Source organism: Mycobacterium sp. D16Q13, assembly GCF_002013375.1.
GTDB lineage: Bacteria > Actinomycetota > Actinomycetes > Mycobacteriales > Mycobacteriaceae > Mycobacterium.
The window spans coordinates 1-48,220 of record NZ_MAEW01000016.1; the positions used below are offsets into that span (position 1 = coordinate 1).

Genomic DNA, 48,220 nt, shown 5'->3' on the forward strand with positions numbered 1-48,220 from the left:
CGGCTAAAGCTCTTTACTGGTAGGAGTAGAAGCCGCTCTCGGCGATCCGGCGGCGCTCCTCGGCGCTGACGTCGATATCGGACGGAGACAGCAGGAAGACCTTCGTCGCGACCTTGTCGAACGAGCCGCGCAGCGCGAACGCGAGCCCGGCCGCGAAGTCAACGACGCGCTTGGCATCCGCATTGTCCATCGACACCAGGTCCATGATCACCGGGGTGCCGTCGCGGAAACGCTCACCAATGGTGCGGGCCTCGCTGTAATCCTTGGGGCGCAGCGTGGTGATTTTCGACAACGGGCTTCCCTCTTCGAAGATGGCGGCGCGGCGCGGATCCATGGCCAGCGCGCCACGGGTGGGGGCGCTACCCCGTAGCGAGCCCAAACGCGGTGCCGGACGATCGAATTCGCGCGGTGCCGGATGGCGGGTGGCAAAACGGTCTTCCTCGGCGTAGCCCGCCGGGCCAGCCGGTCGGTAGCCGGGCTCGTCGTAGCCGTACTCGGCATCGTCGGCGAACCGCTCGCCACGACGCGGGTACCGACGGTCCTCGGCGGACGCGCGGCGGGGCGCGGGAGCGTCGACATCGTCGTAATACTCGTCGTCGTAGTCGTCCATGGGAGCCATGCCGAAGTAGGCCTTGACCTTGTGCAGCGTGCTCATCGCGTGACCTTCCGTGCGTGGGCTATATGGAGTTCAGTTGTTCGCTCGGTCTCTACAGCTGTGTTGCAAATGTGACTGGAGTGACGATCTACCGTGACGTTAGCGGTCGTTGCGCCATCAACGCCGTTCCGACACGCACACAAGTGGACCCATATTTAATGGCGGTCTCCAGGTCGTTGGACATTCCTGCCGACAAGCGATTCGCGTGTGGATAGCGCTGGCGGACGCGTTCGTGTTCTTGCTGGAGCCGATGAAAGGCCTGGTCGGGATCGGCCTCGCGCGGAGGCAGAGCCATCAGGCCGACGAGCTCCAGATGCTCGCTGGCGACCACCTGCGCGCATAGCTCGTCGATCCCCGCGAGGTCCGCGATATCCACCCCGCCCCGGGTGGTGTCACCGTCCAGGCTGATCTGGAGATAAACGTGCAGCGGCTCGCGCTCCTCCCCCGCCCCGCGACCGGCATCCAACGCGGACACCAGCCGCGAGTTGTCCACCGAATGCACCGAATACGCCCAGTGCGCAACCGACTTCGCCTTGTTGCGCTGCAGATTGCCCACCATATGCCAGTGGATATCCGCGTGGCCGACCTGCTCCACCTTGGCGGCGGCCTCCTGATCTCTCGATTCCCCGAACGCGCGGCAGCCCAACCGATACAGCTCCTCGACGTCGGACGCCGGGAAAAACTTGGTGACGGGTAGCAATTGGATGTCGTCGGGATCGCGGTCGGCGGCCCCGGCGGCGGCGCGGACCCGCTCCCGCACCGCGTCCAGTGCGGTGCTCAGTTCATCGGCACGAGACATCAGCTGAGCCAGATCACCGATGCCAGTCGGCCGGTACGCGGCTCCCGGCGATAACTGAACAGATCGGAATCCTCCACGGTGCACCGCGGATCGATATCAATGGCCGTTACGCCCAATCCGGCGAGCTGGCGGGCAATTCCGGCACGCAGATCCAGGCCCGGCGTGCCGGCGCCGGTCGTCGTGCGACTCCCCGGCAGCGCCGTCTCGACATCCGTGGCCATATCGGCTGGCACCTCGTAATACCGACCGCTTACCGCCGGCCCGAGAAAGGCCGAGATACGGCCGACCTCCGCACCGGCTTCCACCATGGCGTCGACGGTGCGCGGCACGATGCCGAGTTTGGCGCCGACCCGACCGGCGTGGGCACCCGCGATGACTCCCGCGCTCGCATCGGCGAGTAGCACCGGGACGCAGTCCGCGGTCAGGACCGCGAGCGCGATACCGGGTTCGGTGGTCAACAACGCGTCGGTGTCCGGGATAACCGATGTGCCGGGCCCCTCGACGCGGTGCACGTTGTCGCCGTGAACCTGCTGCATCCAGATCAGATGATCGTCCGGCAAGCCCAGCGCGCCCGCGAGGCGTGACCGGTTAGCAGCCACCGCATCGGGGTCGTCACCCACGTGATCGCCGAGGTTGAAACTGTCAAAAGGTGCGCGTGACACGCCACCACGCCGGGTGGTGGTGACACGTCGAACTCGAAAACCCATACGTCAGAGGGTAGTTCGTCGGTTAAACAGCAAGCCGTCAGCGCCGCATGAAGGGTGGCACGTCGACATCGTCCTCGTCGCCGCCGAGCGTCACCGTGGCACCGTTGGTGTCCCGGGGCAGGCTCTGCGCGTCGATGGTGTCGAAAATGCTGGTCCCGTTGGAGCCGTTGACCTGACCGGCCTTACCGGGGGCGACTGTTCCCGGGGCAGCCGTGCCGCTGATGGGCTTGCGGCTGGGGCCACCGGCGTCGAAACCTGCGGCGATGACGGTGACGCGCACCTCGTCACCCAGGGAATCGTCAATGACCGTACCGAAGATGATGTTGGCTTCGGGGTGCGCCGACTCCTGCACCAGCGAGGCCGCTTCGTTGATCTCGAACAGACCCAGGTCGCTACCGCCGGCAATCGACATCAGCACGCCTTGCGCGCCTTCCATCGACGCCTCGAGCAGCGGCGAATTGATCGCGGTCTCTGCGGCTTTGAGTGCCCTGCCGTCGCCACGCGACGAGCCGATGCCCATCAGGGCACTACCGGCGCCGGACATGACGCTCTTGACGTCGGCAAAGTCGACGTTGATCAGACCCGGCGTGGTGATGAGATCGGTGATGCCCTGGACGCCGTTGAGCAGCACTTCGTCGGCGCTGCGGAATGCATCCATGAGCGATACCGCGGCGTCGCCCATCTGCAGCAGGCGATCGTTGGGGATGACAATGAGGGTGTCGCAGCTCTCGCGCAGCGAGCCAATTCCGTTCTCGGCCTGGCCACTGCGGCGCTTGCCCTCGAACGAAAACGGCCGGGTGACCACACCGATGGTCAACGCACCGAGCTTGCGCGCGATGCTGGCCACTACGGGCGCACCACCAGTACCGGTGCCACCGCCCTCACCGGCCGTGACGAAGACCATGTCGGCACCCTTGAGGAGTTCCTCGATCTCGTCCTTGGCATCCTCGGCCGCCTTGCGCCCCACGTCGGGGTCCGCACCCGCGCCCAGGCCGCGCGTGGAGTCGCGGCCGACGTCGAGCTTGACGTCGGCGTCGCTCATCAACAGCGCTTGCGCGTCGGTGTTGATCGCGATGAACTCGACCCCCTTGAGGCCGTGCTCGATCATCCGGTTGACGGCGTTGACGCCGCCGCCACCGATGCCGACGACCTTGATCACCGCGAGGTAGTTGTGTGGAGGCGTCATGGTCGCCTTCCTCCCTGGTTGCTGCCGTGGTCTGGGTAGCTAGAGCCTCTCTGCAAACTCTCAACCTCTACCTCAGGCTTAGAGTTATGTCAGGTTGTCCCGCTGAAACAGAACGGTAGGGGGCGCGGGATAGCGGGCCCGGGAGGCGCGCCGAAGGATGCCGGGATTTTCCCGTGGCTATTTCCAGAAACCGCGAGCAGAGCGGTCGCTTACTTGACCGTGGTCAGATCCGGGCTGGACACGTCATACATCCGGCCGGGCTGCGTGAGCAGCGCCCCCAGTTTCTCCGCCTTCTCGGCGGTGCGATCGGTAGTCCCCCACACGATGGTTCGACCGTCGTCGAGCGTCAGCGTGATCGACGACACCGACGGCGCCGCGACCTTGGCCACCTGCCGCGCCAGATCGGGAGCCAGCGAGGTGAGCACCTGCAGCGCCGCCTTGGTCGTCGGGTCCTGAGGCCCCGGAGCCACCACGTCGAGCACCGGGATGCCCGGCGGCGGCGGTTCGTTGGCGAAGTCCACCCCGTCGCGGTCAATGAGGTGCGTGCCGTCGCTGCCCACCCATCCGGCAACCGGCACCCGCTCGACGATCGTGACGCGCAGCGTGGACGGATACTCGCATTGCACCCGCGCGCTGGCCACCCGGCGGATGCTGGCCACCCGGTCCGCGGCCGCGACGGTGTCGATCTGCAGCAGCCGGGTTCCCTGCGCGATGTTCAGTGCACCAAGGACATCCTGTTGGGTCACCACTCCGGTGCCGGTAACCACCGTCTGGCGCACCGACATCAGCGGTGTGAAGTACAGAATTGCTCCGAGCCCCACCGTGATCAACGTCAGCAGTACCGCGAGGAGCAGGGTGTGCAGACCCTGAACCTTCCCTCGGCCCGCGCCCTTGCCCTGGTCGACGTGCTTGCCCTTGGCCGCGGCCTTCGCCTCGCGCCTCGCCTGCTCCAGGGCGATCGCGCGCCGCTGCGCATCCCGGCGCTCCATCCGCTCGCGCCTGGCCCGCATCCGCGGCCCCTCGTCGGCGTCGTCCTCGCCGACGGCCTCAGCGGTGGAGTCCTCGATCTCATCGGGTTCCGGGGCCGACTCCGCCGCGCCCTCGGAAGTCTTGTCCGACTCGCTCATTGACCATTCCTCGGCGGCGGCCAGTCATTGGCCCGCACGCGCAATGCACGCACGATCTCCTTACCCTGCAGCGTGACATCGCCAGCGCCCATCGTGACCACCAGATCCCCGGGCGCCGTGGCGGCAGCGACCTGATCAGCCACCGTCGACAGGTCGCGCAGGTAATGCACCGGCACCCCGGTGATCTGCTCGGCGATCAGCGCACCGCTGACACCCGGGAGGGGAGCTTCCCGCGCCCCGTAGACATCAAGCACGAACACCAGATCGGCGATGCTCAGCGCCGCGGCGAACTCCGTGGCGAAAGCGGCTGTGCGCGAGTACAAGTGCGGCTGAAAGACGACAACGGAACGTCCATGTCCCTGCTGCGCGACAATCCCGGAAACAGCCTGCAGCACCGTGCGCACCTCGGTCGGATGGTGCGCATAGTCATCAAAAACCCGGACACTCTCGACCTGACCGACCAGTTCGAATCGACGGCGCACACCCTCAAATCCGGCCAGACCGTCGAGCACACCCTCGACGGAGGCCCCGATCTCGGCGGCGGCCACCACGGCGGCCAGCGCGTTCAGGGCCATATGCCGTCCGGGCACCGACAACCGCATGGTGCGTGGGGTGCTCTCGCCCGTCAACTGAATCTGGGCGATGGCTCCGGTGTCCCGGAACTGCCAGTCCCGCAAGCGCCCGGCCACCGGGACATTCCCTGCCTCGGCCTGATCGACGCTGCCGTAGCCACGCACCCGGATACCGCGCTCATGGGCCCGGCGCGCCAATGCCGCCGCACCCGGATCATCGAGGCACACCACCAGAACCCCTTCGGGGCCAAGGGTTTCGGTGAACGCGTCAAACACTGCCGTGTAGGCCTCGACACTGCCGAAATGATCGAGGTGGTCGGCCTCGATATTGGTGACGATGATCAGATTGGGCCGGTACTGCAGCAGGGAGCCGTCGCTTTCGTCCGCCTCTGCCACGAACACGTCCCCGCTGCCGTGGTGCGCGTTGGTACCGGCTTCGTTGAGCTCGCCGCCGACCGCGAACGAGGGGTCGTACTCGCAATGCTGTAGCGCCACGATGAGCATCGAGGTGGTGCTGGTCTTGCCGTGTGTTCCGGTCACCATGAGGGTGCGGTAACCGGCCATCAGGTCCGCGAGCACGACGGGGCGCAGCAGGATCGGTATACCGCGCCGATTCGCTTCCACCAGTTCGGGATTGGTCTTGGGAATGGCGGCATGGGTGGTGACGACCACGGTCGGACCGCCCGGCAGCAGATCCAGGGCAGCACCGTCGTGGCCGACGTTGACGACGGCGCCGCGGGCACGCAGCGCGAGCACGCCGCGGGACTCTTTGGCGTCGGAGCCCGATACCTGCGCTCCCCTGTCTAGCAGAATCCGTGCGATACCGGACATTCCGGCGCCGCCGATACCGACCATGTGCACGCGGCGCAGGTGCTCCGGGAGTGGACCGACGTTCATCGCGAGGTGCCCCGTCTCTGAGAACGCCGTTCTCGGGCGACATCCAATGCCACCTGAGCCACCTGCCGCGCGGCGTCCGGATGTCCGGACAATGCGGCGGCCGACGTCATCGTGGCAAGTTTGCCGGAATCGGACAATATCTCGATCACCATGTGCGCCAATGTCTCCGGAGTGAGGTCGCGATCCGCGACGATGACCCCGCCGCCGGCATCGACAACCGGCAACGCGTTGAGACGCTGTTCGCCGTTGCCGATGGGCAGCGGTACATAGATGGCGGGCAGCCCGACCGCCGAAACCTCCGCGACGGTCATCGCGCCGGACCGGCATACCGCGATATCGGCCGCGGCGTACGCCAGGTCCATCCGGTCCAGGTACGGCAGGGCCACATACCTGGGGACACCCGGGCCCTCGTCAGGTCTCGGCTCGGGCAACTCGATCGTGTTCTTCGGCCCGTGCGCGTGCAGCACCGAAACCCCCGCAGAGGCAAGGTCATTGGCGGCTGCCGAGACGGCATTGTTCAGGGACACGGCACCTTGGGAACCACCGAACACGAGCAGCACCAGTGCGTTGTCGTCAAACCCGTAGTGGGCGCGCGCCTCCTGCCGCAACGCGGCACGATCCAGCGCCGTGATCGACCCGCGAACGGGCACGCCGACCACCTCCGCGTGGCGCAGTCCCGAATCCGGGACCGCGGACAACACCCGCTGTGCGCGGCGCGCTCCAACCCGATTGGCAAGGCCGGCACGAGCGTTCGCCTCGTGGATAACCACCGGAACGCGGGAACGGCGCAACGGCCCGCGACGAGCCGCCAGATAGGCGGGAAGGGCCACATAACCACCGAAGCCGATCACGACGTCGGCCCCGACATTGTCGAACACCGCCCGCGTCTGCCGCACCGCCTGGCGCACCCGGAGTGGCAATCGCACCAGGTCGCCCGTGAGTCGCCGCGGCAGTGGCACCGGGACGATGAGTTCCAGGTCGTAACCACGATCGGGCACCAGCCGCGTCTCCAGGCCGCGCTCGGTGCCCAGTGCGGTGATCCGCACCGACGGGTCGATCTCGCGCAGCGCGTCGGCGACCGCCATGGCGGGCTCGACGTGACCCGCGGTACCGCCACCGGCTAGCACCACCGAAAGCGGCCGAAGTTCATCACTCACTCCGGGAGCATCCTTTCGGTCTGACAGCAATCACATGTCGGCAGCTATCGATGGGTTCGGGCGCGTGAACCCCCGGCCCGGGATTGCTCACGGGTCCGGCCGCTCGCACGCGTGCCCGAGGCCCTGCGCACCTGCTGTACCTGCCTATGATGCCCTGCCTCGCTCTCGGAGCGTGCACGTGGCGTGCGCTTGGCGCCTTGTTTGGGCTCTGCCTGCCGTGGTCGATCGGGCCGCGGCTTGGCCGTCTCGGTGCTGCGCACGGCCGACTTGGCACGGAGCCGATCACGTGCGGTATCGATCCGCGGGGCCACGTACGGCTCCGGCGACGGGAGCCGCAGCACCCTGTTCATCCGGTCACCCGAACCCGCGCGCAGGGCAGCGACGGCCTCGGGTTCATGGCGCGCCGCGTTGGCAATAAGACCGATCATGAAAAGGGCTGTGGCCGTCGCTGTTCCACCCGAGGAGATGAGCGGGAGCTGAATACCGGTCACCGGCAGCAGGCCGATCACGTACCCGATGTTGATGAAGGACTGGCCGATGACCCACATGCCGGCAGTGGCGGTCAGCATCCGCAGGAACGGGTCAGCACTGCGCTTGGCGATGCGCATGGCGGTGTACGCGAACACCCCGAACAGGGCCAGTACCCCGAGGCAGCCGACGAAGCCGAGCTCCTCGCCGATGATCGCGAAGATGAAGTCGTTGTGGGCGTTGGGCAAGTAGTGCCACTTGGCGGAACCCTGCCCCAGCCCCTGGCCGAAGAAACCACCCTGGGCCAGCGCGAATCGGGCCTGCCGCGACTGATAACCCGTCGCCTGCGGGTCCGCCGAAGGATCCAGCCAGGCCTTCACCCGGTCAGAGCGATACCCGGCAGAGACGGCGAGGATGGCCGCCGCCAGCACGGCGGCCACCACCGAACTGAGGAACACCTTCAGCGGCAGCCCGGCATACCAGAGCAGCGCCAACAAGATGATGCTCATGGAGACCGTCTGCCCCAGGTCGGGCTGGATGACGATGAGGACGAGCGCGATCAGCGCGGCGGGCACCAGGGGAACGAGCATCTCGCGCAGTGACGCCTTCTCCATGCGACGCGATGCCAGCAGATGCGCACCCCAGATCGCGAAGGCGATCTTGGTGAGCTCCGAGGGCTGCATCGACATGCCGCCATAGACGAACCAGCCGCGAGAACCGTTGGAGTACGTGCCAATTCCGGGTACGAGCACCAGGGTGATCAGGACGATGGTGAAGACGAAGGCCGGAAAGGAGTACTTGCGCATCACCCGGATAGGGGTGCGCAGCGCGATGTAGAAACCAACCAGGCCTACACACACCCAGAGCACCTGCTTGCCGAAGACGGCCCACGCCGATCCGTCCACGTCGTAGGACTCGACGCCCGATGCGGACAACACCATGATGAGCCCGAGTGTGGTCAGCAACGCGGCCGTCGCGACGATCAGGTGAAACGACGTCATGGGCCGGTTCAGCCAGGCACCCAGCCGAGTCCGGGCCACCAACCCATCGGACTTCACGGCGGAAGACTTCTTGGCCGGCGTGGTCGCGTTCTTGGAGCGGAAAATTCTGGCGAATGGGGCGGTCAGGGCCGACACGTCGCTGTCACCTAACCGGTAAGTGCGTGCACCGCTGCGGCGAATCTGTCGCCACGCTCGGAGTACCCGCTGAATTGGTCGAAGGATGCGCCAGCCGGAGCCAGCAGCACGGTGTCGCCAGGCTGGGCCACTGTGCTGGCGTGCCGGACGGCCGCGGACATGACCCGGGTACCCACGTCAGTGCCACCCCCATCCGCCTCATCAGTCACATAGACCACATTTGCCTCTTGCACCCCAGCATCCTCGCGCGTCACAACCGCAACTACGGGTACATCCGGCGCGTGTCGCGCCAAAGCCTCAGCGATCAGGCCTCGATCCGTGCCGATCAGCACAACTGCGCCTAGCCGGTCGGCACAACCGCGCACCAGATCATCGACCGCCGCGCCCTTGAGCAACCCCCCGGCGATCCAGACCACACGCCGATACGCGGCGATGGACGCCGCGGCCGCATGCGGATTGGTGGCCTTCGAGTCATCCACATACGCGATGTCGCGACGCACAGCGACCAGCTCGGCCCGGTGCCGCCCCACCTGAAAGGCTCCCAACGCGCGGGCAACGGCCTCGGCGGGAACGCCCGCCGCGCGGGCCAGCGCGGCGGCGGCCAGTGCGTTGAGCACACCGATCGGACCCCCCACCGGAAGCTTTGACACCTCGATCAGCGGCACGTCAGCCCCGAATGCCCGGTCCACCAGCCAGCCGTCGCGCACCCCGAGCTCTCCGGGCGCGGGCTCACCGGTGCGAAATCCCGCCGTGATCGGCGCCGACGCACCGGAAAGCAGCCCGGCCGCCACCGCATCGTCCATACCGACGACCGCGACCTCACCGTTGAGCGCTCGTGCCTTGTCCCGGGTGTAGGCGTCCATTCCCCCATGCCAGTCGAGGTGATCCTCGGCCACATTGAGCACCACGCCGGCCGCCGGGCGCACCGACGGCGCCCAATGCAACTGGAAGCTCGACAGCTCGACGGCGAGATAGTCGACATCGCGAGCCAATACATTCAAAACCGGGTCGCCGATGTTCCCGCACAGTGCACTCGTACGCCCCGCTGCGGTCAGCATCTCGTGGACCATGGCCGTGGTCGTGGTCTTTCCGTTGGTTCCGGTGACCACCAGCCACTGCTTGGGCGGTCCATACCGACCGGAAACGTCCAGACGCCACGCCAATTCGACGTCGCCCCAGATGGGCAACCCGGCCTGAACGGCGGCCATGACGACAGGTGAGGATGGACCGAAGCCGGGGCTCACGATCACCAGGTCCTGGTCGGTCATGGAGCGCTGCGCCTCTGCGGTGGTGAGCGCTCCACGCCCTGCTTCGCGATGACGCTGCAGAGCTTCCTCGTTGTCATCGCAGACGGTGATGAGGAGGTCGAATCCGGCCAGCGCGGCCACCACGGCATCGCCGGTGACACGCGCACCGCAGACCAGAACTCTTGTCCCGCCGGCCAGTTCCGGCACATCAGAAGCGGTCATGGCCGGTTAGTCACCGATCGTGGCGAGCCACTCGCCATAGAACAGGGCCAATCCCAACCCGCAGGCGATCGCCGTCAAGAGCCAGAACCGGATGATGACCGTGGTTTCCGCCCAGCCCAGCAGCTCGAAATGATGATGGAACGGCGCCATGCGGAACACCCTGCGCCCGGTGGTGCGGAATGCGGCGATCTGCAGGACCACGGACACGATCTCGGCCACAAACAGCGCGCCCAGCACCACGGCGAGCAACTCGGTCCGGGTAGTCACCGACAGGCCCGCGATGATGCCGCCCAGAGCGAGCGATCCGGTGTCCCCCATGAAGATCTTGGCGGGTGCGGCATTCCACCACAGGAACCCGATACACGCTCCCGCGGTTGCCGCCGCGATCACCGCCAGGTCCAGCGGGTCACGCACGTTGTAGCAGGCGACACCGGGATGTGTGGAGCAGGCGTTGCGGTACTGCCAGAAGGTCACGATGACGTAGGCGCCGGTGACCATGGCCATACATCCACCGGCCAGCCCGTCCAGGCCATCGGTGAAGTTGACGGCGTTGGACCACGACATCACCAGAATCACGCAGAAGAGCACGAAGACAATCGCGGGCATCGCGACGGTGGCGATCTCGCGCACGTAGGAGAGCTGCGGACTGCCGGGCGTCAACCCGTCGGTGTTCCGGAACTGCAGCACCAGCACGCCGAAGACGAGTGCCGACAGGATCTGGCCGACGGTCTTGGAGGTCTTGTTCAGGCCGAGGTTACGTGCCTTGCGAATCTTGATGAAGTCGTCGATGAAACCGACTCCTCCAAGCATGGTGCCCAACGCCAGCACCAGCAGCCCGGACGCCGAGGGGCCATCGGACCCGAACGCGATGCCAATCAGGTGTGACCCGAAGTATCCGGCCCACATACCGGCCAGGATCGCGACGCCGCCCATCGACGGGGTACCGCGCTTTTTCTGATGATGCTGCGGACCGTCGTCCCGGATCTCCTGGCCGAAGCCCTGGCGCGAGAACACCCGGATGAGCACCGGGGTGAGCATGATCGAGACCAGGATCGCGATCCCGGCCGCGATGATGATCTGCCTCATGCGCCAACCACCTTCAGCAGCTCATCGGCCACGACCCACAGCCCGGCCGACTGCGATGCCTTGACCAGCACCACATCGCCCGCGGCCAGCTCGTCGGCCAGCAGCGTGGCGGCTGCCGCAGGATCGTCCACCAGCACCGCCTCGGACCCCCACGACCCCTCCATCACTGCACCCGCATGCATTGCCCGCTGCGACCTCCCGATTCCGACGACTACCAATCGACTGACATCTAAGCGCACGGCGGCCCGTCCGATGCGGTCATGCTCGGATATCGCGTCGGGCCCCAGCTCTGCCATCTCCCCCAGCACCGCCCAGCTGCGGCGGGATTCTCGCCCGTGGCGGGCCATGGAGACCAGGGCCTTCAGCCCGGCCATCATCGAATCAGGGTTGGCGTTGTACGCGTCGTTGATGACCGTGACACCGTCATCTCGGGTGCTGACCTCCATGCGGCGCCGCGATACCGGCCCCGCCCCGGCGAGTGCGTCAGCGACCTGCGCGAGGGTCGCGCCGCATTCCAGGGCGACCGCGGCGGCGGCCAGCGCGTTACCCACCTGGTGCTCACCATGCACGGCCAGCTGGACCGGTACGGCCTCGTCACCGGCATGCAGGGTGAAGCGGGCACGCGCCAGATCGTCGACACTCACCTCGCTCGCCCAGATATCGGCGGTGCTGTGCACGCTGGTGCGCACCACTCGCGCCGGTGTCTTGGCCGCCATGGCGGCCACCGCAGAGTCGTCGGCATTCAGCACCGCCACACCATCACTCGAAAGTGACTGCGGCAGTTCGCCCTTGGTATCGGCGATGGCCTGTCGCGAGCCGAACTCACCCAGATGTGCCGTGCCGACGTTGAGTACGACACCGATCGATGGCGGCGCGATGGCGGCGAGGTCCGCGATGTTTCCGGGCCGGCGGGCCGACAGCTCCAACACCAGGAACCTGGTCGATTCGCTCGCCCGCAGGACGGTCCAGGGGTGACCGAGCTCATTGTTGAAGGATCCGGGAGGAGCCACCACCTCACCGAGCGGGCTGAGCACCGCGGCGATGAGGTCCTTTGTCGACGTCTTTCCCGACGAGCCGGTGACGCCCACGATGCGCAGCCCCCGCCCGGTGAGCCGTCGAGCCACCTCGGCCGCCAGCGCTGCGGTCGCGGCCAGCACCGCAGCACCCGACCCATCCGAATCATGTTCCAGTGCCGACACTTCGGTGCGTGCCACGCCGGTCGGCGACACCACGATGGCCGGCACCCCCACCGGCCTGGCGGCCAGCACGGCAACGGCACCGGCCGCGACGGCACCTTCGGCATGATCGTGGCCGTCGACCCGGGCACCCGGCAAGGCCAGGAACAGGCCACCGGGTCCCACGCGGCGCGAATCGAATTCAACGGTGCCGGTCACGGTCGTGGCCCGGGCCGCTTCGGCGCTGATTCCGTCGAGACGCCCACCGACGATCTCGGCGATCTCGGCGACAGTCATCTCAATCATTTCAGGCTCCCGCGTCTTTTCGAGCTCTCCAGGGCTTCCAGCGCGGCACGCAGCTCCACCCTGTCGTCGAACGGGACGGAAACCGCACCGACGCGCTGACCACTCTCGTGCCCCTTGCCCGCGATCAGGACGGTATCCCCCGGTCGTGCCCATTCGGCGGCAAAGTCGATGGCGGCCCGTCGGTCGCCCATCTCGACTACCTCGGCATCCGACCCGCCTATCCCGGAGATTATTTCGGCGCGGATCGCCGCCGGATCCTCGTCGCGGGGGTTGTCGTCGGTGACCACCACCAGATCGGCCAGCTCCGCCGCGACCTGCCCCATATCGGCGCGCTTGCCACGGTCGCGGTTGCCGCCCGCGCCGAACACCACCGCCAGCCGGCCCTCGCGATGGCTGCGCAGGCTCTCCAGGACCGCGCGTAGCGCCCCGGGCTTGTGGGCATAGTCGACGACGGCCAAGAACGGCTGGCCGGCAACCACCGACTCCATGCGTCCCGGCACCCCGGCGGTCGCGATCCCCGGCGCGGCGGTCGCCGCCGGCACCCCGAGTAGTTCTATGATCGCAACGGCAACAAGGCAATTGGCCACATTGTAATGACCCGGTAGCGCGATACCGAGTTCAACGCCGCGCCCGGGACCCTGGGCGACAAACCGTTGACCGCCGTCGTAACCGACCGCCACACCCGAGCAGGTCCAGTCCGCGACGGCACCGGCGCGCGAGCTCACCGTGATGACGTCGGGACCCGCCACACGCGCCAGCTCGGCCATGGCGCGCCCGGCGTCATCGTCGACACAGATCACCGAATGCCGTGCCCGCTGCGGTGAATCACGCTGGAAGAGCCTGGCCTTGGTGGCGAAATAGTCCTCCATGTTGGGGTGGAAGTCGAGGTGATCTCGCGAGAGATTCGTGAACGCTCCCACCGTGAAGTGCGTGCCGTCCACACGGTTGAGCGCCAACGCGTGGCTGGACACCTCCATGACTACGGTGTCCACACCACGCTGCACCATTTCGGCCAGCAGCTCCTGCAGAGCCGGCGCCTCGGGGGTGGTCAGCGCACTGGGGACATCCTCGCCGTCGATCCGCACCCCGACCGTACCGATGAGACCGACACGCTTGCCCGCTGCCCGCAGACCTGCCTCCACCAGGTAGGTGGTGGTGGTCTTTCCGGAGGTTCCGGTGACACCCACCACCTGCACCTGCCGCGAGGGGTCTCCATAGACCGTCGCCGCGAGCTGACCGAGCACCGCGCGCGGGATGGGGTGAACCAACACCGCGATATCCGTGAGATCCGAGCCCTGATCCGCCAGCAGCTGGGCTCCCGCGGTGTCGGTGAGCACGGCCGTCGCCCCCGCGGCAACCGCCTCGGATGCGAACTGTGCGCCGTGCGCACTACTGCCGGGTAGCGCCGCGAAGAGGTCACCCGCGCGCGCGTCCTGCGCCCTGAGGGTGACTCCCGAGACGGTCGTGTCGGTGCGTGACCCGCGCAGTTCGGCCGAGACCAGTGAGGCGAGGTCGGACACCCGGTGCTGGCGTGTCCGCGGGAGGAACCGATGGGTTCCGGATGCCGCCACCAGTGATCACCTCCTGCCGTCGTTGTGCCGCCCCGGGTCCCTGGGCGTCAAACGACACTACCGGGCGGCCGCATACCCTTGACCCGATGAGGACCGGCTCAGGTGGCCTGCAGGACGAGCGGTGGGCCGGGATCGGGTGATAGTGGCACGTTTTGACGCCGCATGAGCCAGGACGCGATGTTGTGGAATAGCGGTGCCGCGGTCATGTGCGCAGACCCATCGGAACCCCGTCTGGGCGCGTTCATCTCGATGCCGATGACGTAACGGGGGTCATCTGTGGTGGCGATTCCCGCGAAGGTGATCCAGTACACGTCGTCGAAGTAGCACCCGCAGGCCGGATTGATCTGCTGGGCCGTACCCGTTTTTCCGCTCAGCTGGTAACCCTCGACAGCGCCGGACGCGCCGGTGCCGTTCTGAATCTGACGCGCATCGGGTTGCAGCACCGCGCGCAGCATATTCCGGACGGTGCGCGCGGTCCCCGCGTTGACCACCTGCACCGGCTCGGGGCGCGGCTCTTCCTTGCGGGTGCCATCGGGCGCCGTGATGCTCTTGAGGATGCGCGGCGGCATCCGCACGCCATCGTTGGCGATGGCCTGGTACATACCCGTCATCTGCAGCAGCGTCATCGACAGGCCTTGACCGATGGGCAGGTTCGAGAAGGTGCTGCCCGACCATTGCTCGATCGGCGGCACAATACCGGCGCTCTCGCCGGGCAGGCCGACGCCCGTGCGCTGCCCCAGACCGAACTTGTCCACCAGATCCATGAACCGTTCCGGGCCGACGCGCTGGGCCAGCATCAGCGTGCCCACGTTGGAAGACTTTCCGAAGACGCCGGTGGTAGTGAAGGGCACCGTGCCGTGCGGCCATGCGTCCCGGACGGTCACCCCGCCCATGTTGATGGAACCCGGAACCTGCAGCACCTCATCGGGGTTGGACAAGTCGTTTTCGATGACCGCCGAGGCGGTGATGACCTTATTCACCGATCCGGGCTCGAACGGCGAGGACACCGATAGATTGCCCATCTCGCGGTTGCCCTGCTTACCAAGGTTCTGTGACGGGTCAAAGGTGTTGTCATTGGCCATCGCCAGGACCTCACCGGTCTTGGAATCAAGCACGACGGCGGAGACGCTGCGCGCCTCGGACAAGTCCTTGGCCTGCTGGACCTGCTGCTGCACGTAGAACTGAATGTCGTTGTCCAGCGTGAGTTCGACGGTGGATCCGTTGACGGCATTGTGCTGGTCGCGGTAGCTGCCCGGAATCACCGCGCCGTCAGAGCCACGGTCGAAGGTCTGCGCCCCGTCCTTGCCGGCCAATGCGCTGTCCAGGGAATCTTCAAGCCCGAGAAGGCCGTAGCCCTCCCAGTCGATGCTGCCCACGATGTTGGCGGCCAATGAGCCACCGGGATACTGGCGGATGTCCTGCCGCTCGGACCCCACTTCTGGGAACTCCTTGACGATCTCGGCGGCGACGGCCGGATCCACCGAGCGCGCCAGATACGCGAAGGTGTCGTCGCTGCGGATCTTCTTCAGCAGGCTCTTGGCATCCGGTTTGTTACCGAGCTTGGCAGAGACCCCGGCGGCGATGTCCTGCAGCCGCTGCTCGGGCTCGACGGCCCTGATTTTCGCCGCCGCGGCTTTAGCGGCGTCACTCTTCCCAGGGTCCTTGAGGGTCTCGTGACTTTTCTCCCACGCCTTGGTGAGTTGTTCGCGAATCTTCTTCGGCTGGAAGGTAAGAGCACGAGCCTCGATGGTGAAGGCCAGTTTGTTGCCCGCGCGGTCGACGATGGTGCCGCGCAACGCCTTCTCGGTCTCGGTGACCTTCAGCTGACCCGCGGCCTCGGCACGCAGACCCGCGGCGCGCGGTCCCTGCAGAGTGAACAACTGGACGGCGGCGATGGCGAGCGTGAGGAAGATGATGATATTGCCCGCCCGGTGCCGAAAGGCGAATCCGGCTGTCCGCGAAACGGCAGCGATCGGCCGTCGGGTGCGACGGGCACCGACCGGCCGGGACCGATCCTCCCGGGTCACGTCGCCGGGCGGGGACTCGTTGTTGCCACGGGATTGAATTGTTCCCCGGTAACTGGAGAATTCGCGATATTTGATGCTTGCGGCGCGTCGGCCACGGGGGGCGGTATCGCGACAGCGGGATCCGGCGCCGCCACGACCGGTGCGGGCACCTGCACCGCGGGCTGCGCGAGGGCCGGGTCCTGTCCCGCAGGAGCTTCCACCACGGGCGCGGGCACGGCCGCCGGCGGTGGCATATGCGGCACCACGGCCACCGGCGGCGGTGCGGGCGGCAGCTGCACGGGCACCTCGACCGAGTTACCGGCCTTCGGAACAGCATCGACATCATCGGGGATCACGGAGTTCAGCGGCGCCGGCGCGACACCTTCCGCGGGCTTCGGAGCACCTACCAGCAGCCAGTTGCCCTGCGGGTCCCGCACCAGATGCGCGATATCACGCGACGGGATCATGCCGAGGTCACGCGCCGAATCCGCGAGTGCCGGTGCGGATTCCGCACGCAACACATCGCGTTCAAGGGCTTCCTTGCGTTGCAACAGACTCTCATTGGTGCGCCGCTGGGTACCCAGCTGGTATGACCGTTCCGCGGCATCGGTCGACAACCACAGTGTGATGGCCAGGCCAACACCGAGAGCACCGATGACCAGCACGACGAACGGAACCTTCGCGATCCACACATGTGGCCGCAGGTCCACACCGGACAGGCGGGTGAGAATTCTTTCACGTAACGGTATGCGAATGACCTTGGGCGCCTTGGCCTTGCGCGCCTTTGCCCGGGCCTTTGCCTGTTGGGTGCTGGTTGCCGGACGGATCTTCTCGGGCGCCTGACGCTGCACCGGGATCGGCATGGTCTGCGGAGCAGAACGGCGCGGGCGCGGCGAAGGACCGGCACCGGTTGCCTTGAGTGTGGCACCGCGACGTTTGGCGGGCTTGGCGGAACTGTTCTTCTTGGGGGCCTCAGCAGCCTTCTTGCGCACCCCAATCATGCGCTCCTCCTATCCGCAACTCGTTCGACTGCCCGTAACCGCACTGGCGCACTACGTGGATTGACTTCTATTTCCGCATCATTCGCCCGTTCGGCGCCGCGGGTGATTGCCCTGAACTCCGGTGCATCACTGGGCAACTCGACCGGTAAGTCGATGGGCGACCGGGATGCGATGGCGGTCGCGAACTCCGCCTTGACGATCTTGTCCTCGAGCGACTGGTAGGCCATGACCGCGATTCGACCACCCGGGCGTAACGCCGCCATCGCGGTAGGTATCGCGGCGGCAAGGGATTCGAGCTCGGCGTTAACCGCGATCCGAAGGGCCTGGAAAGTCCGTTTCGCTGGATGACCGCCGGTACGACGGGTGGCGGCGGGGATGGCGGCGTACAGCAGCTCAACCAACTGCCCACTGCGCGTGAAGGGTTCGATGGCGCGGCGCCGGACGATCTCGCCGGCGATCCGGCGCGCGAAGCGCTCCTCCCCGAACCTGCTGAGCACCCTGGACAGCTCTGCCGCCGAATAGGTGTTCAGGATGTCCGCTGCGGTCAGCGCGTCGTGCGCGTTCATCCGCATGTCCAACGGAGCGTCAACCGAATAGGCAAAGCCGCGCTCGGCCTGATCGAGCTGCATGGAGGATACGCCCAGATCGAAGAGCACCGCGTCAACCGAAGACGTTGTCCGGTAACCCAATCCCTCAAGCGCATCGGCAAGGCCGTCGTAGCGGGTATGAACCGCGGCGAATCGCGTCCCGAAGGGCGCTAGCCGCGTTCGGGCGATGTCCAGGGCGTTGGTATCACGATCGAGACCGACGACCGTGAGGCCCGGCAGCGTGGAGAGGAAGTACTCGGTGTGCCCACCCGCGCCGAGGGTGGCGTCGACGAAAATGGCGCCGGATCCGTCCGCGGACCGGGCCGTCAGGGCCGGGGCCAGGAGCTCGTAGCAGCGCTCGGGCATGACCGGGATGTGACCGAACCCGGGCCGAGAATTGTTGTCAGACACGGCGACACCCCTCCGGGAGCGAGAAACGCCCCCGTAGGGGCGGGACATGCCTCTATGGGCGCGCTGGTAGGTGCGAGGAAACCGTGCAGCCCGGTCCCTGCCCGATGGTGCGAACCTGGCGTCGGGGAAGTACGCCAGGGCCGTATCGGACAGAGGCCGCGCTGCGCGGGCTCGCTCAGAAGATGCCATTGAGGGATTCATCGCTGGCCGTCGAGAAGTTCTCTTCGTGTTCCTCCAGGTACTGCTGCCACTTAGCGGCATCCCAAATCTCTAGGTAGTCAACGGATCCGATGACTACGCAGTCCTTGGACAAATCCGCGTACCGCCGGTGGTCGGCGGACAGGGTGATGCGCCCCTGGGCGTCCGGATGTTGTTCGTCGGTGGCCGCGGCCAGGTTGCGCAGGAAGGCGCGAGCCTCGGGGTTGCTGCGAGAGGCCGTGGCCGCCTTGCGTGCCAGCTGTTCGAATTCGGCCCGCGGATAGACGGCGAGGCTGTGGTCCTGGCTTTTGGTGACCATCAACCCTCCCGCTAGTGCGTCTCGAAACTTGGCGGGCAATGTCAGCCGCCCCTTGTCGTCGAGCCTGGGCGTGTAGGTACCGAGAAACATCTCGACACCTCCCTGTCCAAACCCTTCGGAGCTACCCTTCCCTCCGATAGGCGCCACTTTACCCCACAATCCCCCACTTTGAATCTGATTTGCCGCGTGTCTCCCCACGATGCACCCACCAGCAGGTCCTCAGAGGCCACCGACATATTGTTTCCCCAGGTCAACCTAGTGGGGATGAGTGGGGCGCCAGTATCCAGACGAGTTGATAACGATTTGGCCTGCCCGGGCGAACAGGCTTGCGAGCGGTCACCTCACGGCGCGCGGGCCCGGGCTGAACCTGCTCACGCAGCAACGCATACAGCGACAGACCCGCGCGGAGTGCGCGGGTCTGTGATCTCGAGCTGCTTTAGATGACGTGTGTCAGTTGTCGAAACGGCGGCGGAAGCGCTCTTCCATGCGCTGCGCGAATGACCCGGCGGCACGGGGGCGGCGAATGCGACCGCTGACCCCACCTGGTCCTGCTTGCCCGGCAGCACTTGCCTCGGAACGCCGGCTCCCAATGATTGCGAAGACCGCGGCACCGAACATCACCACGAATCCGATGACGCTCAGGATCGGGAAGTTCCCAATCTGGGTGGCGGGCACGGCGACACCAACCACCAACATCGCCAATCCGATGCAGAAAAGCGCCGCACCCTGCAGGCGGCGGCGGCCGGAGGTCGCACCCAGGCGTCCTCCGCGCACACTCGACGCAAACTTGGGATCCTCCGCGTACAGCGCGCTCTCAATCTGGTCGAGCATGCGCTGCTCGTGCTCGGAGAGTGGCATCGGTCCCTCCCTCTGGCGCATCGCAACCGGTTGAGTATGTCGTGTCGTTTTATCAAGGGTGCCGCGGTTACAACACCCTCACGTTCATAATACGAGGTGAATACCCGCTATACCACCCGGTTCACCCACCAATCTCCCAGCCAAGCCCCACCGGGCAACCTCCCACGACGCGGCGCGCCGACGGACCCGGGAAAAAGAGCGACAGCACCCAGGACTGGGCAGAGCGTGATAAACCCGGGCGGTACACACCGAGCCCACACGGAAACCAAAAGGACGCACGTTGACGACATTCCTGGCCGACTTGTCGCAACGCGATATGCAGCGCAGGCTCAGCGAAGCGCTTCGTGTCTATGTCATCGCCATGGGCTATCCGCATGGCACCGAGGATCAGCGCGCTCCCATGTGGCTCGAGCACAGCCGCAGACGCGGCTGGCAGGCGGCCGCCATCTTCGATGCTCCGGCCGTCCCATCGTCTGACTACACCAGGCCCGATGAGGATCTGATGGACCAGGCACGCATCGTCGGGATCGCCTACGGGTATCGCGGTGCCGCGGACCAATGGTGGCACCAGCAGGTCAGCCAGGGCCTGCGGAAATCGGGAGTGCCGCGCGATCGCATCAGCGCCCTGCTCGACCAGTACTTCGAGTTGACGGAACTGCATGTCGACCCGGGGCTTCAGGGGCACGGCTTTGGCGAGGCGTTGGCGCGGCGGCTGCTGGCGGGCCGCTCCGAATCGCACGTCCTGCTGTCCACCCCCGAGATCACCGGTGAGTCCAACCGGGCATGGCGGCTGTACCGGCGGCTCGGATTCACCGATGTCATCCGGCAGCACCAGTTCGCGGGAGATCCCAGACGATTCGCCGTACTTGGCCGGCCGCTGCCTCTGGAGCCCGGCTATCGGCAGCCGGACGTGACCACCGTCTGGCACGATGAGCCACGATGACTAGGCCAGGGCGGGTGGGGCGCATCGTCGCCGTGCTGTTGTTGACGACGCTGCCGCTGCTGTCGGGATGTGTGCGTATCAAGGCCTCGATGACCGTCACCACCGACGATCACGTCTCCGGCCAACTGATCGCCGTCGCTAAACCGCAGGGCAAGGACGATAAGGGCCCTCAGCTCGACCGCAACATGTCGTTCGCCCAGAAGGTTCAGGTGGGCGAGTACGAGGAGAACGGCATGGTGGGGTCGCGTGCCATTTTCAACGATCTGACCTTCGCGGAGGTCCCCCAGCTGGCCGGGATGAACAAGAACGCCGCCGGATTCGACCTGACACTGCGACGCAACGGCGACGTTGTCGTGCTGGAGGGCCGCGCCGATCTCACCGCGCTGGAAGACACCTCAAATGCCGATGTGTCGCTGGCCATTTCCTTTCCCGGCGATATCGAATCGACCAACGGGGAGACGCTCGGTTCCGACGCCGTGCAATGGAAACTCAATCCCGGCGTGGTCAGCACATTCAGTGCGACCGCCCGCTACAGCGACCCCAGCACCCGCTCGTTCAACGGGGCCGCGATCTTCGTGACGATCTCTGCGCTGCTGGTGGGCGCCCTCGTCGCGTCCCTGGCGTGGCTGGACCGTGACCAATCCCCCCGGTTTACGCCCGACCAGTTCCCGGAGTAACCCGCACGCCGAGATTCTCCAGCACCTCGGAGGTGGCCCGCGCGAAGTTGAGCGTCATGAAGTGCACGCACGGAACGCCCTCGGCGATCAGCCGGGAGGCCATCGCGGTGGCGACCTCGACGCCGACCTTGCGAACCTCGTCACGGTTCTCCTCGGGACCGTCTCCGGCAGCCCGGAGAAGCCGTTCCTCTAGCGCAGCGGGCAGCGTCGAGGAGGCGAGCTCGACCTGCCTACGCACCGACCGCAGCGACGTGATGGGCATCAGCCCCGGAACGATCGGCTTGGCTCCTTGTTCTGGATCGGCGGCCACCACCCGATCACGCAGCCGCAGGTAGTCGTCGACGTCGAAGAACATCTGGGTAATGGAGTACTCGGCGCCTGCCCGCAGCTTGTTCACCAGATTGGCCGTATCGCGTTCCAGATCGATCGCCTGCGGATGGCCCTCCGGGAAAGAAGCCACCCCGACATGGAAATCGCCCAGATCACGAACCAGCCGCACCAGCTCTTCGGCGTAGGTCAGGCCACCTGGGTGCGGAATCCATTCCGCATTCACGTCCCCGGCCGGATCGCCGCGCAGGGCAAGGATATTGGTGATGCCACGGTCCACATAGGCCCCCACCATCGCGCGCAACTCGTCGACGGAATGTCCGACGGCGGTCAGATGTGCGACCGGGAGCAAGGTGGTGTTCTCGGCCAGCTCGCCGGTCACCCGCACCGTGCGGTCGCGGGTTGAACCGCCCGCACCATAGGTCACCGAGACGAACACCGGCTGATACCGCTCGAAAACTCTTGCCGCCCGCCACAACCGAGCCTCAGCCGCCTCGTCGCGGGGCGGCATGAACTCCACCGAGAACGCGACATCGCCGGGCGGAACCGCGGCGAGTCGATCGGCGATCGACCCCGGATCCTGCAGCTCGGCGACCGATGCGTCACGGTCGAGCGGGTGAGTTGTCACCTGTCCAGGATAGGTGCGATTAGTCTGGGTTCACTCCCCGCGCATCCGGGACCAATTACCGCACCGTGAAAGGACGCCCCGCTGAGTGTCAACGTAGCCGCTGCCAACGCCCGGCACCTGACCGATGCGGTGAGCGACCAACTGAGCCAGTTCCTGGCCGAATGCCGCGAGCACACCGCGCATATCGGGCAGAACTATGAGCATGCGATAACCGCCCTCGACCAGTTTGTGCTGCGTGGCGGCAAGAGGCTGCGCCCGGCGTTCGCCTACTGGGGCTGGCGAGCGGTCACCGACGACCCCGACCCGTGGAACCCCGACGTGCTGCGGGTGTGTGCCGCCCTCGAACTGCTGCACACGTGCGCGCTGATCCACGATGACGTCATCGACAGCTCCGCCACTCGCCGCGGTGAACCCACCATCCACGTCGAGTTCGCCGCCCTGCATCGCGAGAACAACTGGTCCGGCTCCGCCGAGCAGTTCGGCATTTCCGCCGCCATTCTCCTCGGCGATCTGGCACTGACCTGGGCCGACGACATGGTGGCCGGGGCAGGGCTGTCCCCGGAGGCACATGCGCGGACTCGGGGCGTGTGGTCGATCCTGCGCAGCGAGGTGCTCGGCGGCCAATATCTGGACATTCTGTCCGAATCCTCTGGCGATGAGTCCGTCGAAACAGCCATGAGAGTGATCCGCTTCAAGACCGCCGGCTACACCGTGCAGCGACCGCTGCAGCTGGGTGTCGCGATCGCGGCCGAGAACCCGGGGATCTCCGGACTTCTCGGCGATGTCGGGCTGGATATCGGCGTCGCATTCCAGCTGCGCGACGACGTACTCGGCGTTTTCGGCGACCCCAAGGTGACCGGGAAACCCGCCGGCGACGACCTGCGTGCCGGAAAGCGCACCGTGCTGTTGGCCGAGGCGCTGCGGCTGGCACGCATCAACGACAATGCCGCCGAGGACATGCTGCACTCCTGGATCGGCAGCCCGCTCACGGATCAGCAGGTCGCCGAGATGTGTTCACTGATAGTCGACTTAGGCGCGCTGGCGGCCGTTGAATCCCGTATCGAAGAGCACACACACCGCGCACTGGATCAGTTGGCCGGCGCCGATATCGCCGACGACGCCCGTGCCGCGCTGTCAGATCTTGTCCGATTGGTGTCCAACCGGAGCGCATGATCACGTGAGTACATCATCAAAGGCTGTGGAGCCTCCCCTGGAAAATGCCGGGTGGGCAGGCGTCTTCCTGCGGTCCCCCGCCGGACGCGCGGCCGTCACCGGATTCGGTGGCGCCATCCTCATCGCCATCGGCGGGTTGGGTGCGGGCAGCACCCGGCAACACGACCCGCTGCTGGAATCGGTCGGGCTGTCCTGGTTGCGTTTCGGCCACGGGTTGGTGGTGTCCTCGATCTGCATGTGGCTCGGGGTGGTCCTCATGCTGCTGGCGTGGCTCGGGCTGGGTCGGCATGTGATCGCCGGCAAGGTGACCAAAGAGTCCATCCTGATCGTCATTCCCTGCTGGCTGCTGCCGCTGCTGGCCTCCGTGCCGGTGTTCAGCCGGGACGCGTACTCCTACCTCGCCCAGGGCGCATTGCTGCGTGACGGATTCGACCCGTACGTGGTGGGGCCGGTGGAGAACCCGAACCCGTTGCTGGAGAACGTCAGTCCGATCTGGTCCACCACAACCGCGCCGTACGGGCCGCTGTTCATGCTTATCGCACGATTCGTCACTCAGATCGTCGGAGACGACGTGGTGGCGGGAACCATGTTGCTGCGGCTGTGCATGCTGCCCGGGCTGGCCCTGCTGGTGTGGGCCACACCCCACGTCGCGCGCTGTCTTTCCGCCAACGCCAGCAAGGCGCTGTGGATCTGTGTGCTCAACCCGCTGGTCATCATCCATCTCATGGGCGGTGTGCACAACGAGATGCTGATGGTCGGCCTCATGATGGCGGGCATCGCACTCGCCCTTGAGCGGCAACATGTTTGGGGCATCGCAGTAGTGACATTGGCGGTCGCGGTCAAGGCCACCGCCGGGCTGGCGCTGCCCTTCCTGGTGTGGATCTGGATGCGCCGGCTCGTTCAGAACGCCGACCAGGGCTCGCCGCAGCGCCGCCCGGTCGTCGCGTTCACGATGGCGTCGGCGACCTCCGTCGCGATCGTGGCCGCGGTCTTCGCCGTGCTGTCCTGGATCGCCGGGGTCGGCCTGGGATGGCTGCCCGCACTGGCGGGCTCGGTGAAAATCATCAACTGGCTGACGGTGCCTACCGCGGTCGCCAACCTCATCAACGTCGTCGCGGGCCTTTTCGTCACCGTCAACTTCGATGCCCTGCTGTCGATCACCCGCACTGTCGGCGCCGCACTGGTGGCCCTCGCGCTGCCGGTGGTGTGGTGGCGGCACCGGCACAACGAACGCGATGCGATGTTCGGGATCCTGTGGGCGATGGTGATCGTGGTGCTCATGGCACCCGCCGCGCTGCCCTGGTACTACACGTGGCCGCTGGCCATCGCGGCGCCGCTGCTGCAATCACGCGCCGCCATCGCCGCCATCGCCGGGTTCTCCACCTGGATCATGGTGATCTTCAAACCCGATGGCTCCCACGGCATGTACGTGTGGATCCACGTGCTGATCGCCGCGACCTGTGCCGCGATCGCGTGGCGGATGATCAACACCGCACCCGAGTCACACGAACCCGAACCGGCCGGGGCCGATACTCCGGCACCCGCCGCCTAGTAGGCCATCGCCTGCGCGCGCCGCAATACTTCGCGTGCTTGGTGGCCGTGCAGTGCGTCGACCGGACGGGCCGCCTCGATACGTTCGGTGGTGCCGTCCCTGGTCACGGTCAGCGACTCATCACCGGTGAACAACCAGCGCATGATTTCCGGCTCGTGATATCCCCCGTCGCGCAGCACGGACAACAGCCCGGACAGATGCTTCACCACGGGCCCTTCGGGGCTGAAAAAGATGACGGGAACTTTGATTTCGCCATCGCGCCGCACCGCGATCAGCTCACCGTCACGCAGATACTGCTGAACCTTGCTCACCGTTACCCGCAGGCGCGTAGCCACTTCCTTGAGAGAGAACAGCGGCTCATCGGCGTCAAGCGTGTCGGCGACGTAGGGAATTGCGCTCATGACCAATGACGCTAGTCGTCCTGCGGGCCACGGTCGCCCAAAAGTGTCCTCCGGGTGTGGTGACACGCGTAACCTTCGGATCGTGACGAGTTCCGGCGATCCGACATCGGTCACCCACAGCGAGTACTACCCCTACCCCGTCGAGAAGGTCTGGGATGTTCTCGTCTCCCTCGAACTCACCGCCTCGCAGGTGAAAGAAGTCAACGACGCACCGGTCGAGGTCGGCGAGACCCGCGTCCTCATCACCCATCCGCAGCCCGCGGTCGGATTCGATGGCGTGCTCCGCACCACCTACACCAGCGTGGAGCCCTGCGATCACATCGAACAGGTGCTGACCGCCCCCGGAATCGAAGTGACCTCCCGGTGGAACCTGCTCCCGGAACCTGGTGGCACCCGGCTGCGGGTCACCTATAGCCGGTTTGACCCCGCCATCCCCCTGCATCGTCAATGGCGGACCATGCTGTTTTCGGGGGCCGGGCCGATGCTCAACTCCGTCCGCGAAATGCTCGACAAGCGACATTGACGGCGGGGCGATCCCGCATCACTCGATACGATCGATGCGATGACATCGCCCAAGTCCCCGACCGGCCGCCTCGATCCCATGATCGGGGCGGTGCTCGACAGTCGGTATCGCATCGAAACCGCGATCGCGACGGGCGGTATGTCGACCGTCTACCGCGGGCTGGACACCCGGCTGGACCGCCCGGTGGCCGTGAAGGTGATGGACAGCCGCTACGCCTCCGACACCGGGTTTCTCGCACGATTCCGGCTCGAAGCCCGGGCCGTCGCCCGGCTGCGTCACCCGGGTCTGGTGGCCGTGTTCGACCAGGGAATGGATGGTAGGCACCCGTTCCTGGTGATGGAACTGATCGACGGGGGCACACTGCGGGAGCTGCTGCGTGAACGCGGGCCCATGCCGCCGCACGCGGTGGCCGCGGTGTTCAACCCGATGCTGGGCGGATTGGCGGTCGCACACCGGTCGGGACTGGTGCACCGCGACGTCAAACCCGAGAATGTCTTGATCTCCGATGACGGCGAGGTCAAACTCGCCGATTTCGGGCTCGTCCGTGCCGTCGCCGAAGCCGGGATAACCTCGACCAGCGTGATCTTGGGCACCGCAGCGTACCTGTCCCCCGAGCAGGTGCGCACCGGCTCGGCAGGCCCACGCAGCGATGTCTATTCGGCCGGGATCTTGATGTACGAGTTACTCACCGGTTCAACACCATTCACCGGCGACACGCCGTTGGCGCTGGCCTATCAACGCATCGATCGTGATGTCCCGGCACCCAGTGAGGCGATCGACGGTATCCCGGAGGAGTTCGACGAGCTGGTGCTGCGCGCCACCTCCCGCGACCCGGACGCGCGCTACGCCGACGCCGCACAGATGGGCGCCGAACTCGACGCCATCGCCGCCGAACTGCACCTGCCGTCCTTCCGGGTGCCCGCGCCCCGGGATTCCAAACAGCATGTGGCCGAACAGCTATACCGCAGCCGGCTGATCGAGACGGGCGGCAGCACGGACGCCGCACCGGCCCGTGATCTCGACGCCGCCGACACCGCCTCGGCCGCGGCGGCCCTGGGCGTCGCTCCACGACCCAGCGCCGCGCCGCGCCGCAGGGTGCCCAATCCCACACGGATGATGGACCCGGTGCCCGCGTACGAGCCCGAATTCGATCGGGAATTCGACGACGAATCCGACGAATCGGCGTTCTTCGCCGATATCGACGACTCGGACTACCGGTACGAACGTCAGCAGAGCCGCCGCGCGATCTTCATGTGGCTGGTGATCGTCCTCATCATCACCAGCTCGGTGGCGGCGGGATGCTGGTCGCTGGGCGCCAACATCACCAACCTGCTCTAGTCCCTGAGCATCTCCGCGACGAGGAACGCCAACTCCAGCGACTGCTGGGTGTTCAGACGCGGGTCGCATGCCGTCTCGTAGCGACCGGCCAGGTCATCATCCGAAATATCCTGGGCCCCACCAAGACATTCGGTGACGTTCTCACCGGTGATCTCGACGTGAATACCGCCCGGATGCGTGCCGAGTGCGTTGTGCACCTCGAAGTAACCCTGCACCTCGTCGACGATCCGATCGAAATGCCGTGTCTTGTAACCGCTGGGCGACTCGTGGGTGTTGCCGTGCATGGGATCGCACTGCCAGACGATCTGATGTCCGGTGGCCTGCACCTTCTCGATGATCGGCGGAAGCAGATCCCGCACCTTCGAGTTGCCCATCCGCGAGACGAATGTCAGACGGCCCGGCTTGTTATGCGGGTCAAGGCGTTCCACGTATTCGACGGCCTGATCGGGCGTGGTCGTCGGGCCGATCTTCATCCCGATCGGGTTGGCGATGATCTCGGCGAAGGCCACATGGGCGTGATCGAGTTGCCGCGTGCGATCGCCGATCCACAGGTAGTGGGCCGACAGATCGTAGAGCGCGGGCTCGCCGTTCTCGTCCTCGGCCAGGCGCAGCATCGCCCGCTCGTAGTCGAGCACCAGCGCCTCGTGACTCGCGTAGATCTCGGCGGTGTCCAGGTTGGAATCCGCCACGCCACAGGCGCTCATGAACTTCAGGCCGCGGTCGATCTCGGAGGCCAGCGCCTCGTACCGCGCACCCGCGGGCGAGGTGCGGACGAATTCGCGGTTCCAGTCGTGCACCAGGGCCAGCGAAGCCAGGCCCGAGCCAGTCACGGCACGCACCAGGTTCATCGCGGCGCTGGCATTGGCGTAGGCGCGCACCAGGCGCGACGCGTCGTGCTCGCGCAGTGCGGCATCGGGGGCAAAGCCGTTCACCATGTCGCCGCGGTAAGACTTCAGCCCCAGGGCGTCGGTATCCGAGCTGCGCGGCTTGGCGTACTGGCCGGCGATACGGGCCAGCTTGACCACCGGCATGCTGGACCCGTATGTCAGCACCACCGCCATCTGCAGCAATGCACGGATGTTGGCCCGGATATGCGGCTCGGTGTTGTCGGCGAAGGTCTCGGCGCAGTCTCCGCCCTGCAGCAGGAATGCCTCACCACGTGCCACCTGGGCCAGCTGGCCCTGCAAACGCTGGATCTCCGCGGGGACGGTGATCGGGGGCACGCTTTCCAGCACGGTCCGCATGGCAGCGGCCTGATTCGCGGGCCAGCTCGGCTGCTGAGCAGCAGGTTTGGCGAGCGCGGTATCCAGGCGCTGACGCAGATCGGCCGGGAGCGGCGGCAGCTCCGGCAATTGGTCGATGGGGACGTCGACTGTCCAGTTCACGAACCCATCTTAACCGCCCCTTACCAGCGGATTTTTACCCGGGATTGCGTGGCGATCAGCCGGGCGGGACCATCGCGCGGTAGCGGGCCAGGTTGTACCGGGCATCCACCAGTGCATCGTGCGAGTCGGCGGGCCGTTTCGGCACAGTCGGCTGGCCCAGGTCGTGCCACAGCTGCTTGAGTTCCAGGGTGAACCGTGGGATCGGCCGGGGCAGCGCCGTCATGGGTCCCCACAGCTGACAGAGCGCCACGTGGTCGTAGGCACCCACCCAGGCCCACAGTTCGATCGGGTCGGTCGGCCCACCACCGTTCAGACCGAGGAACTCGGCCAGCTCATCGCGAATCTGACCGCGTGAGCGCCACAGTGGGGACGACAACGCCGGCAGCTTCGGCAGCACGTTCTGGCGCACCCACGGGCCCGCCTGCTGTGGATCGAAGGCGGTGGAGACGGCGTAGTACTCACGGCCGTCTTCACACACCATCCCGATGGAGATGAGTTCGATGGTGCGGCCGTCGTCAATGAACTCCGTGTCGTAGAAATAACGCACGCGTGCCGCCTAGTTGTGCGCCGGAGAGGCCGGCGCCAGCTCATCGGCCCGCGCCGGCTCGGCCTCGCGCACACCATCGTTCACGTCCGACGGGGCACGCCGCAGCCATATCCAGCTGGCCACGAGCACCGCGAGATGAACGAACACGTAGAGGCTGGGTATCAGGTCGTTCAGCACGCCGCCTGGTCGCAGCGTCAACGCACCCGAGTCCGGTGTCTTGCCGCTCAGGCTGGTGAACCAGGCCGCGAACACCGCGCAGAACGCCCACATCGTGACCGCCGACGCCCGTTTACCCAGCACGTACCCGCGGTAACCCAGATGGACGACCAACGGCACGAACCACACCCAGTGATGGCTCCAGCTGAACGGCGAGGCTGCCGCCGACGCCATCCCCACGATGGAGATCGCCAGCAGCAGCTGACCGCGCCGATAGGCCAGGACCGCGACCACCAGACTCGCCGCGATCACCAGCACCGACAAGGCGGTGGCGGTCCCGGCCGACAGGTCCAATCTGAGAAACAGTCCGCTGATGCTGGTGCTCGCGGTGGGATCGCGGGTGATGCGACTGATCTTCTCGAAAGCACGGTCCACCCAGTAGTAATGCGAGGCGGAGGGCAGGAAGACGAAGCCCAGTCCGATGGTGCCAAGCAGTGTGACGGTCGCGACGACGGCCGCGCGAATCCGTCCCACCAGGAACAAGAAGACGATGAAGATCATCGGGGTTAGCTTGATGCCGGCCACGATCCCGATGCCGATCCCGGCCAGCTTCCACCGTTTGGGAGCCAGGATGTCCGTGACCACGACGGCCAGTATCAGCAGGTTGATCTGACCCAGCTGAATGGAGAGCCGGACCGGCTCCAGCCACGAAACCAGCCCGACCAACAGGGCCAGCAGCCCCCACAACCCGGCCTTAGCGGAGACATTCAGCCAGGCCAGCATGCGCCACACCGAGTAGACGAGCAGCGCCGGGAACACCACAAGCGACAGGATCTGCGCCGTGAAGTCGGTGATGAAGGCCAGCGGGGTGAAGACCAATGCCGCGAACGGTGTGTAGGTGAACAGCAGATCGTCGAGCTCGCCATTGCGCCCGATCGAGTAGAGATCCAGCCCGTCCAGTACGCGGGTGCCACCGAATCGGTACACCAACACGTCGATCTGCAGCGCATACGTCGGCCAGTGAATGAAGACGACCGCGTGCAGCAACAGAGCGACAGCGAGGACGAGCGGGCCACCCCACGTGATCCATCTGGCAACTCGACGAGCGGAGCCGCGGTCCGCGATGGTGGTTTCGGTTATTGAATTCGGCACGGCCCTCGCATCTCTCAGTTCTCCCGCCGGGTGGCCTCAAGACTAGCGGGCGCGGCGCGGATAGCTGACCCACGCCCCACGGCGAGGTGCCACGTCAGATGCAGGGAAGATGCACAGACCCCCGATTAACCGGCGGCGCTCTCCGGGATGCGATCGGGCTGCGTGGAGGACTCCGTGGGCTTGCCGGTGCTCTCCTTGAGCGCGGACGCGTAGATGTCGACGTACTCCTGACCGGACAGCTGCATCAGCTCGTACATCACCTCGTCGATGACCGCACGTTCGATGAAGCGGTTTCCGGCCATCCCGTCGAAACGCGCGAAGTCCAGCGGCTTGCCGATCTTGACGGTGACCTTGGAAAAGTGCCAGCGAGCGGTTCCCGGCGGATTCATCACATCGGTGCCGACCATCGCGATCGGGATCACCGGTACCCCCGTGGCCAGCGCCATGCGCGCCAAGCCCGTCTTGCCCTTGTACAGGCGTCCATCCGGAGACCGGGTGCCCTCCGGGTAGATGCCCAGCAGCTTGCCCTCCCCGAGTAACCGCTTAGCGGTGCTCAGAGCATTCTCGGCGGCGTCGGCGCTGGCCCGATCGATCGGAACCTGCCCGGCGCCACTGAAGAAGACCTTCTTGAGCCAGCCCTTGAACCCGGGCTCCGTGAAGTACTCGCTCTTGGCCAGGAAGGTGACCCGGCGGCGCAACACCAGGCACAAGTAGAAGCTGTCCACCACCGCGAGGTGGTTACCTGCCAGGATTACCGGCCCGGACGAAGGGACGTTCTCCAGACCTTCGACTTTCGGGCGGCCCATCAGCTGCAGGATCGGCCCCATGAAGATGAACTTCAGCAGCCAATAGAACATCGCGCATCCTCTCCCGATCCCCGTGAGCAGCACAGGGCTGGCGCCGAGCTTACCCTCGGCGACGGCGAATCTCCGTGGACTGTCTAAGGTCCCGCGCATTACCGTGCCGGGCACGGACCTGCGACAAGATCGTGAACTCGTCGCGGCTGGTAGAGGCCTATCGCGCGCGGACAGCGCCACTCGCGGGACGCCGGATGATCGGCATCGCGGATAGATGGGACGCGGTGTCCCGGAACTGGCCCGGGGCGCTCGTCACTCGTCGATGTCGACCGGGATGGGTTGATAGCCAGTGGATTGCGAGCTCGGCGACGGAGGCGGGAACGGACTGTGATACTCGCGGCCGGGCCCACCATCTGGGCCGGGATCGTCGGGGCCGCCTTGCCCCTCGGCCTCCAACATCGCCCGCACCACCATCACCAGCGCGAGGCTGTGTTCGGCGATCGTGGCCAACAGCGGATGGTGCTCACCCTCGACAAGAGCCGCCAGCGCGCAGACCGGGCAGAACAGCTGGTTGCACTTTCCGGGCACAGCGCCGTCTCCGGGGGCGCGAGCAGCCTGCCGTAGCGCCGGATCGAGCATGTCGAGGATGGAGGCGGCCAACGCCCGCAGCTCGGGACCGAGCTCCGGATGGGTACCCGTCACGTAGGCCACACCTCCGGATCCGCTCTAAACCGTATGGTCAGCTCGCTACTGACAAGCCGGGCATCGACAACCACACAGCGCCGCAGCACGGAGGCCAGCCGGACCCGCCGGCGCATCCCGTTTGCACCGATGACCAGGTCATCTCCCACCCGGCCGAGGCTCAACGTGGCCGGATCGATCTGCGGTAACTCTAGCCTCAACCGATAGACGGTGTCCGCTCCGGATCCGGATTCGTGCTCCACGACGGTGGCCAGCGGCGCCGGGGGCGCAGCGCCGTCACGCCGCCGCACCGCGTCAGCCAGCTCACCGAGGGCCTCGGGACCGATGGGCTCGCGCGGCAGATGCGGTACCAGCAGCATCTCCACGTCGCCGATCGCCTCCCCCATCTCGTCAAGAACCGCGGCTTGGTCGGCGATGCGCTGCATGTACCAGTCAAACGCCGGATGCGCGGGCAGATTGTGGTATTCGTACGAATCATCTTGAATGAGAACCTGATTGACGATCACCTGGTCGATGCGCACACCCATCAGCGCCAGCGCCCCCACGGTACGGATGGCCTCGGCCACCACCACACGCTCGGGAGTCAGCACCAGGTGCGCCCCCACCCGCTCGGCGTCCGACAGCAAGCCCGCGAGCTGATCTGCCGACGCCGCAACGCGTTCCAGCAGTTCGGCCAGAATCTGCGCGCGAGGCGTGCCGACACCGCCGAGTCGACGATGCCGCGGCCAGGCCCGTTCCAGGTACATCGCGAAGGTTCCCGGCAGGGTCAGCATGCGCAACGCGTCGGCGGTCGAAGCACAGTCGACCACGACGACATCCCATTCGCCCGTCTCGGCCAGCTGCCGAACCTCATGCAGGCCAAGCATCTCCTGGACACCCGGAAGCGCGGAAAGCTCTTCGGGCGCAAGCGATCCGATATCCGATTCGGGATACTGCGCGGCGATTGTCTCGGCAATGTCACCCCAGCGCCGCTCCAGCAGACCCAGGGTATCCAGGGCCATGACGTCGAGTTGCCCCCCGTACGGGCCCTCGATCACCCGCACACAATGGGCACCCGGCGACGGATCGACCCGGACGCCGAAAACGTCGCCAAGGGAATGCGCCTGGTCGGTAGATACCGCGAGCACCCGTTGGCCTGCCCGCGCGTAGCGCACCGCGGTGGCACCGGCCAGCGTCGACTTACCCACGCCCCCCTTGCCGACGAAAAGACCGATGGTGGCTGTCAACGGCGATTCGACATCTGGGCGCGGCGTCGCGTCGACGTCGCTAGCGGTCAGATTCGACTCGCTTCTTCAGATCCTTGAGCGCGGAATCGGTGATCTTGCGTTCGGCCTTACGCTTGAGCATTCCGATCATCGGAATTTGAAGGTCGACCGCGAGCTCATACGTCACCTCAGTGCCAGACCCTTTGGGCGCCAAAAGGTATGTCCCTTCCAGCGAACGCAACAGGGAACTTTCCGCCAGGGTCCAGGTGACCTTACGGCCATCCGGAGACCACACGTACTCCAGGACCTGGGTGTCCTTGAGGACACCGGCGTCCAGCACCAACCGGGCACGTTTGACCCTGCCCTGGGAGTCGGTGTCGAGCACCTCGGTTTCCTTGTACTCCGACACCCATTCCGGGTAGGCGCCGATATCGGCGATCACCGCCATCACTTTGCCGGGTTCGGCGTCGATGGCAATCGTTTGGGTAGTCTTCTCAGCCACCTGACAGACGCTACCCTTCTCCCTGGCGCTCGGATACTCCCATCCTGGCAATTCGCCGTGGCCGCACGAAGGAGAGACGCCCATGAGTCGTCTGGTGGCGAAGGTGCTCGGTGTGCACCAGAGCATCTACATCGCATCGAAAGGCTATCTGGGTCATCGCGTTCCGGGGATGGCGCCCAGCCTGCTACTGACCTCTATCGGCGCCAAGAGCGGAGCGCAGCGCGTCAACTCGCTGACCTACGCAACGGATGGCGACAATCTCGTCATCGTGGCCTCGAACGGCGGCGCCCGCCGCAATCCCGCCTGGTATCACAACCTCAAGGCCCATCCGGACGTGCAGGTGCAGCTGGGCAGGCATAAGCGCCGGGTCCGCGCGACACCCCTGCTGCCCGGTGACGCGGATTACGAGCGACTGTGGAAGTTAGCCGACACCAACAACTCTGGCCATTACAGCGCCTACCAGCGGGCGACTTCCCGCCCCATTCCGTTGGTCGTGCTCGCCGCTATCTGATCAGGCCTGCGGCACCCACGACTCGCCGATCGGCCGACTGGCCTCGAGCCGCTGCTTGATCCCGAAGGCGAACCGCTTCCCAGCGATGCGACGGGCGTGATTGATCTTGGCCAAATTCAACTTGGCCACCTGTGCGGCGCTGGCGCCGGTGGGCTCAGCGTGCAGGAAATAGTGCAGGATCGCGCCGTCCAGTGCGGGCTCGAGCCACACCTCCATCGTTCCGGTGACGGGCCCGGCGACCGTCCAGCGGATCCCCTTCTCGCCCCGCTCCTCGACGACGTTGAGCTGCAGGTCAGGCCACCAACGGCGCCAATCCGCAGGGTTGGAGATGGCGCGGCCGATGTCCGCGGGATCTGCGGCGATAAAGGTCTGGTCGGCGACCTGAATGCTGTTCATCGCGGACAAGCTTAAGCCTCGCCGCCGAAGGAAATGCGGCAACGCCTTCGACGATCTTCAGGCCCCGACTAGTCTGAGCCGGTGCGAGAGTTCAGCGTCCCTGCCCCGTTCACCGTCGAGGACAACGCGTCGGTTGTTCATGCCGTCTATGACTACGAGCGTGAAGACCCCAACCAGGCGGCGTTTTCCCGCCTCGTCGACGGCACCTGGACACCCGTCACGTACGCGGAAGCCGCCGCGCAGATCCGGGCGGTGGCCAACGGTCTGATCGCCAAGGGCGTAGCGCCCGGCGATCGCGTGGCGCTGATCTCGGCGACGCGGTACGAGTGGACGATCATCGACTACGCGGTCCTGTCGATCGGCGCCATCACCGTGCCCATCTACGAGACCTCCTCGGCCGATCAGGTCCGATGGGTACTGCAGGACTCCGCGGCGGTGGCGCTGTTCGTGGAATCCGATGCCCACGCCGCGATCGCCGAAGAACTCGCACCCGAACTGCCCAACCTGCGCACCGTCTTTCACATCGCCAGCTCGGGTGCCCCCGCGGCCCTCGACGAACTCGCCGAGGCGGGAGCGGGTGTGGACCCCGCCGAGCTCACCGGCCGGCTCGACGCCATCAAGGCCACCGACCCCGCGACGCTCATCTACACCTCGGGAACCACCGGGCGCCCCAAGGGCTGCCAGCTCACCCACTCCAACCTGGTGTACGAAACCCGCGGCGCGCGTGCCGTTTTCCCCGACTACTTGCAGAAGGGCAGCAGGACGCTGATCTTCCTGCCGCTGGCTCACGTGCTGGCCCGCGGTATCGCGATGGCGTGCTTCCAGTCCAAGGTGAGCGTCGGTTTCACCAGCGATATCAAGACGCTGGTGCCGACATTCGGGATCTTCAAGCCGACCTTCATCGTCTCGGTCCCCCGCATCTTCGAAAAGGTGTACAACACGGCCCGTCAGAACGCCCAGAACGACGGCAAGGGAAAGATTTTCGACGCTGCCGCCGATACCGCCGTCGAATACAGCCAGGCGCTGGACAACGGCGGCCCGGGCATCGTGTTGCGCGCCAAGCGCGCCGCCTTCGACAAGCTGGTGTACGGCAAGCTGCGCGCGGCGCTCGGCGGTGAGTGCGTGGCGTCGATCTCCGGTGGAGCTCCGCTGGGTGCCCGACTGGGCCACTTCTACCGTGGCGTCGGCCTGACCATCTACGAGGGCTACGGACTCACCGAGACGACGGCGGCCTGTGCCGTGAACGTCATCGGCGGGCTCAAGATCGGCAGTGTCGGAAGGCCCTTGCCCGGTAACGCCGCCAAAATCGCCGATGACGGCGAATTACTGGTGTCCGGTGGTGTCGTGTTCAGCGGCTACTGGAACAACGAGAAGGCCACCAGCGAATCGATCTTGGACGGGTGGTTCCACACCGGCGACCTCGGCGCGATCGATGAGGACGGCTTCATCACGATCACCGGCCGCAAGAAGGAAATCATCGTCACCGCCGGCGGTAAGAACGTCGCACCGGCGGTGCTGGAGGATCAGCTGCGCGCTCACCCGTTGATCAGTCAGGCGATGGCCGTCGGCGACAAGCAACCGTTCATCGGCGCTCTGATCACGATCGACCCCGAGGCCATCGACGGCTGGAAGCAGCGCAACGGCAAGCCCGCCGATGCCACCGTCGCCGACCTGGTCGAGGATCCTGACCTCCTCGCGGAGATCCAGACCGCCGTGAAGGCAGCCAATCAGGTTGTCTCCCATGCCGAAGCCATCAAGAAGTTCCGGATCCTGCCGGTCGACTTCACCGAGGCCACCGGCGAGATGACGCCGACGCTGAAGGTGAAGCGCAACGTGGTGGCCGAGAAGTTCGCGGCAGATATCGACGCGATCTACTCGGGGTCACCCGAGTAGATCGGTCCATCAGGGGAACCTATCCGGAGCCGGTGACCAGTTCGGCGAACCGCGCCGCGTGGTGATCCCAGCGCCAATGATCGGTCACCCAGGTGCGCCCCGCTGCCCCCATCACCGCCGCACGTGCCGGATCCGACAGGATCTGGACAATCGCATCGGTGATCGCGGGCACGGACCTGCCGTCGACAACGAGTCCCGTCTCTCCATCGCGCACGGTTTCCGGTGCGCCCCCGGAGTTTCCGGCAACCACCGGAACACCGCAGGCCGACGCCTCCAGGAACACTATTCCCAGGCCCTCCACGTCCAGGCCCGCCCCGCGCGTACGGCAGGGCATCGCGAAGACATCGCCCATCGCGTGATGAGCGGGTAGCTCTTCCCACGGCACACCGCCGGTGAACACCACGTGCTCATCGACACCGACTCGAGTGGCCAACGCACGCAACGGTTCCGCATACGGACCGCCACCCACGATCACCAGCGCCGCACCATCCACCCGCTCCCGGATCGCCGGCAGCGCCTCGATCAGCATGTCCTGGCCCTTGCGTGGGACCAGCCGGGAGACGCACACGATGATCGGCCGCTCGCCCAGCCCGTAACGCCGCCGCAGCTCCTCACGCGCCCCCGGGTCGGGACGGAACCTGCCGCTGTCGACACCGGAGGGCAGGTACTCCAGCGCAGCACGCGGCCCGAACGCGGAAGCGAAGCGACCCCGCGTGTAGCGGCTGACATAGGTGATCACATCGGTGCTATCGCCGATCTGCCGCAGCGCCGACCGCGCCACCGGAAGCATCGACCAGCCCACCTCATGCCCATGCGTGCTGGCCGCGGTCACGGCGGCTCCCGCCGCCCTGGCCGCCGAGGACAACAACGCGAGCGGCGCGGCCGCGCCGAACCACACCACCTCGGAGCGCTGCGATTTGATGAGGTCCACCATGCGCTGCCGGACGCCGGGGCCAGGAAGCATCAGCGAGGTCGGGTGGCGCACCACGTGGTAGTCGGCGGCGGCGTCGTAACGTTCGCACCCCTTCCACCGCGGCGCGTAGACAGTGACCTCGTGCGATCCGGCCAGCCGGATCACCAACTCCTGCAGGTAGGACTGAATGCCGCCGGGCCTGGGTGGAAAATCGTTGGTGACCAACAGGATCCGTCGTCGCGGGGCGCCAGGCTGAAAGGTCACGACGCCTACCGTAGTGGACGAGCGCCGAGCCAGCTCTGCCACTGCCGAACCAGCGTTGCCTCGTCGATGCCCAATGCCCGCTCGATCGCCGCGCCGGGCTGGCCCGGCACGGGATCCGCCCCATACCGGTACAGCTGCACAAGCGAGGGCTCGCCAAAGGTCTCGGCCACGTATTGCGCCACCGACCACGCCTCCTCGTACGCCTGTGTGCGGTGGGGGCCCGGACTGTCGATATCGCCGTCGGTGGGTAGATGGTCCGGAACCTGGCCCGCGGCAAGGGCACTCGTCAACGTGGGCGCGGCGTTTCGGAAGGGGGTACCGCTACCGCGGCGCCCGTTGTAGTCGGCCACGCCCTCCACCAGCCAGAGGGGCGCATGGTCGCCGGTGACCGTGCGTGCCGCGGCATGGAACAGCTCGTGGCGCAGCACCACCCGAAACTGATCGGGTGGCAGGGCTGCCGAGCCGGGCGCGAAGATCACCCGCTGCCCCACGGCAACTCCGCTGTCTACACGGTCCGCCACGGCGGCGGCGGCGATACCGTCGGTGTGTTCGCCACCGACGAGAGCGGCGAACTCGGCGTCGGTCCCTGCCGCGATCAGCAGCACCCCCGCACGCCATTGCGGGCCCCAAAACTCCGACAGCGATGCCAGCGCACCGGCAATCTCATCGACAAGCCGCGGCGCCACCGAAGAGCCGGGGTGTCCAAGCACCACCACGTCCCGGTCCCCCGCTCGCTTCCGTGTCTCCACCACCGGCGCGAACTGCCAGGGCACGGCGACCGCGCTGGCGTCGAACAACCGCCAGGCGTCATCGTCGTGCAGCACACCGACCGTGACCGGGCGCCGGACGGCGACCGTGTCCACCCCGCTGACGGCGTAAACCAGCGCGGCATCCAGCATCCATTGCTGTTGCCGTGCAATGAGATTAGCCGGAACGTCGGCCGACAGCCGGTACTCGAACGTGTCGGCCTTCAGCCCCGAGAGATTCTCCTGCACCCGCTGCTGAGCCTCGATGAACGCGGGCTTGTCCGGAGCGAGCACGGCGCGCAATGCCGCGACGTCATGGCTGCGCAACGCATCGGAGTAGCGCGTCAGCAATGCCTGAATCGCGGTGCGGACGTCGCTGGCCGGTGGGGCGGGCTGCGCTCGACAACCACCGCAGAGAATCAGCATGAGCATCGCGAAGAACGATGCCCAACGTGCTACCCCAGGCACGCGCGCACGAAGGATGCGGCTCAGTAGCGACGCGCGTTATAGATCGGGCCGGATGACGTGATCGGCGCGACCGCGACCGGAACACCGTAGGTCGAGGCGTGCACCATCATGCCGTTGCCGACATAGATGCCCGTATGCGAGGCGTCCCCGTAGAAGTTGATGACATCGCCGGGCTGTAGGTCACTCAGCGCGACGGGTGTACCGCCACGTGCGAGTGCCTGGCTGGAGTGCGGCAGCGACACGCCCTGCTGGCCGTAGGCCCACATCACCAGACCCGAGCAGTCGAAGGCGTTGGGGCCCGAACCGCCCCACGAGTAGGGCGCGCCGATCCGGGTCAATGCGGCCGCGACGGCGCTGGCGCCGACAGGTGAACCTCCGCCGCCGATGGCGGCTTCCGGTGCGGGTGCCGCGGCGGCGGCCTGCATCAGCGGCTCATCCGGAACCTGGCCCGGCTCGCCCGCGGGCGGCGGGGGCACGGGTGCCGGTGCCAGCAGCTGTGCACGCTGGCCGGGGCTCAGGGTGTTGTACTGCGACTTGACGACCGCGATCTGCACCTGCAGCTGGCTCTGCTTGGCCTGCAACGAAGCGCGTACATTCTTGGCCTGCTCGGCGGCCACCCGGGCCTGCTCGGCGGCATCACGGGACCGCTGCTCGGCCTGATCTGCCGAGGACTGCGCAGCGCGATAGCTGTCCATCCGGCCACGCATCTCGCCGCCCACGGTGCGTTGCACCGACAGCTGGTCGATCAGGTTCTGCGGCGAGTTTGACGTCAGCACGGCACCGTAACCACTGGTGTTACCGCCCATGTAGGCGGCGACCATGGCCTTGTTGACGTCGACCTGGTACGTGGACACCGCCATGCGCGCGGCCTTCGCGACGGCCTCATCAGCGAGAACAGCCTTTTCGGCATCGCGCTGGGCCGCCAGCTTGGCGTCGAGATCGATCTTCGCCGAGTTAGCCGCCTCGGACGTTGCCTCGGCCTGGCGGGACAGCTCGTTGAGCTTCTTGACGGCGTCGTTGTTGGGGTCGGCGGTCGCGATCTGACCACCCGTAAATACCCCACCGACCAGGGCGGCAGCAGTCAGCGCGAGCATGGCGCGACGGAGTGGAGAGGGCGTCAATCGATCCGAATGATTTCGAAGAAGACGCCCGACACTCACTGACTACATCCCTTTACTGCAATTTGATCGCCGCGAACTACGGCGCCGATAGGTCTCAGACAGGTTACGAAATGGCATCGACATTGTCCACCGCAGTGTGGAATGACGTCAGTGTCGCGTAAACGCCGGTTCTCCTCCCCGTTTCCGGGGCGGGCCATCATGCACCTATTTCGAGTGTGCCCTATGCGACTCCCGCATCGGGCGTCTTCGCCGAATCAGGCGTGTCGTACGTGCGCTGAATCGGCACCAGGCGCAGCCTGGGCGCCATCCCGGCCTCGGCCAGGACGGCCAGCGCGGCACGTTCATCGTCGGCGAGTGTCTGGGGCACCCCCAACAGCACGCTGACCACGCAGTCGCCGCATCCCGGGCCGCGCATCGCGCAATCGTCGCAATCGATGAGCATGGCTCCTCCTCTCCTATAAGTCGTTCTTTCGGGTTCAGGCGGACGGTAACCGCGCCCACCGACAAGTGGACGGTCCCTGGCACGCTGTCGATATGACGGAACAGCAGCAGCCGGCACACCACGACCGCCGCCGGGCTGAGTCGTTTGGAGGCTCCGCCGACGCCTATGACCGTCATCGGCCCCGCTATCCGCAGCCGCTGATCGACGAGCTCGTATCCGGCGGGCAGACGCGCGCTCTGGATGTGGGAGCAGGTACCGGGATCGCTGCGGCACAGCTGGCCGCGGCCGGTGCCGAGGTGCTGGCGGTCGAACCGGACGCGCGGATGGCCCGGGTGGCGGCCGGGAAGGGTATCGCCGTCGAGGTGGCCACGTTCGAGGACTGGCGGCCGGCGGGCCGGATGTTCGATCTGGTGCTCTTCGCCCAGTCCTTCCACTGGGTAGAGCCCGCTGCCGCGCTGCCGAAGGTGTTGACGGTGCTTCGCCCCGGCGGCCGCCTCGCCCTGGTGTGGAACCGCATTGTGCCCACCACGCCGACACAGGACGAGCTGGACACCGTCTACGCCGATTTCATGGACACCACCCGGCGCCCCTCCATCGACACCGAGGACACCGTCTCCCCGGCCCTTGAGAAATCCGGTTACCACGTGCGGCACTCCCATTTCCTGGAGCGGCGGCGCTTCTCCACGCGGGCGTACCTGGACATGGTCTTCACCTACTCCAATCACCTCACGCTCGATGCCCCCGCCCGCGCCGTATTGCGGTCCCGGCTGGAGGAGAAGATCGGCGATGACGGCGTCGACACCACAAACGACGCACTCGCGCTGATCTGCACTCCCGTGGCGTGACGCCGAAATGTCGGTCCCGGGTCTTACGGTCACGACATGACGCAGCTGACCTTCGACGAGGTGCACTCCTCGCCGGGGTCGTCGGCGCAAGCCCTGCGTGACACCACCTTTGTGGTGGTGGACCTGGAGACGACCGGGGGCAGCGCGGAGAACGACGCGATCACCGAGATCGGCGCGGTGAAGGTGCGCGGCGGCGAGGTGCTCGGGGAGCTGGCCACGCTGGTCGATCCGAAACGATCGCTGCCGCCACAGATCGTCCGCCTCACCGGCATCACCTCGGCGATGCTGGTGGACGCACCGCCGATCGAGCAGGTGCTTCCGACATTTCTCGAATTCGCCCGTGGCGCAGTGCTGGTCGCCCATAACGCCGGCTTCGATATCGGGTTTCTCCAGGCGGCCGCGCGGCAATGCGGGATCGACTGGCCGCAGCCCACCGTGCTGTGCACGGTCCGGCTCGCCCGCCGGGTGTTGTCGCGCGATGAGGCGCCGCGGGTCAGCTTGGGTGCACTGGCTCAGCTGCTCGGCGCCTCCACCACCCCCAACCACCGGGCCCTCGATGACGCCCGGGCCACCGTCGATGTACTGCATGCGCTGATCGGCCGGGTCGGCAACCAGGGCGTGGACACCATGGCAGAGCTGCGACGGTACCGGACCCAGGTACCCAACGCGTTGCGCGACAAACGCTCACTGGCCAATGGAATGCCTTACGCCCCAGGTGTTTATCTGTTCCGCGGACCATCCGGCGAGGTGCTGTACGTGGGCACCGCGGTCAACCTGCACCGGCGCGTGCAGCAGTACTTCACCGGCGCGGATCCGCGCGGCCGCATGCGTGAGATGGTCACCATCGCCACCGCGGTGGATCACGTGACCTGTGCGCACCCGCTGGAGGCAGCGGTGCGCGAGCTGCGGCTGTTGGGTGCGCACGCACCGCCGTACAACAGGAAGTCGCGATTCCCGCACCGCTGGTGGTGGGTGGTGCTCACTGAGGAGCCATTCCCCCGTTTCGCCGTCGTCCGGACCACCAATGGGCGCCCGATGCTCGGCCCATTTCACGCACGCGGCGACGCCGCGACGGCCGCCCTGGCACTGGCCCGGTTCACCGGCGTGCGCACGTGCGCCGCACGCATCGGTGCCAACGGTCGGCACGGCCCCGCATGCAACGGCCAGTCCTACCCGCACGACACCGCCTCCCCGTGCCCCGCCCCTGCCGGGGTGGACGCCAGCGAGTACCGGGACGCCCTCATCCCGGCAATCGCGGTCCTGGCAGGCACCGAAGGACACCCGCTGCACGCCATGTGCGACCGAGTGACCGACCTCAGTGGTCTACGGCGGTATGAAAGCGCCGCGCGACAGCGCGATGCGACGGCTACCCTCCTCGAGGCACTGGCGCGCCAGCACCGCCTGCACGCCCTCTCGCGCATCGAGGAGCTGATCGCCGCGCGGCCCGACGGTGAGGGCGGATGGCACATCGCCGTCATGCGGCATGGACAGCTGGCCGGTGCCGCGGTCGCCCGCCGGGGTGTCCCTCCGATGCCGGTGGTGGCGGCAGCTTCGGCGTCGGCCCAAGTGGTACTTCCGACCCCCGAACCGTTCGGTGGGGCCGCACCCGAGGAGACCGGGCTGATCACGCGCTGGCTGGCCGAACCCGGTGTACGGATCGTGTCCTCGACAGACGGCTACGCCGAGGCGACGGGATGTTCCGGCCCCCTGCGCGATTGGGCGGCGGCAGCACGCAGCGCGCGCATCGCGCACGCCGTCCACCACGACGACTGGGGGCTATCCGAGCTGATCAGGCCTGGGCGTGCTGTTGCGTCCCGGGCCGCCGGCTGACCGTGCTGCCTAGTCGGCCGACAGTGAGTCGAAATCGCCGTGCCGCACCGAGTCGCGGCAATTGTTGACCCGCTACCGCGCTACAGAGTCAAGCCCGAATCTGCCGCGGGAACCCTACTCGGCCCCAAGCCGCTGGCTGACGACGATCCACTTATCCAACAGCGCCGCCGCCGCCCCCGAATCGATGGCACCGGACACCCGCGCGAGTGCGTTCTCCCAGGCGGGCAGCCATTGAGCATCGCTGGCCAGCCCGGCATGCGCCACCACGGCGCCCGCGGCGTTGAGCACCACCGCGTCGCGCACCGCGCCGGTTCCGCCGGCCAGGACCGCCCGGACCTCGGCGGCATTGAACTCCGGATCACCGCCAACCAGCTCCTCCAGCCGGGCACGCGCGAAACCGAATGCCGCCGGATCGAACCGCAGCTTGTCGACGGTGCCCGCCTGAACCCGCCAGATGGTGCTGGTTGTGGTGGTGGTCAGCTCATCGAGCCCGTCGTCACCATGCACGACCAACACACTGGACCCACGTCCGGCGAAGACCCCCGCCGTGACCTCCGCCAGGTCAGCGAACGCACAGCCGATCAATCCCGCCCGGGGGCGAGCCGGATTCGTCAGCGGCCCAAGCAAATTGAATACCGTCGGGACACCGATCTCACGACGCACCACGGAGGCGTACCGATACGACGGGTGAAAATGCGGCGCGAAGCAAAACCCGATTCCCACCTCGGCGAGACTGCGCGTCACCTGCTCGGGCCCCAGGTCGATGCGTACTCCCAGCGCCTCCAGCGTGTCAGCGCCACCGGCCAGTGAGGAGGCGGCCCGGTTGCCGTGCTTGACCACCGGCACACCGCACGCCGCCACCACGATGGAGGCCATGGTGGACAGGTTCACCGTGTTCGCGCCGTCGCCTCCGGTACCGACGATGTCCACGGCGTTGGCGCCGATCTGTTCACCCGAGGGAAACCCGATCGCATGCGAGAGCATCGTGTCAGCCAGCTCGCCGACTTCAGTGGACGTCGGGGACTTCATCCGCATCGCCACCCCGAAGGCCGCGATCTGGGCGGGGGTGGCCGCGCCCGTCATGATCTGGTCCATGGCCCAGGCCGCCTGACCCGCCGACAGGTCACGACGGTTGGTCAGCTCGCCCAGTACCAGGGGCCAGGAATGTTCGGGCACGCCGCAAATGGTCCCATGGACACAACGCTGACAACAAAGGACCAATTGCCCTCCGGGCACAGCGCGACACGCCGGGCAGCCGCGGCCGACACCACTCTCATCAGAGGCCACACACGTTGTGGAGAGTCGGTCACAAATCAATGTCGGACCCGGGTGGCTCTCGACAACTACAAAGCGTCATACTTACGACGTGACGACCGCAGCAGCCCCAGGATCGCCGGCGGGAACCGCCATTACCCAGCGGGTTCATTCACTGAACCGGCCCAATATGGTGAGTGTTGGCACCATTGTGTGGCTTTCCAGTGAGTTGATGTTCTTTGCTGGACTCTTCGCGTTCTACTTCACCGCCCGGGCCCAGTCCGGCGGTAATTGGCCGCCGGAGCCCACCGAGCTGAACCTTGGTCTTGCCATCCCCGTCACCGCCGTGCTGGTCGCCTCGTCGTTCACCTGTCAGATGGGTGTGTTCGCCGCGGAGCGCGGCGATGTCTTCGGGCTGCGCCGCTGGTACGTCATCACCCTCATCATGGGCACCTTCTTCGTCCTCGGCCAGGGCTACGAGTACATCAACCTCGTGCACGAGGGCACCACCATCGCCGGCAGTGCCTACGGCTCAACCTTCTACTTGGCCACCGGCTTCCACGGTCTGCACGTCATCGGCGGTCTGGTCGCCTTCATCTATCTCCTGGTTCGTACCCGGATGAGCAAGTTCACCCCTGCCCAGGCAACCTCCGCGATCGTCGTGTCGTACTACTGGCACTTCGTCGACATCGTGTGGATCGCATTGTTCGCCACCATCTACTTCGTCCGATGAACCAGCCCGACTCGGTGAAGGGAGCCCCACAGTTGAGCGTGGAGCCCGTCAACAACACAGCCGCCAAGAAACGCGCACGCCGCAAGTTCCGCCGTCGCATCTCAGCAGGTTTGCTGCTGCTGATCGCGCTGGTAGTTGCCGGCGGCTTGGCCTCGACCTTCACGCCCACCCCGCAGGTCGCGGTGGCCGACGAGGACAAGTCAGCGCTACTGCGCACGGGTAAGCAGCTGTACGAGACCTCGTGCATCACCTGCCACGGCGCGAACCTGCAGGGTGTACCCGACCGCGGCCCGAGCCTCATCGGCGTGGGCGACGCGGCCGTCTACTTCCAGGTCTCCACGGGCCGTATGCCGGCGATGCGCAACGAGGCTCAGGCCCAGCGCAAGGACCCGATCTTCGACGAGGAGCAGACTGACGCCCTCGGTGCGTACATCCAGGCCAACGGCGGCGGACCCCAGGTCGTCCGTGATGGCGACGGCGCAATCGCTCAAACGTCGTTGCGCGGCAATAACATCGCCCGCGGTGGCGACCTGTTCCGGTTGAACTGCGCGTCCTGCCACAACTTCACCGGCCGCGGTGGCGCCCTCTCGTCGGGCAAGTTCGCCCCCGAGCTCGATCCGGCCAACGAGCAGCAGATCTACACCGCCATGCTCACCGGCCCGCAGAACATGCCCAAGTTCTCCGACCGCCAGCTGACCCCCGACGAGAAGAAGGACATCGTCGCCTACGTCAAGGCTTCGACCGAGACCCCCGATCCGGGCGGTTACGGGCTGGGCGGCTTCGGACCGGCGTCTGAAGGTATGGCCATCTGGATCATCGGCATCGTCGCCGCCATTGCCGCGGCACTGTGGATTGGAGCGCGCGCGTGAGTGGCGATCCCAAAGTAGAGATTCCCAGCGACGAGCAGCTCGCGGCTATGAGCCGCGACGAGCTGGTCAAGCTCGGTACCAACCTCGACGGCGTCGAGATCGTCTACCGCGAACCACGCTGGCCCGTTGAGGGCACCAAGGCCGAGAAGCGCGCCGAGCGTCTGATCGCGCTCTGGTTCGCCCTCGGCGGCGTATTTGGCCTCGCCCTGCTCGGTGTATTCCTGTTTTGGCCCTGGGAGTACAAGCCATTCGGCGATCCGGGTAATGCGGCGTACAACCTCGCGACACCGCTGTACGGCCTGACCCTGGGTCTGTCGGTGCTCTCGCTGGGCATCGGCGCGGTGCTGTACACCAAGAAGTTCGTTCCCCAGGAGATCTCGATCCAGGACCGCCACGACGGGCCGGGCTCGTCGGAGGTGGACCGCAAGACCATCGTCGCGCAGCTGCAGGACACCCTGGAGACCTCGACGCTCCCCCGCCGCAAGATGGTCATCCGGGCTCTCGGGTTCGGCGTCGGCGCGATGGGCGCCGGCACCGCCGTCGCATTCATCGGCGGCCTGATCAAGAACCCGTGGGCCCCCGTGGTCCCCACCGCCAATGGCAAGCAGCCGGTGCTGCTCACCAGCGGCTGGACCCCGCGGTACAAGGGCGAAACCATCTACCTGGGCCGGGCCGTGGGCAGCAGCTCGCAGATCCTGCTGAAGGTCCGCCCCGAGGACATCGACGCCGGCGGCATGGAGACCGTGTTCCCGTGGCGCGAGTCCGATGGCGATGGCACCACCGTCGAATCGCACGAGAAGTTGTCGCATATCTCTATGGGCGTACGTAACCCGGTGATGATCATCCGGGTGCGCCCCAGCGATATGGGCAAGGTGATCAAGCGCAAGGGACAGGAAAGCTTCAACTACGGCGACCTGTTCGCGTACACCAAGATCTGCTCGCACCTGGGTTGCCCCACATCACTTTTCGAGCAGCAGACCTACCGCATCCTGTGCCCGTGCCACCAGTCGCAGTTTGACGCACTGCACTTCGCCAAGCCCATCTTCGGGCCGGCCGCCCGGGCACTGGCACAGCTGCCGATCACCGTCGACAAGGACGGATACCTCGTCGCCAATGGCGACTTCGTCGAGCCCGTCGGACCCGCATTCTGGGAGCGCAAATCATGAGCGAAACAGCCCAAAAGCCGTCACGCCTAGGCAAACAAGCTGAGGCGATCGACTCTCGGTACCACCTCGCCGCCGGGATGAAGCGGCAGATCAACAAGGTCTTCCCGACGCACTGGTCGTTCATGCTCGGTGAGATCGCGTTGTACAGCTTCATCATCCTGCTGCTCTCGGGCGTGTATCTGACTCTGTTCTTCGACCCGTCGATGGCCGAGGTCACCTACAACGGCGTCTACCAGCCGCTGCGCGGTGTGCAGATGTCCAAGGCATACGAGACCGCGCTGAACATCAGCTTCGAGGTCCGCGGTGGCCTCTTCGTGCGACAGATCCACCACTGGGCAGCGCTGATGTTCGCGGCGTCGATCATGGTGCACCTGGCGCGCATCTTCTTCACCGGCGCATTCCGCCGGCCCCGCGAAGCCAACTGGGTGATTGGCTCGCTGCTGCTGATTCTGGCGATGTTCGAGGGCTACTTCGGCTACTCGCTGCCCGATGACCTGCTCTCCGGTATCGGTCTGCGCGCCGCGATGTCATCGATCACCTTGGGTATCCCGGTCGTCGGTACCTGGATGCATTGGGCGCTGTTCGGCGGCGACTTCCCCGGCAACATCTGGATCCCGCGCATGTACGCGCTGCACATCCTGCTGATCCCCGCGATCATCCTGGCCCTCATCGGCGTGCACCTGGCGCTGGTGTGGTACCAGAAGCACACCCAGTTCCCCGGCCCGGGTGCCAAGGAATCCAATGTGGTCGGCGTGCGCATTCTGCCGGTGTTCGCACTGAAGGGCGGAGCGTTCTTCGCCTTCACCACCGCCATCCTGGCGCTGATGAGTGGCCTGCTGCAGATCAACCCGATCTGGTTGTTGGGCCCCTACAAGCCCTCACAGGTGTCGGCGGGCAGCCAGCCCGACTTCTACATGCAGTGGACAGAAGGCCTGGCGCGTCTATGGCCTGCCTGGGAGCTGTACATCTTCGGGCACACCGTGCCCGCGGTGTTCGCGGTGGCGATCATCATGGGCGTGGTGTTCGGTCTGCTGACCATGTACCCGTTCATCGAGAAGAAGCTGACCGGC

General features: G+C 66.4%; 46 protein-coding genes. 14 read left to right on the forward strand and 32 right to left on the reverse strand.

The window, feature by feature from the left end; all coding sequences use genetic code 11:
• Positions 1-13: 13 nt before the first annotated feature.
• The 17 genes from B4400_RS17490 to B4400_RS17570 all read right to left on the reverse strand — a co-directional run bounded on the left by B4400_RS17490 (position 14) and on the right by B4400_RS17570 (position 19,691).
• The gene (locus B4400_RS17490; RefSeq protein ID WP_078311798.1) at positions 14-655 is read right to left on the reverse strand and encodes a cell division protein SepF; all 642 of its coding nucleotides are present in this window, start codon (positions 653-655) and stop codon (positions 14-16) included.
• 88 nt (positions 656-743) lie between these two features.
• Positions 744-1,454 carry a YggS family pyridoxal phosphate-dependent enzyme gene (locus tag B4400_RS17495; protein ID WP_078311799.1) on the reverse strand — a complete coding sequence of 237 codons (711 nt, stop codon included), beginning with the start codon at positions 1,452-1,454 and terminating at the stop codon, positions 744-746.
• A complete protein-coding gene (pgeF, locus tag B4400_RS17500) occupies positions 1,454-2,161 on the reverse strand; it encodes a peptidoglycan editing factor PgeF (protein WP_078311800.1) in 708 nt (235 codons plus the stop codon). Before pgeF ends, B4400_RS17495 begins: the two co-directional genes overlap by 1 nt.
• Positions 2,162-2,198: 37 nt before the next feature.
• Positions 2,199-3,347, reverse strand: a complete 1,149-nt coding sequence (gene ftsZ, locus B4400_RS17505; protein ID WP_078291569.1) for a cell division protein FtsZ — start codon at positions 3,345-3,347, stop codon at positions 2,199-2,201.
• A gap of 209 nt (positions 3,348-3,556) precedes the next feature.
• Positions 3,557-4,474 (reverse strand): cell division protein FtsQ/DivIB, encoded by a 918-nt coding sequence (locus tag B4400_RS17510; RefSeq protein ID WP_078311801.1) that lies wholly within the window; start codon positions 4,472-4,474, stop codon positions 3,557-3,559.
• The gene (gene murC, locus B4400_RS17515; RefSeq protein ID WP_078311802.1) at positions 4,471-5,943 is read right to left on the reverse strand and encodes a UDP-N-acetylmuramate--L-alanine ligase; all 1,473 of its coding nucleotides are present in this window, start codon (positions 5,941-5,943) and stop codon (positions 4,471-4,473) included. The genes B4400_RS17510 and murC overlap by 4 nt, the downstream gene beginning before the upstream one ends.
• The gene (gene murG, locus B4400_RS17520; protein WP_139361460.1) at positions 5,940-7,100 is read right to left on the reverse strand and encodes an undecaprenyldiphospho-muramoylpentapeptide beta-N-acetylglucosaminyltransferase; all 1,161 of its coding nucleotides are present in this window, start codon (positions 7,098-7,100) and stop codon (positions 5,940-5,942) included. Before murG ends, murC begins: the two co-directional genes overlap by 4 nt.
• Before the next feature lie 44 nt (positions 7,101-7,144).
• Entirely contained in the window at positions 7,145-8,704 is a 1,560-nt protein-coding gene (gene ftsW / locus B4400_RS17525) for a putative lipid II flippase FtsW (protein ID WP_078311803.1), read from the reverse strand.
• Positions 8,705-8,715: 11 nt separating this feature from the next.
• Positions 8,716-10,173, reverse strand: coding sequence for a UDP-N-acetylmuramoyl-L-alanine--D-glutamate ligase (murD, locus tag B4400_RS17530; protein ID WP_078311804.1), 1,458 nt, complete (start codon positions 10,171-10,173; stop codon positions 8,716-8,718).
• A gap of 6 nt (positions 10,174-10,179) precedes the next feature.
• Entirely contained in the window at positions 10,180-11,259 is a 1,080-nt protein-coding gene (gene mraY / locus B4400_RS17535) for a phospho-N-acetylmuramoyl-pentapeptide-transferase (protein ID WP_078311805.1), read from the reverse strand.
• Positions 11,256-12,740: a UDP-N-acetylmuramoyl-tripeptide--D-alanyl-D-alanine ligase gene (locus B4400_RS17540; protein WP_078311806.1), complete on the reverse strand. Its 1,485-nt coding sequence runs from the start codon at positions 12,738-12,740 to the stop codon at positions 11,256-11,258. The genes mraY and B4400_RS17540 overlap by 4 nt, the downstream gene beginning before the upstream one ends.
• Positions 12,737-14,311 (reverse strand): UDP-N-acetylmuramoyl-L-alanyl-D-glutamate--2,6-diaminopimelate ligase, encoded by a 1,575-nt coding sequence (locus tag B4400_RS17545; RefSeq protein WP_078311807.1) that lies wholly within the window; start codon positions 14,309-14,311, stop codon positions 12,737-12,739. The genes B4400_RS17540 and B4400_RS17545 overlap by 4 nt, the downstream gene beginning before the upstream one ends.
• Positions 14,312-14,409: 98 nt before the next feature.
• Positions 14,410-16,338, reverse strand: coding sequence for a peptidoglycan D,D-transpeptidase FtsI family protein (locus B4400_RS17550; protein ID WP_078311808.1), 1,929 nt, complete (start codon positions 16,336-16,338; stop codon positions 14,410-14,412).
• Positions 16,335-17,318, reverse strand: coding sequence for a cell division protein FtsL (ftsL, locus tag B4400_RS17555; RefSeq protein WP_078311809.1), 984 nt, complete (start codon positions 17,316-17,318; stop codon positions 16,335-16,337). The genes B4400_RS17550 and ftsL overlap by 4 nt, the downstream gene beginning before the upstream one ends.
• Entirely contained in the window at positions 17,315-18,517 is a 1,203-nt protein-coding gene (rsmH, locus tag B4400_RS17560; RefSeq protein WP_502688412.1) for a 16S rRNA (cytosine(1402)-N(4))-methyltransferase RsmH, read from the reverse strand. Before rsmH ends, ftsL begins: the two co-directional genes overlap by 4 nt.
• Complete coding sequence (gene mraZ, locus B4400_RS17565) at positions 18,492-18,923, reverse strand: division/cell wall cluster transcriptional repressor MraZ (RefSeq protein WP_078291548.1); 432 nt, start codon at positions 18,921-18,923, stop codon at positions 18,492-18,494. Before mraZ ends, rsmH begins: the two co-directional genes overlap by 26 nt.
• A 360-nt stretch (positions 18,924-19,283) precedes the next feature.
• On the reverse strand, positions 19,284-19,691 hold the full coding sequence (locus tag B4400_RS17570; protein ID WP_078311851.1) for an SCO2097 family morphological protein: 408 nt from the start codon (positions 19,689-19,691) through the stop codon (positions 19,284-19,286).
• Between the two features lie 280 nt (positions 19,692-19,971).
• Between B4400_RS17570 and B4400_RS17575 the strand changes: the two genes are divergently transcribed.
• Complete coding sequence (locus B4400_RS17575; RefSeq protein WP_078311811.1) at positions 19,972-20,634, forward strand: GNAT family N-acetyltransferase; 663 nt, start codon at positions 19,972-19,974, stop codon at positions 20,632-20,634.
• A gap of 14 nt (positions 20,635-20,648) precedes the next feature.
• Entirely contained in the window at positions 20,649-21,311 is a 663-nt protein-coding gene (locus B4400_RS17580; protein WP_078291544.1) for an LppM family (lipo)protein, read from the forward strand.
• On the opposite strand, the gene metF is transcribed toward B4400_RS17580, so the two are convergent.
• Positions 21,286-22,266 (reverse strand): methylenetetrahydrofolate reductase [NAD(P)H], encoded by a 981-nt coding sequence (gene metF / locus B4400_RS17585; RefSeq protein WP_078311812.1) that lies wholly within the window; start codon positions 22,264-22,266, stop codon positions 21,286-21,288. The two genes, B4400_RS17580 and metF, sit on opposite strands and share 26 nt — an antisense overlap.
• Positions 22,267-22,395: 129 nt before the next feature.
• Here metF and B4400_RS17590 point away from each other — a divergent pair, with 129 nt between their 5' ends.
• Together B4400_RS17590 and B4400_RS17595 are read left to right on the forward strand one after the other, a co-directional pair.
• Positions 22,396-23,439: a polyprenyl synthetase family protein gene (locus B4400_RS17590; RefSeq protein WP_078311813.1), complete on the forward strand. Its 1,044-nt coding sequence runs from the start codon at positions 22,396-22,398 to the stop codon at positions 23,437-23,439.
• A gap of 37 nt (positions 23,440-23,476) precedes the next feature.
• Positions 23,477-24,991 carry an alpha-(1->6)-mannopyranosyltransferase A gene (locus B4400_RS17595; RefSeq protein ID WP_170915046.1) on the forward strand — a complete coding sequence of 505 codons (1,515 nt, stop codon included), beginning with the start codon at positions 23,477-23,479 and terminating at the stop codon, positions 24,989-24,991.
• Here B4400_RS17595 and B4400_RS17600 read toward each other — a convergent pair.
• Entirely contained in the window at positions 24,988-25,392 is a 405-nt protein-coding gene (locus B4400_RS17600) for an Rv2175c family DNA-binding protein (protein ID WP_078311815.1), read from the reverse strand. The two genes, B4400_RS17595 and B4400_RS17600, sit on opposite strands and share 4 nt — an antisense overlap.
• An 82-nt stretch (positions 25,393-25,474) precedes the next feature.
• Between B4400_RS17600 and B4400_RS17605 the strand changes: the two genes are divergently transcribed.
• The gene (locus B4400_RS17605; RefSeq protein WP_078311816.1) at positions 25,475-25,915 is read left to right on the forward strand and encodes an SRPBCC family protein; all 441 of its coding nucleotides are present in this window, start codon (positions 25,475-25,477) and stop codon (positions 25,913-25,915) included.
• Positions 25,916-25,954: 39 nt separating this feature from the next.
• Positions 25,955-27,253 (forward strand): protein kinase domain-containing protein, encoded by a 1,299-nt coding sequence (locus tag B4400_RS17610; RefSeq protein WP_139361461.1) that lies wholly within the window; start codon positions 25,955-25,957, stop codon positions 27,251-27,253.
• Here B4400_RS17610 and B4400_RS17615 read toward each other — a convergent pair.
• The 7 genes from B4400_RS17615 to B4400_RS17645 form a co-directional block, all read right to left on the reverse strand.
• A complete protein-coding gene (locus B4400_RS17615) occupies positions 27,250-28,638 on the reverse strand; it encodes a class II 3-deoxy-7-phosphoheptulonate synthase (RefSeq protein WP_078311817.1) in 1,389 nt (462 codons plus the stop codon). The genes B4400_RS17610 and B4400_RS17615 overlap by 4 nt on opposite strands.
• 55 nt (positions 28,639-28,693) lie before the next feature.
• Positions 28,694-29,185 carry a polyadenylate-specific 3'-exoribonuclease AS gene (locus tag B4400_RS17620; RefSeq protein ID WP_078311818.1) on the reverse strand — a complete coding sequence of 164 codons (492 nt, stop codon included), beginning with the start codon at positions 29,183-29,185 and terminating at the stop codon, positions 28,694-28,696.
• A gap of 9 nt (positions 29,186-29,194) precedes the next feature.
• Entirely contained in the window at positions 29,195-30,493 is a 1,299-nt protein-coding gene (locus tag B4400_RS17625) for a glycosyltransferase 87 family protein (RefSeq protein ID WP_078311819.1), read from the reverse strand.
• A gap of 125 nt (positions 30,494-30,618) precedes the next feature.
• A complete protein-coding gene (locus tag B4400_RS17630; protein WP_078311820.1) occupies positions 30,619-31,350 on the reverse strand; it encodes a lysophospholipid acyltransferase family protein in 732 nt (243 codons plus the stop codon).
• 252 nt (positions 31,351-31,602) lie between these two features.
• Positions 31,603-31,992 carry a hypothetical protein gene (locus tag B4400_RS17635; protein WP_078311853.1) on the reverse strand — a complete coding sequence of 130 codons (390 nt, stop codon included), beginning with the start codon at positions 31,990-31,992 and terminating at the stop codon, positions 31,603-31,605.
• Positions 31,989-33,269, reverse strand: a complete 1,281-nt coding sequence (locus tag B4400_RS17640) for an ArsA family ATPase (protein WP_212566660.1) — start codon at positions 33,267-33,269, stop codon at positions 31,989-31,991. The genes B4400_RS17635 and B4400_RS17640 overlap by 4 nt, the downstream gene beginning before the upstream one ends.
• Positions 33,259-33,699, reverse strand: coding sequence for an SRPBCC family protein (locus B4400_RS17645; RefSeq protein ID WP_078291639.1), 441 nt, complete (start codon positions 33,697-33,699; stop codon positions 33,259-33,261). Before B4400_RS17645 ends, B4400_RS17640 begins: the two co-directional genes overlap by 11 nt.
• An 82-nt stretch (positions 33,700-33,781) precedes the next feature.
• Here B4400_RS17645 and B4400_RS17650 point away from each other — a divergent pair, with 82 nt between their 5' ends.
• Positions 33,782-34,210, forward strand: a complete 429-nt coding sequence (locus B4400_RS17650; RefSeq protein ID WP_078311822.1) for a nitroreductase family deazaflavin-dependent oxidoreductase — start codon at positions 33,782-33,784, stop codon at positions 34,208-34,210.
• On the opposite strand, the gene B4400_RS17655 is transcribed toward B4400_RS17650, so the two are convergent.
• The gene (locus B4400_RS17655; RefSeq protein WP_078311823.1) at positions 34,211-34,606 is read right to left on the reverse strand and encodes a polyketide cyclase / dehydrase and lipid transport; all 396 of its coding nucleotides are present in this window, start codon (positions 34,604-34,606) and stop codon (positions 34,211-34,213) included. It lies immediately after the preceding gene.
• Between the two features lie 81 nt (positions 34,607-34,687).
• Between B4400_RS17655 and B4400_RS17660 the strand changes: the two genes are divergently transcribed.
• Complete coding sequence (locus B4400_RS17660) at positions 34,688-36,499, forward strand: AMP-dependent synthetase/ligase (protein WP_078311824.1); 1,812 nt, start codon at positions 34,688-34,690, stop codon at positions 36,497-36,499.
• Positions 36,500-36,518: 19 nt separating this feature from the next.
• On the opposite strand, the gene B4400_RS17665 is transcribed toward B4400_RS17660, so the two are convergent.
• The 4 genes from B4400_RS17665 to B4400_RS17680 all read right to left on the reverse strand — a co-directional run bounded on the left by B4400_RS17665 (position 36,519) and on the right by B4400_RS17680 (position 40,453).
• Positions 36,519-37,676, reverse strand: coding sequence for a glycosyltransferase family 4 protein (locus B4400_RS17665; RefSeq protein ID WP_078311825.1), 1,158 nt, complete (start codon positions 37,674-37,676; stop codon positions 36,519-36,521).
• Positions 37,677-37,681: 5 nt separating this feature from the next.
• Complete coding sequence (locus tag B4400_RS17670; RefSeq protein ID WP_078311855.1) at positions 37,682-38,845, reverse strand: hypothetical protein; 1,164 nt, start codon at positions 38,843-38,845, stop codon at positions 37,682-37,684.
• A gap of 65 nt (positions 38,846-38,910) precedes the next feature.
• Complete coding sequence (gene ripC, locus B4400_RS17675) at positions 38,911-40,011, reverse strand: peptidoglycan hydrolase RipC (protein ID WP_286142114.1); 1,101 nt, start codon at positions 40,009-40,011, stop codon at positions 38,911-38,913.
• A gap of 220 nt (positions 40,012-40,231) precedes the next feature.
• Positions 40,232-40,453 (reverse strand): hypothetical protein, encoded by a 222-nt coding sequence (locus B4400_RS17680; RefSeq protein WP_046253397.1) that lies wholly within the window; start codon positions 40,451-40,453, stop codon positions 40,232-40,234.
• A 92-nt stretch (positions 40,454-40,545) separates the two neighbouring features.
• Here B4400_RS17680 and B4400_RS17685 point away from each other — a divergent pair, with 92 nt between their 5' ends.
• Together B4400_RS17685 and B4400_RS17690 are read left to right on the forward strand one after the other, a co-directional pair.
• On the forward strand, positions 40,546-41,298 hold the full coding sequence (locus B4400_RS17685) for a class I SAM-dependent methyltransferase (protein WP_078311857.1): 753 nt from the start codon (positions 40,546-40,548) through the stop codon (positions 41,296-41,298).
• Positions 41,299-41,334: 36 nt separating this feature from the next.
• A complete protein-coding gene (locus B4400_RS17690) occupies positions 41,335-43,128 on the forward strand; it encodes a DEDD exonuclease domain-containing protein (RefSeq protein ID WP_078311827.1) in 1,794 nt (597 codons plus the stop codon).
• Positions 43,129-43,242: 114 nt separating this feature from the next.
• Here the strand turns inward: B4400_RS17690 and trpD are convergent, their stop codons facing one another.
• Positions 43,243-44,304: an anthranilate phosphoribosyltransferase gene (gene trpD, locus B4400_RS17695; protein WP_078311828.1), complete on the reverse strand. Its 1,062-nt coding sequence runs from the start codon at positions 44,302-44,304 to the stop codon at positions 43,243-43,245.
• 268 nt (positions 44,305-44,572) lie between these two features.
• Between trpD and ctaE the strand changes: the two genes are divergently transcribed.
• From ctaE to qcrB, 4 genes are all read left to right on the forward strand, one after another.
• Entirely contained in the window at positions 44,573-45,115 is a 543-nt protein-coding gene (gene ctaE / locus B4400_RS17700; RefSeq protein ID WP_502688413.1) for an aa3-type cytochrome oxidase subunit III, read from the forward strand.
• Complete coding sequence (qcrC, locus tag B4400_RS17705; RefSeq protein ID WP_078311829.1) at positions 45,112-45,984, forward strand: cytochrome bc1 complex diheme cytochrome c subunit; 873 nt, start codon at positions 45,112-45,114, stop codon at positions 45,982-45,984. The genes ctaE and qcrC overlap by 4 nt, the downstream gene beginning before the upstream one ends.
• Complete coding sequence (gene qcrA / locus B4400_RS17710; protein ID WP_169053046.1) at positions 45,963-47,150, forward strand: cytochrome bc1 complex Rieske iron-sulfur subunit; 1,188 nt, start codon at positions 45,963-45,965, stop codon at positions 47,148-47,150. Before qcrC ends, qcrA begins: the two co-directional genes overlap by 22 nt.
• On the forward strand, positions 47,147-48,220 hold a 1,074-nt coding region (qcrB, locus tag B4400_RS17715; protein ID WP_078311858.1), incomplete at its 3' end, for a cytochrome bc1 complex cytochrome b subunit. The genes qcrA and qcrB, both read left to right, overlap by 4 nt.

Excerpts from the sequence above, each read along its gene's own strand:
- B4400_RS17490 (WP_078311798.1), bottom strand. The coding sequence starts at position 655 with ATGAGCACGCTGCACAAGGTCAAGGCCTACTTCGGCATGGCTCCCATG.
- B4400_RS17495 (WP_078311799.1), bottom strand. The coding sequence starts at position 1,454 with ATGTCTCGTGCCGATGAACTGAGCACCGCACTGGACGCGGTGCGGGAG.
- pgeF (WP_078311800.1), bottom strand. The coding sequence starts at position 2,161 with ATGGGTTTTCGAGTTCGACGTGTCACCACCACCCGGCGTGGTGGCGTG.
- ftsZ (WP_078291569.1), bottom strand. The coding sequence starts at position 3,347 with ATGACGCCTCCACACAACTACCTCGCGGTGATCAAGGTCGTCGGCATC.
- B4400_RS17510 (WP_078311801.1), bottom strand. The coding sequence starts at position 4,474 with ATGAGCGAGTCGGACAAGACTTCCGAGGGCGCGGCGGAGTCGGCCCCG.
- murC (WP_078311802.1), bottom strand. The coding sequence starts at position 5,943 with ATGAACGTCGGTCCACTCCCGGAGCACCTGCGCCGCGTGCACATGGTC.
- murD (WP_078311804.1), bottom strand. The coding sequence starts at position 10,173 with ATGACCGCTTCTGATGTGCCGGAACTGGCCGGCGGGACAAGAGTTCTG.
- mraY (WP_078311805.1), bottom strand. The coding sequence starts at position 11,259 with ATGAGGCAGATCATCATCGCGGCCGGGATCGCGATCCTGGTCTCGATC.
- B4400_RS17540 (WP_078311806.1), bottom strand. The coding sequence starts at position 12,740 with ATGATTGAGATGACTGTCGCCGAGATCGCCGAGATCGTCGGTGGGCGT.
- ftsL (WP_078311809.1), bottom strand. The coding sequence starts at position 17,318 with ATGATTGGGGTGCGCAAGAAGGCTGCTGAGGCCCCCAAGAAGAACAGT.
- rsmH (WP_502688412.1), bottom strand. The coding sequence starts at position 18,517 with ATGAATCCCTCAATGGCATCTTCTGAGCGAGCCCGCGCAGCGCGGCCT.
- mraZ (WP_078291548.1), bottom strand. The coding sequence starts at position 18,923 with ATGTTTCTCGGTACCTACACGCCCAGGCTCGACGACAAGGGGCGGCTG.
- B4400_RS17570 (WP_078311851.1), bottom strand. The coding sequence starts at position 19,691 with ATGCCACTCTCCGAGCACGAGCAGCGCATGCTCGACCAGATTGAGAGC.
- B4400_RS17600 (WP_078311815.1), bottom strand. The coding sequence starts at position 25,392 with ATGAGCGCAATTCCCTACGTCGCCGACACGCTTGACGCCGATGAGCCG.
- B4400_RS17610 (WP_139361461.1), top strand. The coding sequence starts at position 25,955 with ATGACATCGCCCAAGTCCCCGACCGGCCGCCTCGATCCCATGATCGGG.
- B4400_RS17630 (WP_078311820.1), bottom strand. The coding sequence starts at position 31,350 with ATGTTCTATTGGCTGCTGAAGTTCATCTTCATGGGGCCGATCCTGCAG.
- B4400_RS17650 (WP_078311822.1), top strand. The coding sequence starts at position 33,782 with ATGAGTCGTCTGGTGGCGAAGGTGCTCGGTGTGCACCAGAGCATCTAC.
- B4400_RS17655 (WP_078311823.1), bottom strand. The coding sequence starts at position 34,606 with ATGAACAGCATTCAGGTCGCCGACCAGACCTTTATCGCCGCAGATCCC.
- B4400_RS17680 (WP_046253397.1), bottom strand. The coding sequence starts at position 40,453 with ATGCTCATCGATTGCGACGATTGCGCGATGCGCGGCCCGGGATGCGGC.
- B4400_RS17685 (WP_078311857.1), top strand. The coding sequence starts at position 40,546 with ATGACGGAACAGCAGCAGCCGGCACACCACGACCGCCGCCGGGCTGAG.
- B4400_RS17690 (WP_078311827.1), top strand. The coding sequence starts at position 41,335 with ATGACGCAGCTGACCTTCGACGAGGTGCACTCCTCGCCGGGGTCGTCG.
- ctaE (WP_502688413.1), top strand. The coding sequence starts at position 44,573 with ATGGTGAGTGTTGGCACCATTGTGTGGCTTTCCAGTGAGTTGATGTTC.
- qcrC (WP_078311829.1), top strand. The coding sequence starts at position 45,112 with ATGAACCAGCCCGACTCGGTGAAGGGAGCCCCACAGTTGAGCGTGGAG.